This window comes from Parageobacillus sp. NEAU-HV-2 (genome assembly GCF_059115485.1).
In genome coordinates this window covers 57,309-114,979 of sequence record NZ_JBXUJJ010000009.1, presented here as the reverse complement: position 1 = coordinate 114,979, position 57,671 = coordinate 57,309, and the positions used below count along the sequence as shown (strand labels likewise).

Below are 57,671 nucleotides of genomic sequence, written 5' to 3'. Positions count from 1 at the left end.
ATCACGAACGACAAATTCGCCCCGACATAGAACCGATACCGGTTCACCCGTTACTTTCATTCCTTCAAATGCATTGTAGTCAACGGCCATATGGTGTGTTTCGGCCGAAATCACCCGTTCGATATTCGGATCAAAAATGACTAAGTCTGCGTCTGAACCTACTGCGATGGTTCCTTTTTTCGGGAATAACCCGAACAATTTGGCAATTCTTGTCGACACAATGTCAACAAATTGATTTAACGTGATTCTTCCTTTCTTTACTCCTTCACTGAAGAGAATGCTAACCCGATCCTCAATGATCGGTCCGCCATTTGGAATTTTTGTAAAATCTCCTCTGCCAAGTTCTTTTTGGCCTTTAAAGTCAAACGAACATTGGTCAGATCCCAGCGTTTGCAGCTGACCGTTTTTCAATGCGTTCCACAATACCTCTTGATGCCATTTTTCACGAAGCGGAGGTGACCAAACATATTTCGCGCCTTCAAAATTAGGCTTTTCTAAATAAGATTGGTCGAGAACAAGATATTGCGGACACGTTTCTCCCCATACATCCAACCCTTTATTGCGCGCTTGTGCGATTTTTTCAACCGCTTGCGCACACGTCACGTGAACGACGTAAAGCTGTGAACCCGCAAGCTCTGTTAATTGACAGGCGCGACCTGTCGCTTCTCCTTCCAATTCTGGAGGTCTTGTTAATGCATGGTAAATCGGATCCGTATTCCCTTCCGCGAGCGCTTTCTTCGTTAAATAATCAATCACATCACCATTTTCCGCATGAACCATCACGAGCGCTCCAAGTTCTTTGGCAGCCACCAGCGTACGGTATAACGTTCCATCATCTGCCTGAAATACGTTTTTATACGCCATAAACACTTTAAAGGATGTAATTCCTTCTTCTTCAATAACTTTTGGCAGCTCTTCTAATACTTCATCCGTAATTTCACTAATCATTAGATGAAAACCGTAATCAATCACCGCTTTCCCCTTCGCTTTGTTATGCCAAGTTTCAATCGCTTTTTTCAATGGTTCCCCTTTATTCGTTAAACAAAAGTCGATGATGGTCGTTGTCCCGCCAAATGCCGCCGCAATCGTCCCAGATTCAAAATCATCCTTTGTCACAGTTCCCCCAAACGGCATATCTAAATGCGTGTGCGGATCAATGCCGCCTGGAAATACGTAACAGCCTTTTGCATCAATCACTTCAGCGCCTTTTTCCTCTAAATTTTGGCCAATCATCGCAATTTTTCCGTCTTTAATGAGCAAATCCGCTTCATACGTATCTGTTGCGGTAACAATCGTTCCATTTTTTATAATTTTTGTCATTTCCAGATCCTCCTTTGATTTATTTATCTTACGTCAACGTTACAGCTGCTAAGTCCGCCAATGACTGCTTGGCGCTCATTCCATGTCATCGGTGGATGTTCGCTTGGAATTTCGACCATGTCAATCGCACCATCCACCGGACAGACGATCGAACATAAATTACATCCTACACAATCTTCTTCACGTACTTTTAAATACTCTTTGCCATTTTCGTCCGTTAAACGATCAATGCATTGATGAGAAGCATCTTCACAGGAGATATAACATTTATTACAATTAACGCAAACATCTGTGTTAATGCGGGCAACCACTTTATAATTAAGGTCGAGTTCACCCCAATCAGAGTATTTATGAACGGACTTCCCAACAATATCCATAACAGAAGCAATTCCTTTTTCATCCAGATAATGGTTCAGCCCTTCAATCATATCTTCAATAATACGGAACCCATGATGCATGACAGCCGTACATACTTGGACACCGGTTGCACCCATAAGCATAAATTCCACTGCGTCCTTCCAACTGGATATGCCGCCTATGCCGGAAATCGGCACATGAATACGCGGATGCCGGGCACATTCTGCAACCATGTTCAAAGCAATTGGTTTGACCGCCGGACCGCAATAGCCTCCATGTGTTCCCTTTCCTGCGACATGCGGAATCGTATTCCATGTGTCTAAGTCAACTCCCATTAAGCTATTGATGGTATTGATCATGCTGATGGCATCGGCCCCGCCCTGAACAGCCGCTTCTGCCGTCGCGGTGATGTCCGTAATATTAGGAGTCAGCTTAACGATGACAGGCGTACGCGCTACCTCTTTCACCCAATATGTTTGTTTTTCCACAAGTTCAGGCACTTGCCCTGAAGCCGACCCCATTCCCCGTTCCGCCATCCCGTGCGGGCAGCCAAAATTCAGTTCCAACCCGTCTACGCCCACATCTTCTACTCTTTTAACAATTTCATGCCATTTTTCCCTTTTTGGTTCGACCATCAAGGATGCCACCACGGCTCGATCTGGAAAACGCTTTTTTGTTTCATAGATTTCTTTTAAATTCTCTTCAAGAGGACGGTCGGTAATCAACTCGATATTGTTAAAGCCCATAACACGTTGTCCGTTAAAGCTTACAGCCGCAAACCGGGATGATACGTTTAAAATTGGTTCGCCGAGCGTTTTCCAAACCGCTCCACCCCAACCAGCCTCAAACGCTCTTTGCACTTGATAGCCGGAGTTGGTTGGAGGTGCGGAAGCGAGCCAAAATGGATTGGGAGATTTTATTCCCGCTAAATTAATACTTAAATCCGCCATTTTCTTGCCCTCCTCTGTTAAAAATGACGATATTAGGCAGTTTCGCTCACTGCTTTTGTTAAATATTGATGTATCGCGTAGGCTGCCTCTTTTCCTTGCTGCGCAGCGCTGACAACCATCGCTTCGCCTTGTCCTTTCGCAAAAATGACATCACCACAGGCAAAAACTTTTTTATTGGATGTTTGATAGTTTTCCGGATTCACTTTCACCACACCATCATCATGCTCTAATCTAAATTCCTTAATGAGCTCAAGGTGCCGTGTCTGGCCGATTGCTTTAATAACCACATCGACCCGCATCGTAAACTCTGATCCTTCAATTGGAACAGGACGACGGCGTCCGTCTGCATCTGGTTCTCCTAGCTTCATACGAACACATTCGATATGGGTCACTTTTCCGTTTTCATCACCAATAATCCGCTTCGGTGCAGTTAACCACCGGAACTCGACGCCATCTTGCTTCGCAAACTCGTATTCAAAATCGTACGCTGTCATTTCCTCTTTTGTACGACGATATAAAATTTTTACATTTTCCGCTCCTAAACGCACCGAACAAGTTGCGCCATCAATCGCAGTGTTTCCGGCACCGATGACAACCACTCTTTTCCCGACTAGCTTGTCAGTCAATGGTTTTGTTTTCGTTTCTTTAATAAATTCAATGGCATCATACACTCCGTCCAAGTCCTCTCCTTCAATGCCTAGCTGCGGAACTCTCCCCATACCGACAGCCAACACGACTGCATCGTAATCGTCTAAAAGCTCCTTAGCGGAAATATCTTTTCCTACCCTCGTATTTGTGCGAATTTGTACCCCTAAACTTTTGACTTGATTCACTTCCCAAAACGATATTTTTTGTGGAAGCCGGAAGGAAACGATGCCATACGTATTAAGTCCCCCTGCTTCTTTTTCTGCTTCAAAAATGGTGACCGTATATCCCATTCGGGCCAATTCTCTAGCGGCAGATAATCCAGCAGGACCACCGCCGACAACAGCCACTGTTTTTCCGTTTTTCTTTCCAGCCTGAAACAATACTTCTTCATTCCGAATCGCCCAGTCTGTCGCATATCGTTGCAGCTTTCCAATCATGATCGGCTTGGTGGAATGATTCAGAACACAAGCGCCTTCACACAGTTCCTCCGTCGGGCATACCCTTGCACAGCTGGCACCAACAGGATTGGATAACATAATGGTTTTTGCTGATCCTTTTAAGTTCCCGGACGCAATTTTTTTGATAAAAGTTGGAATATCAATTCCTGTAGGACAGGCTTTAATACAAGGCGCATCATAACAATATAAACATCGGTTGGCTTCTTCTATCGCTTCCCGATCGGTTAAACTTGGTTCTACTTCTTGGAAGTTTTTCTCCAAATCAGAGAGGGATAGGCTCATCGCAAACAACCTCCTTCTTCATTTTAAAAAAAGGGAATAGAGTAAAACCCTAATCCCTTTTTACGCTTTATGGCAGTAACGCGGTCATTTCATTGTAAGTTTCCGGGCGGCGGTCTCTATAAAACTGCCACGTATCGCGAACTTCGCGAATCATCTTTTTGTCCATCACACCGATGACGACCTCATCTTTGTCACGACTTCCCATCGCAACAAAGTTACCTCTTGGGTCCACTAAATAAGACTGCCCATAAAACTCTCCCATGTTCCACGGAGCTTCATATCCGACCCGATTGATGGCAGCGACATAATATCCGTTTGCCACTGCATGAGCAGGCTGCTCTAGCTTCCATAAGTATTCGGAAAGACCAGCTACCGTCGCCGATGGGTTAAAAACAATTTCAGCACCTTTTAATCCTAAAATTCTTGCCCCTTCTGGGAAGTGGCGGTCATAACAAATATAAACACCGATTTTGGCAAATGCCGTATCAAATACCGGGTATCCTAAATTCCCTGGTTTGAAATAAAATTTTTCCCAAAATCCACATCCTTCGTTGCCTACGCCGACATGCGGGATATGCTGTTTCCGATATTTCCCCAAGTATGTGCCATCTGCGTCAATGACAGCGGCTGTATTATAATAAGTAGCAATTCCCTCTCTTTCATAAATCGGCAGAACAATGACAACACCTAATTGTTTCGCCAGCTCCTGAAACATTTTCGTCGTCGGTCCGTTTGGAATTTCTTCTGCGGCATCATACCATTTTGTGTTTTGTTCCGCACAAAAATATGGACCGTAGAAAATTTCTTGCAAACAGATGATTTGCGCTCCCCGGTCTTTTGCCTCTTGCACCAATTTTATATGTTTTTCAATCGCCTTTTCTTTATGGACTTCCACCGGCTCATCTCCATGAACATCATGTGACGCTTGAATAAGACCGATTGTTACTTGATCAGCCATCTCTCAACCCCTCGCTTTTCTATATTTTCAAATCTAATGAACCTCTCCCACCTTCATTCCATGAAGAGGTGGGAGTTTCTTACCATCTCCACCAAAGAAGCTTCTGCGCAGAAGAAGGAGGTCTCCTTCCACTCGATGCCTGGCATCGGAAGTCTTCTTGATGGGTCTAGTAAGCAACATCGGCACTACACCGATGGGGCGGTCCAACCCTTCTACTACTTCTTGCTTACGCAATCCGTAGATACGTCAGATTCGTTTGTACGTTCCAGTGTTTGAAGATGCCGTTCAGCGTTTTGCTTAAGATATTTCGCGCTCCATGAACGCCACGATGTTCCTCATATCCACACCGGCACATAAACAGGCGGGAAGGCACTTTTTTTCTCTTTTGGCAGACAGGACATGTCTGGCTCGTATACGTGTTCGTTTTTGGAAATCAAAAACTTCCCGATTCCTCTCCCTCCTTCACTCCGTTTAGAGGAAGGGAGACTTCTCGGGAAAATGTAAAAAGTAAGCTTTTTTAATAGAAATAAAACACTAAAAAGATAACACCTCCCCATCTTGGTTGATGGAAGACTAAAAAATCCGAACTTTAAGAATATTTTATCTATAGTAAATAAGCTTTTCATTATACACTTTGTTAAATAAGTGAAGAAATTTGTTTTTCATTATGTAAAAACCTACTGTTAACATAATTGACACTACCGCATTCATTTGCGACCAATATGTAGTTTCTTTTGAACAAGAAATAAAAGACAAGGGAACACGTTACCCTATTTTTGATAAGGTTCTACCCTGAAATAACTGTGGATCACTTTTGAAGTTATTTCATTCATCGATATGCCAATTCTGTTAAATAACTTGCCAGCCAGCGCTTGTTCCAGTAACAGACGGGCGGTTTGCTTGTTTGTCCCCTGAATCTCCTCAAATCATTCATCCTGCACATACTTTGGTGCGGCATCTAGGATATTTACAAATCGTCAAATAGATAGCCTGTTTTTGTTTACATTTTGTCTAATGATATGCAACTGCTTCCCAACATAAACTAAGTATAAACCATTTATCTAATTATTCAGATTATTTTGTAATAAACTTTTTTCAAGGAGGGGATTTTTTTGGCAAGACAGGACACAGGTCTACAAAAGGGATTAAAGGAACGCCACATGACAATGATCGCAATAGCTGGGGTTATAGGAGCCGGACTTTTTGTGGGAAGCGGCGCAGTCATTCATTCTACAGGCCCTGGGGCAATTGTTTCCTATGCATTAGCCGGCTGTTTAGTAGTTCTTGTGATGAGAATGTTAGGAGAAATGGCTGCAGCTAATCCTACTAGCGGCTCTTTTTCAGCATATGCACACGATGCTATTGGACCTTGGGCCGGATTTACCATCGGATGGTTATATTGGTTCTTCTGGGTAATCGTTATTGCTATCGAAGCTAATGCTGGTGCTGCCATCATTCAATATTGGTTTCATGGCATTCCAATATGGCTATTAAGTTTAATTCTCACCGTATTGTTAACTCTTACAAACATTTGGTCGGTTAAATCATACGGGGAATTTGAATACTGGTTTGCGTTAATTAAAGTATTAAGTATCATTTTGTTTTTAATTATCGGGGGCGCTTTCATACTTGGAATTTATCCAAGCAGCAGCCCAATTGGCTTGAAAAACCTAGTCGGAAATGGCGGATTTATGCCGCATGGCATCAGTTCCATCCTTTTAGGAATTGTCATTGTTATTTTTTCGTTTGTAGGAACAGAAATCGTTACAATTGCCGCCGGAGAATCCGCTGAACCGCAGAAAGCAGTAACTAGAGCAATTAAGTCTGTCCTGTGGAGAATCCTAGTTTTTTATATCGGTTCGATCGCTGTAGTAGTAACTTTATTGCCTTGGAACTCCGCAAGCGTTTTAAAAAGCCCCTTTGTTGCGGTGTTAGAGCACGTTGGCATACCAGCCGCCGCACAAATCATGAATTTTATCGTATTAACAGCCGTTTTATCTTGTCTAAATTCAGGGCTATATACTACCTCAAGGATGCTTTATTCCTTAGCGGAAAAAGGAGAAGCGCCACGACGATTCCTCAAGCTAAACAAAAACGGTGTGCCAGCTCAAGCTGTTATTGCCAGCACATTCTTTGGGTACATAGCGGTGATCATGAATTACATTTCCCCAGATAAAGTGTTTCTATTTCTCGTTAACTCCTCGGGAGCTATTGCCCTGCTTGTATATTTAGTTATTGCGGTTTCACAATTACGCATGCGGAAAAAACTTGAACAAAACAATCCTGAAGCATTAAAGATCAAAATGTGGTTATTCCCGTATCTAACCTATTTGACCATCTTCGTTTTATTAGTAATACTTATCTCCATGTTATTTATCAAATCTATGGTTTCCCAATTACTATTAACACTCTTAATCACTGCTATAGTGATTATTTCTTATTTCGTATTTGCCAAAAAACGCTTAAATGGCAGCTATAACAAACAAGCAGCGCCGCTCGTGAAAGACTAATATAACACTGACTAAACAGTTCACCTGTTCGCCATTTTCCTAGGGTGGTAATCCTCTGCAAGTAGACAGCGAAAAAAAGAGGACATTGGATATGATGTTCTCAACAGTCTACTTGGAGGGGATTTTTTATGGTAAAGAAAGGACAACCTAGCACACCCAAAAACGATGGAACAGGCGCATCAGGCGATGGAAGAGTATATTCATTTTTACAATCACAGCCGTTTCCAAGAAAAATGGAACGGCCTTTCCCCGGTTGAATATCGAGAAAAGGCCGAAGCTTTATATACTCTTTTTTTCATTGTGTACTTGACAGGGATATGTGCACTGTCACTGTCCGTCATCTTTTCCGTTCCAATGCATATTCTTTTATCGTTGCAACGATTTGTTCGAAAGAGTAACGATGATTCACTACATCGACGACAAATTCGATCGCGTCGTCTTGCGGCATATGAAAATCATATCCGTTATACTTTAAAAATTGAATAAGGGATACAAAGGCGGTCCGCTTGTTTGCATTGTGAAAACAATGATTCTTCGCTAACAATTCGAATAATGCAGCCGCTTTTTCGAAAACGGTAGGATAAGCATCCTGTCCAAAAACGCTTTGCTGCGGGCGATATACGGCGGATTCCAACAAAGCGGGATCTTTAACTCCTTTTTGTTCCTTTGGAGAATATCTTTCCATAATGACAAAATGAATCGCGATAACTTCTTTGACCGTTAAATATCTCATCGCTCCACAAGTCCCTTAATCGTTTTATCATATTCCTCCAGCGTTTCATTTAATATTTCAAAAAAATCCTCGGAAATCCCTTTTGGCAAATCCACTTTTTTGCTTTTTTTGATTACAATTTGATCCCCTTCTAACTCCATTTGGATTTCATCCCCTTGATGGATACCAAGTTGATTTAAAAATTCAGCAGGAAAAGTAACACCTAGAGAATTACCGATTTTCAACACTTTTCGCTCTGCGCTTAACACCAATCTCACCCTTTGTTATATTTGTTATAACTATTATAACAAAAGTTAACGTTATTCAAAAACCCATTTTTTCATAAAGAAAAAACTACCCTAACTCTTCAGAACACGAATCTTAAACAAAAAAGCAGGGAACAGATGTATTCCCTACTTCCTTTCACACACATCTCATTGCCGATCCAAACCAATCAACCTCACAAAAACAGCCTAACCAACTAATCTTGAAGCAAACGCCGTTTTCCACTCAAATACTGTTCCGCCTCTTTCGGAAATACCTGTGACACATGAATGAATTTCCAGCGGCCAGAGTTTGGTGTTTTGACAATGTTTCCGCGAATGATCATTCCTGCTTTTGCATAAGAACGAACAAACGGAGTGATGGATATCGTATATTGCTTTCCGCTTTCTGCATGTTTACACCTCATCATCGCAGCGGAGACATCAATGATTTGAAACAGGCCGCTTACTTGATGGTTCGCTAATGCGTTTTCGACTACATCTCTTTCTATTTCCTGCAACCAATAATGGTATTTTCTAGCTGTATACGGAACATATAAATCTAGCAAACGAATCGCGTCATATATTTCTTCTTCCACCACCTGAATGATGGAGCGAACTGTTTTATCATGATTCGTTCCATATCGCGCGTCAACCCACTTTGCCAACGCTTTTATCACGCTGAAAAACGACTTCGCTTGATTGATGCTCGCATCACCGTTCGTTTCTAAATAATGATAAACAATGCATTGCTGCCAATGATCTTTTGTGATGCTTGTCCAAGCCGAAAGGCGAGACTGTAACAAATATTGAGCAATAATAGATAATCCCGTCCGATATTTCGATACCGTCGCTTCTGATTTTCCTCTCGTTTTTTCGATAAAAAACTCCGCTATATCTTTGCCAAAGAAAGAATCCATCCATTCAAGCGGTAGGTCATATTGCTCATATTGTTCCATTTCATGTGTTCGCTGCTTCTCCAGCAATCGCGTCTTTCGTTTTTCCCCTAACGTGACAAATGGAGATAAAGGAAGACCAAACTCCCGGCGAATCGTATTAAAATCGACGGTAACCGGGCATTCTAGCCGCTCAGCGTTTATAAAACTAATATACTCGCGTTCTTGCAGCCATCGCTCGACTTCTTCTTTTTTCCCTTGTTTCACCATTTGCATCACGTTTTTTCCGTTCCATTCCTCTTGCGGAGCGTGTAATGACTGATAAATATCTAGCGTTTGATTCGCCAGTGCACCAAAATAAAGCGGCACATTCTCTCCTAACTGTATCGCGTAAGAGCGAAATTCGACGTTTTTCGGCACGTCCAATTTGCGTACCGTTTTTTTGATAAAGCGAACAAGAGCCTCCGCTTTCTCCATCACTTTCATAAACGATTCTACCGCATCTGGCAAAAGGGTTACAAACTTTAGATAATTTTTATTTATTTCTATAAACCCTAACACTTCGCGCATATATACCGGACTTGAAGCCAGATTGTCCTCATATATATACTGCCTACCGGCAAAACTTAACTTTGTTATCTTTCCTTTCTGTTCATCCACGATAACGACGTCTTGTTTTTCTAAAAAACGAACGAGCTTTTTTCCATCATCCACTTCATAATGCAATGTCACTTCATCGATCTTCGTCATTTCGCGATGCTGAATATCATATGGATCCATTAATTCATTCACAATTTCTAAAAAGCAGGTCATCGCGATTTGTTCATACGATCGTGTCGTTTCTGACATCAATTGATTGATCTTTGCATATGCGCGCTTGATTCCTCGTGGTCCTTCAATGATTGCTACTCCATGAACATAATAACCTTCATCAAACGGCTCAAGCAGACAAAACGTTCCTCCCCACGGTACGGGCTCACTCATCGTTTCACAAAATGGCATATGAAACCGTTCATGCGTAAACGCATCTTCCGCCGTTACCCCACTTTCATCCATATCCACGAATTGAATAAGCCGAGGAACAAGTGACACCCACGTTTCAAGCAGCCGCACTTTCTCCGCCTTTAAGCCAGTTTTTTTCTCTTGATAAAACCATTCGACACCGCGCAATCCGTTGTCAAATCGATGGAAAAATAAATACCAAAGACGAAACAAAGGTCCGAGCATATCGCTATTTTGCGTTGAGTTAATTTTTTGACCGAACACTGCTTCCGCGCGCAGTTTTTCCGAAAAAGGCAACGATCGCTCTAAAAATTGGTAAATTTCTTCCGACAACTCGTATTTTAATCGAAAAAAGCGCTCCTCTCTCACTTTTCGGATTCCTACAACAACATCCTTTGCCATACAACACTTTTTATACTTTTTCCCGCTTCCACAAGGACAAGGATCATTTCTTCCTACTTTCATTTCTTTTCTCCTTATATTTAATAGTAAATAAGCAACAATCATATTATAACCGTTGAACCGTGTCTTTAAGACAAATAAAAAGAAGTTTGATCTTTTCTTCTCCATAAAAGCAGACTCTTAAGAACATCATATCCAATGTCTTTTTTGCTGTCTACTTGTAGGGGATGGTACCAAAAAGCAGAAGCATTTAGGATTCTGCCCTACACCTTTTTCTCTCCATTTGTCTTTTCTTGTCTATATGATCCGGTTATACTGTTTAGTGAGGAGGTGAATGAAGTGGAACAGCAAACGATGTTAAAAGAAATTTTAAAAGCACTCGATCTGTATGCATCTGACTTTCGCTCACAAATCGCTGCATTAAACGAAAAAATCGAAACAATGGACAAAAACGTCGAAGCATTAGATAAAAAAGTTGAAGCACTAGATAAAAAAGTCGAAGCGATGAATGATGAATTTAAAAGAAAGTTTACAGAAATGGACGAGCGGATACAAGAGATGGACGACCGGTTGGAAAGCAGAATCGATCGGCTGGAAAATGAAATGAACGAACGATTTAACCGATTGGAAACAAAAATCGACAACTTGCGCATTGAACTCATCGAAACACAAGAAACCGTCGATTTCCACTCCGCCAAAATCGCCCAACACGAACGAAAAATCCGCAAGCTCTCCCAGCAGCAATAACCTCTCCTAACGCAGTTTCCGTATTCCCGCCACGATGAACTTGCCCCCATCAGTGACAGATGGGGGCGTTTGTTATTCTACAATCAGCCTAAACATGAGCGCATATATGCGTTTATTATAACCGTTATAAGCAAACTACAGATTTAAAATTCCACGTACTAACAGTTTCAATCGTTGAAGAGAAATAGTTTAACATCATTTCAGTGAGCGTTCGATCATAAGAGACAATGAGCTTTACATTTTGATTTTCAATGATTGTTTGACGAATAAGGGAAAGTCTGTTGTTGGCCACTTCATCATAATAATCATTTACAGAACTCCAAAATAGATTCATAAGGTTTTATGCTGTTTTTAGACTGCTTGGGCAATGGCATCATTTCACCAAGAAAATGATTGGAACTTTCTCTCCCTAATTGCTTTGCATAAAAATGTAATCGTTAATATTTTCAACAGTTGCATCCCTTCCTTCGAATTCCAGAATAAAAGCCGCTATATAGCGCCAAACATTAGGGCCTGTCCATGATGATAACGATATATTGTACAAATCTTCCCAAACATGCCGAAAATCCATTTGAAGATGAAACTTTGAGCGAATCTCTAAACTTTGTTCAAGCGTTTTCGTACGGTGTCTCCATATTTCTGCCCCACCTTCTTCAACCCCAAGAAACGAAACCGGGGCATTGACATTTCCGTAACCAATCCAATTATACAAACATGAACGAACTAGTCTCTCAAAAGAAGTTGAAGTTTCCAGCCCTATTTCTTGCTACTTCATTTTGTTACTATCATGGTTCAAATTTGCGCCAGTTTGTATCATTTCAGCACTTTTCCCTGACATAGACATCATGGCAATCTCAATCACTTCCCTTAACTGTTCTTCTGAGAAATTGGCAATTCTTATCCATCCTCGTGGATCAACGTTATATCCTTTTTTCTTTATGATTTCACTATCCATATACTTGCCATTTACATATCCATTTCCACTAGGTGATAACTCCCTAGCTAATACTTTCCCTCTTTGCAAGCTTTCTGGATAAACATAATTTACTCGATTGTTGCTTATAGGCTTTTCTTGTAATTGCTTAAATGACCGAAAAATGGCTTTCTTATGCTCAAAGCTCAGCATGTTCATTCCTCTCCCCCTATATCTTTAATACGATGCTCCTTGTCCAGCGATTCCCGATTCACGGGAAAAAAGCAGGGCTCGCCACATCTTCGCCGTAAGCAGTGTGAAATGGTAATTATGCTCTATCGGCTTGTTTTAAAACTCCCAAATAACCAAATCCTTTTGTACTAAGCAGTTTTCTGCAATAAAAATCTTTACCTTTTTCTCTTTCCCCGTTTCTCTATTTCTCTAGCCCCTGAGCTTGGAACGTTGCCACCCGAATAGGAATTTCTATTATGATCCCCATGCACAGCCTCTCCCTGAGTCCATAAATTGCTTTTGTTTTCCCAGTTCGAGTTTATCCGTCACAAACGCTTCAACTCATGAAACACCGTATCCCTAATGTTCGTTAATGTAATGGATAATAAGTCAATTTCCTTCCAAATAACCTCTTGGATTTTACCATATTTTTCTGAAGCTTTTTCGTTATTTGGAACCGTCTTACGATTTCGCTTCTTTCTCCCTTGACCCAAAACTTAACTATAAACTCGTCTTTTTGCACCTCCAAACTGTTTATGAACATCGTTTGATCAGTTTGAGAAAAAAATACAGCCTTGCCGAAAATCGGATGAATCCCTTTGTGAAAAGGGAGATAACGCAACGTGCCAAACACGTTCGCTGTCAACTGATCTTCAAGCCGCTCGCTTAAATTCGAACTTTCCGATGATATTTTTCCATGTATTTCAGCTAACAAGCTTTCTCCCCCTGTCTATACTTACTGGTTCAATTCTGAATAATCTGCACGCAAATAAATTTTATAGTCGCTTATTTTCAAATTGTATTCTTTCAAAAGCTTAATGATTAAATTACGGAATCCGTTGCTGCTCATCAGTGTTTCGATATAAATTTTTCCTTTTATATCCATTGGTTCTCGCATACCATTTGGGTTGGTGGAAAAATATTTTCTTTTCTTACCATTCATCGCTCCTAGATTTTCAAAGCTTAAAAATTTTTGCTCATCCATTTCCATCAAAATCTCACATGTTTTAATCAACATTTCTTTCCATGTACTCACTTCTATGCGTGGCCCATTATTCATACTGAATGCGCATGGCCGTCGATGTGTATAATCTTCATATAGAGTATGTTCAACATTCGGATCAACGAGATAGTCCGCATAATTCGGCAACGAACGCCTTTCCATTTCACTATCTTTTTCAGTAACATCCATATCTAATTCTTCAATGATTTGCACTAACTGCTCTTCAATTGGAACAATTTTATCAATAAGGTGATTGAGCTCATTCCATTTTTGCAAATCCCTGCGCTGAAACGCCGCGTGGCTTTTCCTAAGTATTTCAGTCAATGTATCGGCCACTGTTTCCTTCAATAATTCCAAACTATCCGATAAATCAATAGCTTTCTTTGGTACTTCCTCTTTAATCATTCGACTAGCTCTTTTACATTCATTTCAATCCCCTCCACTTACGTTACCGTCTTACATCAAATGAACAGAAAATATTAACCTCAATAAATAATATTTTCCAAACCAAATCTTTCTCTTCTTGCTTCATGCCATGCTTCAAGCAGACCCACCGTCCAATGTTCAAAAGCCGATCACGTAGCCATTTAAACCACATTTCGTATTCATACCGATTGTGTAAACGCGATCATAATCCGCTTCCTACTTGGATGATCGAACAGTTGAGCAAACAATACAGTCCATTTTTAAATCGAGATATTTCGTTGTTGTGAGGATCCATCGTGCTGAAGAGTTTGAAAAAAGAAGCAAACGCGATTGTATTAAGGCGAGAAACCGAATAAAAGATCAGAATTTATATTAAGGTTTCTTAATAGAAGGAACAAAGAGAGTCAGGAGGATGGCTCCCGTTTTTAATTTTGTCTGGCTAGTGCAAACGACCCATTATAGATTGCTCAACCGACTTCTTTCGATTATTATCGTATTGTCTTTGCCATCGAGCATATCAGCGCGCTTGCTGCCGTAAATGCGCAGCCATGGAGAGCCTTTGACCGCTTTCACTGACAGCCGCGCCGTTTCGCGAACTTGTTCTTTTTCGATATCCACGCATTCGAGAAATTCGTCCCAGTAGACAATGGCAATCATTTGGTTGTAATCGCTTAACTGCTTCTGGCTACAAATAAAGGCAAAGATTAATGTTTTTTCTTTATTTCCTTGATGAATCTTGGCAATTTCCTCGATCTCGTTGTCGCTAAATGAAAAAGACCATGTAAAATCTTTGGAGCCTGATGGAGTGGTATTGTACTTCGTATAAATGATATAACTCGCTTTATTCGTCATTACTTCATAAATTTGACGATTGTCATTTTCTTTTTCAAACAAAGCTGGTGCAAGTCCCCCATTGACCAACGCAGAAAGCAACGCCCCGTAATAGTAATCCGCTTTGCAAATCGTTGTCATCGCCCCCTCCTTCGTTCCTAGATCAAAAATCTCAGTTAATTCGATTGTACCAATATTTGCAGAAAAATGTTGTCTAATATTGTCAAATAATTTACAAGTTTCCTATGCATAATCAACTAATATACCGGCTGAAAATTCGGGCGATCACAACAAAAAAAGCTGCCCCCTTCATCTTAGGGCAACTTTCTTCGTTGTCAGGTAACAGTCATCCAACCAGCAGGAAAATCTCATTCATCTTTCAATCTTTCCCGAACTTCTTCTTCTGTCAAATCGAGCATATGCGCAATTTCTGTTACACTCATTCCTTTTTCCGACATTTTACGAATAAGATCACGCTCTTTTTGCTTCATTCCTTGCTTAAATCCTTCTTCTAATCCTTCCTTTTTCCCTTTTTGTATTCCTTTTTGCTCATACGAGATCAACAGTTCGAGCACTTGCTCTTTTTCTTTCGTTTCCATTTGATTCACCTCATTTCGTAATCGTTGTTCTTCTTCATCCGACAATTTCACATATGTTTCAAAAAAGCCCATTAACAGCCTCTGCTTTGCTTCATCCAGCTCTAAACGAACTAACATGCGTAAAAACTGTTTTTTCAATTCGATTCGTTCACTTTCAGTATAACCCATTTTGCTTAACAGCGCAGCGGCGATCGGGTTGTCACTGCGAATGTAGTTGCGCCAATTTTGTTTGCGTAGTTCGACGGTGAAAAAGCGGAAGTGAAGGATGTTGCCAAACGGAAGTTGAAGCGTAAACGAAGAGGGTTCGTCGCGGATGGTATCGTAGCTAAAAACGGCAATCGGAACGACATTCGTGCGGTATTTCTCAAACAAGCGGCTGAAGTAAATGAACATCCGTTCAGGAAACGACGGTTGCACGTAGCTTTGATTTTCAATATGGACGATGATCAGCCCGTCTTCCCCTTTTAATTTCGTTTCGACTAACAAATCGACGCGATACTTCTCCCCTGCCGTTACATCGGTGAACAGTTCTTCGGATAAAAAGGACAAATGCTGAAAATCAATATACTCGTACATTTCGGGGAAAAAGAGAAGGATAAACTCTTCAAAAAATGCTTGGGTCAACTCTTTGAACAAGCGGTCATGGCCAACAGCCATACATTCACCTCACATGTGAAAATTCACATACGTTATTTCGACAACATGTGCGAAATTCCTGCATGGGATAAAACAAAAACAGAGAGCCAAGCAATGACTCTCTGCTTCTACAAATTCCAGTAATCCTTAGAGAGTGGCGGGAGAGCAACCATTCCATATCACACAAACGGCAATGCCCGTTCATGCTGCGAACGCGGATGAATCAGCCCGCGGTTATGGAAAGTAGAGCTTAAATCGGCGTAATGGATCGTAATCGGTAAGCGTGTCTTCAGCATAGAATGAATATGCATAAACGATAGCTTATATATATCGGAGACAATCTCATGAATCGATAAACCGTTTGTTTTTTGCACAATTTTAATCGGTTGGGCCATGCCGACTGCCTCTTTCGGGTCCGTCGCACATAAATACGCCATGTTTCCTTTCGAATAATATACCCCTTGCTTTGTCATCCATTTTCGGTTGGAGTAAACAGCCATTCGTCTTCGCGTTTTTTTGATGACTTCCACAAAATCAAAAGGAATTTGAAAAGACCGCAAATAAGCTTGCAAAAACTCTAAATCCTCCCGGCAAGCGCCATCGCGGTGAAAAGTAATATGCCGCGGCTTCGCTCCATATATTTGTTCGTAGCTGTATATGCTTTCATTCACAATCTCTTCCATTGTGGAATTAGCGATTATTTCCCCTGCTTCCGCCGTGGCAACTGATTTTTGTTTAATGATTTTCCCATCGCGTCCAATAACTTGAATGATCCCAGAGGCGTGCTTTCCGTGCTCATGGCTGACATCCAAGCCAATGAAGCAATCTGAATGCATCGGGCTGGCCAAAATCCAAGGCTGAATTCCTGCCTTGGCATAAATCCCCAGCAAAATATTATAGTAGTGAAAGATATTATTTTCCGTAACTAAAGAAGAAGTGAACCCAACAAATTGCGTCATTAAGTCCTCTTTTCCACCAAATTCTCTTTTAATCGCCACATATGCGCGGTCAATATTCTCCTCTGTTCCAATGACCACTACTACCGTTCCGCGGAACTGGTCAGTAATGGATTTCAAATGATACGAGAGGTTATCTTGCTTAAAAAAGTCTTTTGGCAATTGACCGTATAGTTGGCGCGGCTGATCGGAAACATTAAGCTTTACTCCAAGTGCTTCAGACATTGATTCTAGCTTTTTTACAAAACATCCTACTTCTTTTCGCTTTTGTAGGTCATAGTTCAGCTGTGGATCGACGAAATAACTGACGGCTACATTGCTCGGTTCATACACTCCCGACTGCTTGAGCCCTCTATAAATCTCATTTGTTTTATATCCTTGTCCAAACGCCATCAGCGGGGAATCCAGCTCATTAACATCATAGCCTAGATTAACCGCCCGCACATTTTCTTTTTGGAACGTCAACACTTGCTGTTGCCCAAGCAAGCGGAACGTTTCTGTATAAAGCTTAGACATTTTTTCATGCGGCGACAGCTTAATCAGGCGATTCACTTTTTTCATCATCGATGGCAGCAATTGCTCGTATGAACAAGTTAATTTTAGCAAATGGGGCAAATAAGGAAGAAGATGACCGTCTCTGCTTTTTACATGTACGACCGGTGTTTTTTCATGAACTCCTTTTAGCTTCCATCGCTCATTTTTTTCCAAATAATAATCAATAACACTTTGTTGGAGAAACGGACTTTTTTGCCCGGCTGTATAGTCGGCAATTTCTACAAATGTGTAATAGTATGCCCGCCTATTGAATGGGTCGACAACCTCCATTCCTTCTTTGAGAAGCGATGGATCATTATTGATCACATCTTGCAATGTTTTTCGATATTCAAAACGGTGCTGATAATCAAAACCGACGAAAATATCTCCATTTTCTTCGACTGAAAAGGAAATATAGATCGCCGGATGAATGCTAATTTCACCGACATGCATAGACTGTTCATTGGCTAAACGGAATAAGTCGTTATCCATCTTATAGCTGCTTTTACAACGATTCTCTAATTCTTTCTTTAATAATCTTTCCAAAATTGTTCTTTCCATAGGCAAAGAACATTGAATGGGCCGATATTCGTGCTGAATATAACGATGATCTCCCCAATGACAAATCTCTTCAAACGACGCTATATACTGTCCATGCGCCGTCACCGTTATGTACGAATTTAGCTTTCTCAGTTCATAAGCGATTGAGTGGGCATAAGAATATTTTTCGTGCGGATTAGATAAAGGAACCGTATAAAGATGAATGGCAATATCAGACGCTTTTTCATTCGCTTTACATTCAGAAAAATAATAGTGGTTCACAATTTCACCGGCTTTCCAAATTGATCCATTCTATATTATATCATCATCTCTTGCAATTATAGTGAAAATAGTATGACTTGAAACAAAACTCTGAATATATGTTAATAAAAATGCATCTCCTTGGGAATAAGGTAGAAAAACAAGGGTAGACTAAAGATTATCCGAGTTTTCATAAAAATTTCGATAATTATTTAAATTGTTATAAAATAATAGGGGATAATACTAAGAAAAGCGAAGGGGGTTCTTTCATGAGTTCTGGTCAAATCGATATTTCAAAGATGATTGAAGAGGGACAAGAAATAGCAAGCAATCAAAATGAACTTCATACACTTCGCCAACATGAAGATTTATTTGTCTCTACTAAGCAAGATGAAACATATGGTTGGCGCGATCCATTTCAACGGGACTACGCACGTATTCTCCATTCTTCTTCTTTCCGCAGATTACAAGGAAAAATGCAACTTCTTGGTACACAAATAAGTGACTATTACCGTACCCGTCTTACTCATTCTCTTGAAGTTAGTCAAATTGGAACAACTATTTCAAGAAAAATAGAACACGAAGGCACCAAAGTAAATTCAGCATTAGTTGCCATGGCATGCTTAGCACATGATATCGGTAATCCACCATTCGGTCATTATGCAGAAAAAGAACTAAATAAATTAATGAAAGATGATGGAGGATTTGAAGGCAATGCACAGACACTCCGCATTCTTTGCAAATTAGAAAAGAAAAGCTCCCATTATGATGGTCTGAACTTAACAAAAGCTGCTTTATATTCTGTGGTTAAATATGGCGTTTATAATACTTCCGCTTGGCAAATAGAACAGCAGAAATTCCTTTATAAAGAAAATCAACAAAATCTAGAATACCGTGGAAAAATGAAAATCCAGACAATAGAATCGCAAATTATGGAACTTGCAGATGACATTGCCTACTCCACTCATGACCTTGAAGATGGATTAAAATCAGGAATTTTATCGATAGACGCTGTATTAGGACAACTTGAAAATGAAGAATTAAGAAAAGAGTTTCAAGAACTATTACAACAAGCACATAAAAACTGCGGTGCGTCATTTGGTGACGCTGCATTTAAATCGATCACTTCTACATTAATCGATACGTTTATTAAAGACATCGGTGTAGTCGAGTTAACTGAAAAACAACGTCAACGGAAAGGCACCACTTTTAAATACGGGTTAGGATTGCGAACAAAAGCAAAGTTAATGGACGGATTAAAAAAAGCTGTAAGGCATATTCTCATCGAAAAACCAAGTGTAGCGTTGTACGAAATCAGAGGAGCCCAGATAGTCAATCGCTTGTTTGAACTCTTAAATGATGACAAATATGAAAGATTGCTTCCTCCTGAGTATCGTGCCTTAATTCAAAAAGGAGAACCAAAAAAGCGTGTTGTGTGCGATTATATAGCCGGAATGACAGATCATTACGCTGAACAACTTTATAAACAGTATTTTGGAGAGCTAAATTTACAATAAACAAGCGGGCTTAACTCAGCCCGCTTTGTTGATGGCAATTAAGAATTGTAGTGTTTGGCAATTAAGCATATGCATGAATTATTGCATATTTACCGCTTTACATGGAGTGCGGGTATGATAGGCTGATATGCCTTGCAAAGTCCTGTGGCTTGCCCCTTTGCCAGAAAGCATACCCGCAGAGGCTCCTTGTCAAGCGACAAGATATATGAAATTTTATACATATAATTGTATATCCTTATTTGCCATTTAATACATTTTTTAATTGCCAAAAACAGCCCGCTTGTTTGTTAATAATTATTACCATCCACTCATAAGATACTTTTTCGTTTCAGTATTATCTAAAACGGTTGCACAACTTTCCCAATCGACTTTTCCAATTCCTTTTTCATAGCGCAGTTCAAACGGGTGATATTTAGGCACTTCGTCAATGATGCGTTTTGCTTTTTCAATATCATCAAGCGCAACTTGAATCCATACATCTTCAAGAACATCCGGTATTTGCCCAAATAGCATATGGATATTTTCTAATCGTTCGGAAAGAATAGCGTGAACTTTGTCCTCAACGGAATTTTTATATCTCATATTGTAAATATACACCTTATCATTTACCTGGCCAATCCGTTGAATTCTTCCTTTTCTTTGTTCGAGCCTTGTTGGATTCCAAGGTAAGTCAAGATTGATTAATGTACCAAGTGTTTGCAAATTTAAACCTTCAGAAGCAGCATCCGTGCCAACTAAAACCTTCAATTCTCTATTTTTAACCATCGTTTTTAATTGTTCTTTTGTCTTTTTATAAAAAACACCATCTAACCAAATACCAGATTTATCCCCACCAGCGTATATTCCAATCATCGTATTTTTTACATCCTTAGATAATTTTTCCGCCACCCAAAATGCAGAATCGTAATATTGTGAAAAAATGATACATCCTTTTTCTAACCAGTTCTTTTCAACTAGCAGATCATATGTCAATTGATATTTTGGATCGTTTTCTTTATTCGATTGAATTGTTTGTAAAAATTTGTGTAAACACTGCCGTTCTTCATCTGTTAAGTTTTTGATACTGTTTTCATCAAATTCCTCTAGATCTTCACCTTCCCCGAAATCCTCTAAAATATTGCCCCAATTCAACATTTTTATTGCCGTTTGTTCTCCTGCATAAATCGTGCTACCAACACGTTTTAATAATAATGTTTTAATAAAGCCTCCACCTTTAATACGTTTTCCTAATAGCTTAGAAAACTCTTCAGCATAGTTATATGCTTCTTGTAAATAAGGAGGCAACACTAACGCTTCATCATCTTTCTCTCCTAGCAACTCAACCTCCACTTTTTTTAAGTAAGGCTCACCAGTTTCAGGATTTATGGTGTTTTCTAAAAAATCTCTTGTTCTACGAATTATATGCCGAATAAACGGATTATGATTTTGCATAAAACCATCCTCTATAATCCTTCCTATTCTCCTTTGATCAGGACGGCTTAATTTATAATATGCTTCCGGTTTAATAACGAATTCATCATCTTTCATTTCTAAACGCTTTCTAATTGAACCAAAGAGTCGCTCATCTTCCCTAGCTGGCGGAAACGGATTACGAATCCAATCCCAGTTTTCAAAGCTAAAGTTTTCCAATTTTTCCTTTCCCATTATTAAATTTAGTGCGCGCTGAGGATATTTCCTCCACATACTAAATTCGTTGCCTAGTACACTATCATTTTTCTGTGATAAAATGTAAAGAAGATCCCAAGCTTCTATAGGATATAGCTGTACTGGAGTTGCAGTAGCTAACAACATACTTTTGGTCTTTTTTGAAATTTTTAATAAAAAGTCCATTAAATTGTTTGGTTGAGGCTTCTCATTTTCTTTTCCTTGCCCTAAATTCTTTCTTCTTGCCCTGTGCGCTTCGTCCACAATGACACATTCAAATTCCATATTTAACAAATGTTCCAACACATCGGAGTTGGCTGTTATTAATCCTTGAGAAATAATGCCGACTCTACGCGGACATTTTTTTATCCCTTTACTCCCGATAGCTGGATGTTTAATACCGTTCTCATCCACCCATTCTCTGCCTGTCCAAACAGCCGATGGCATATCTAGTAAAGAATGGATTTCCTCTTGCCATTGCCAAAGTAACGTTTTAGGAGCAATGACTAATATTGGTTTATCCCCGTATAGCGCCATTAATTTAGCTGAGAGGGCGAGTTGTACTGTTTTTCCTAAACCAACCATATCAGCTAAAACATATCGCGCTCCATGTGACTTTTTGTGATCATTAAACACTAAATTAACAAAATACTTCTGATGTTCCCACAGTCCGTACTCTTTGCGATATACAGGTGATTCAATCACAGTCGCTGCCGGCTCGGGATTTTTTCGCCATTCATTCACATCATATATGACTTTTCTATTGGCAATCCGGTGAATATCTTCAACAACAAAATCCGATAATGGAACAGCATAAGAGCTATTCCAAAAGTAATCGAATTCTTCTTGCACCCAACGAACAGCTTCTTCGGAGTCATCTTCCCAGAGGATTTCATAATTTAACTTCCAGGCTGAATATGTTTCATTAACGCTACCAATAAACGAAGTTTTGCTTCCATCCGCTAAAGTAATGACTCCAGCTTTACCATGAATTAATCCAAAAACATCATTCGGTACAACTTTAATTTGCATTTTTCCACTTTTAATCAAATGATACAGCTTATTTAATCTATCAGACGCAGATTGGAAAAATTCCTCCGGACGAGAGTTACACCATTCTTTCCGTTGAGCGTTTTTAGCCGCTGTGGCCGTTAATACATCTTCTTTTTTCATCTCCGAATTACAAATAATTCTAATGTTACCCTCAATAGTTTCAATTGCTTCACCGGCAATTTCAAGAATAGAGGAGCTAAAATAGCCCGCTATTCGATCATAGGCTTTAGCTCCTACTAGTTTTTTGTTTAAAAAAGATTCATCTAATTTTTTTCTTCTTGAGGAATATCGATATATCATAGTATACACCTCAAACATTAAATACCATCATTGCTAATCAGTTCTTTTAACATTGAAGCCGCATAAGCATCTTTTTTCCAATGCTCCATATTCTCGATATATTGTAGCGATGAAATATAGGATAATATTTCAACAATTGTTGTGCGCACATTCCAATAGTCGACTAACTCTGTTTTTAGCCAGTTTCTTCCCTTCATCGTATCTTCTTCTTTCACTGACAGATAGATAGCCACTAAAACATTGCGTAGAAGAGAAGAACCAAATTTAGAATTATCATTTAATCCGCGCATCGCAAATTCACTAGCTGTTTTTAATCTGGCGTTGTTTGCCCGTGTATTTCCCAGTAAATCTCGATATTCCCGCACGCCAAAACCTCTAGCTAATTCTTGATAGCCAGATAATTGATAGACATTTTGTTTTTCTAATTCCAATCCTTTAATATAGAAACGCTCTTCCGGGGTAAGCATTTTCCAAATATAATGGTCAAAACCTGATGGAATTAAATAATCATAAGCAATTTTCACCGCATCTTGAATAATTTTTTCAATAGGCGATTCTTCATTAGACGTTCTTAGCTTAGCTAATTCATATTTAACATCAATATCTTCAATTTTCTTATAAGATGTTAACACCTTTAGCGAAGCAGCATAAGCGGCTAATAAATAATCCGGGTCACTAAAATTAGGATCTTCTTTATCATCTAATTCCCTCATACTATCAATTTGCGCTTTCACTTCTGCTTCAATATCAGGGTACAATTCGTCTAAATACGCAGTTTCATCGGATGTTTGTTTTCTCAAAACAAGTAATACCGTTCCTTTTACATAATTTCCATCTTTTAATCCTCCAGATTCTGTTTCCGTTGCGACATTCCAAGCTGCCGTTACTCGTAATCCTGCTGACCATAAAATCATCGAAAGTTCTGCCCATACTTTCACATCTTGGTGAGTAAACATCACAATTTGCATCCCATTATCAGGCATGTGGTTTGCTAAATTCGAATAAATTTCTACCATACTGTTATTAAATGATTCACCAGTTCCTCTGACAGCAAGTATTCTTTTGCTATCGGTATACCAGTCAGGAAATGCTTTATTTAATACTTCTTTGTCCCAAGCTAAAAAGAACTCTGTTAGCTCATGATAATTAACAGCATCTGCATAAGGAGGATCAGTAATCCAAAAATCACAAATAGTTGAAATATCTCTTGCATCTTTTGGACAAACAACATTCTTACTATTAATTTTTATATTATTTATATTAAAAAACCATACTGACTGTAATAAGGTAAGCCCTCTACAACCATAATTAAATAAAGTGTTCAATGATTGGTTTAAAAAAGTATTCTTTACTGATGGGCTTTTTCCATTGTCCCAAGTTGAAAGCCTTGAGTTCCAATCACAACATTTATTAACCCCTAAAATCCCAACTACTAATTCTTGTTGAGTTTCAGCTAGTTCTAATACTTTTTCCATCAAAAGGCCGTGAATTAGTAACTGACGGTGGTTAAAAAGATGGTGCCAATGTGTCCATCCCTTTTCATAAATTGGTTGATTTGTATTCCAACCAGCTTCAATTGGGCTATGAGGAATAATACCCTTCTTCTGCCATCTATCAAATTTTTCTCTTAAAATACTAATTACCTTGTTTTCCCTTTCTAAATCCTTTTCAGTTGGAGCCACATAATGTCTCACAGTAGTTAAATGACCGTTTTCATCTTTTATAAATTCTTCATATCTTATACAATAAAGTCTTTCTGTAAAAATATCATTATCTTGGTGCATAAAATCTTCTTTTTTCCATTTTCGCAAAGCGTTCGGTGTATTATATCTATATGGTCTCTGAATACCATCATCTTTGTCCCTTCTTATACTTGGAATTGGAGTAGTTTTATTACAATTTGGACAAACTAAATGATAATTTGATAGAGTTGATTTATTCTCTGCTTCCACCAATTCAGTACTTGATACATTCTCAATCACTTCAAAATCATATTTTTTCAATTGAGGATTTTTAACTAATCTTAGGATTACATTACCACCTTTACCAATAACAAAATTCGGTAACAAAGGGACTTTGTAACCACATTCAGGACAAACAGTTTCTAAACAATATAAATACGCATTGCCTCTCCATCCTTTTTCATTATGTTCAATACCTAATTTGATTAATTCTTTATCCACGCTATCATAAACTTTTTTTTGAAACTGCTCTAATTTGACCTTTTCAAAATCATCTAATCCAGCAATATTTAATGCGGCCCATGTTAACAAAGCTGCTATAGGATTTAGATCTGAAGCATACACATCGAGTCCCATTCGTGCCGCTTCAAATGGGACACTCCCTCCTCCGCTAAAACAATCACCAACTATCGGTGTTCTGCCAAATTTTCTTTCTCCAAGTTGTTGGATTAATTCCTCTAAACTATAGGCGTTCGTATTTAAATGTTCATTAATAACATCCCATTCTTCTTTATCGATTAGTTTAACCTCTTCAGGTCTTTTGCAATATTTTAACTTTTCATCATAACTCAACCGATTAAACACTAATCGCTGTAAGTTCTCTTTATCTTTCTTTGAAATCCCTGCTCGATACTTAATTTTTCCATCACTATCTTCAATAAAATATTTTTCCTTTTCATGAGGTGTCAAATATTCATACAACGTTTTTTGCGGTATAGATTTATCTTTCCGCAGCCATAATCCGTTTTCATCCATTGTTAATATCTTTAGAAAAATCTCCCTGTCTTTTCTCGGATTATCACTTACAGGCATAAGTAAACCTAAAATAGCTGATCTTATAAAAATTAGAGGTTTCCTCCCCCACCATTTTCCCAAACCCGTAAGAGTCTGTCCTTGAACTGCTTTCCTTTCTTTATAACTTTCTTTTGATACCTTTGAAACAGGAAATTGTACTTCAATAAAAGATTTATCGTAATCCATATAATCCCCTCTTATATTTCTTCATTTTTTTTCTCGAATAAAAACTCAAATAAATCTCGTTGTTGGTCTTTTTCTTCAATAGGATTTTCTGTAAGGGCATAACGAATTGCTTTTCGCCAACCTCTTTTATCATGAAGTCCTCCAGTGGAGGCGTTGGTCATGGTAAACAACCACCAACGCTCCTCTGGAGATAATCCCAACCAATTCCGAATAGCGATCGGTATAACTGAAGGATCGCAATCTTCAATCGCCCAAACTAGAAGCAACATTTCCTTTCCCAATAATCGTTCTACCGGAACTTGTCCTTGTTTCCATTTCCCTACTGTGATATCTTGCTTTTTTAATCGTTCATTGAATTCCTTTTTTAAAGTATCCTCAATTTCTTTCCATTTATATTTGGATATTTTAGCTTTTGCTTTATCGACTGTTTCATCAATAGTCTGTATTTCAGTGTTTTCCTGCCACCTAAATCGTTCATAAATTAGCACATAATCGTTCTTATTTTTGGGAATTAGCACCAAAAAATGATGTTGGCTTTGTTCTGGTATAAAACCAAAACCCAACGCTGCTTTTTTTTGACTCATTGCTGTCGAATCTCCTGTTCGCTGATATCAGATAAGCTTAGCTGTTTCTCCATCGCCCAGTCCAAGAAATGCTGGCCTGTTTTAAAGCGGACAATGTTGTATTCCAAGTTAATACTTACCTTTCCGTCATTCATAAATGAATTTCGTAAATGATCAATGGTTTGCTCTAGCTTATCTATATCTACTATTGTAGACGAATCCATTGATAAATCAATCCATCCACTGCTACCTGAGTCATTTTTAAACAAAGTAAGTTGGATATCGGAAATTGTGGCTTGATGTTTTTTCAATAGCGCAAGTTCAGTATACGTATCGTTTGTATCATTCGTTTTAAATCGTTTCATTAGCTCTATCTTGGCTTCCTTGTTAATAATAGAAGCTAAATCTTTTGTCTTTTCGACTTTAATCGTTTGATGATCGAAATACTCTCCGTTATACTCTGCAACAACTTGTATAAAAGTTGTATTATCCGGCAATAAGAACTCGTCGTGATAGATTCCACCATGTTCTTTTGGATTAGAACCATCGGTTGTGTATTTAATTTTCACTCTAGGATGAGATTGAAAGCGAACAAGCTTCCCCTGTGGCGTATCTTGAATTTTATATCTTATTTTAATATCATTTGTCCATTCGACAGGATCACCTGTTTTATGCTCACCACTTGTATCTACGCATAAAAATGATAATTTTAATTCATTTGTTTTGAAATTATTTAAGTTTTCTACTTCTAATGAAGCTTCTGTTGCAGTTCCACCTATTTCGTAAAATACCTTATCTCCGTATTGCGGGGTAAGTTTTAATGTTACTTCCCCAGTTTCTTCATTTCTGTCTATTACCTGAATTAAAACAGTGGTTTTTTCTTTTTCAAACGGTCCTTTTTCAATATATCCACCATGCTCCCGCCAAATATCTTTCTTTAAACATTCGTCGCGTAATGCATTTAACGCGCTAGGTATATGCCATTGCCATGCTGTGTTTGTCGCAGCTCTTTCTTTTATATCTACCCATCGCATTTCTTTTTGGGTAAATAGCCTGTCTTCACATTTTTTTCTAAATGTATCTCCTGTAACATCTTCAATAAACTTTTGTTTACTCATTAAAGCTTTTTTTATTTGTTGTTCTCCATTATAATCATTTCCTACAAACTCCATTAAGAAATCCGTAGAAGCTATTCCATTTTTATTCGGAAAATACAGAGTTACAAATGTTTCCCTTGCAATTTGTAACACAGCCAGTGTTTTCTTTATCTTCGTTTCTAATGCTATTTGATATTGTGGATTGGATTCAGGTACTCTTTCGCTAATCATATTATTAATGATTGTATCAATAGCCTTTAACTCCTTTGCTGCTGTATATAAACGGTTCATTGTGTCTCTTTGTCCTGATAAGAACATAACCCTATTTTTATAAGAAATATTGTCATAGAACTTCTTTAGTTCAGGATGTAATCCTCCACCCGGATATGGCTCAAAGAGTACAAGTGTAACTTTATCAACTGATACATTAATTTCATCAATAGCTGGAAAAACTTGTACATTTTGATAACAATCGCCGATTTTCGGCTTGAATTTTTCCTCTAAAAATGTTTTTAAGTCTTTTTTTGCCTGTTCATTGCTGTATGAATCTACTAACGAATGCATTTCAGCAATTAAATTTTTTGTATTTTTAAAGAATAACCTTCCGTCTTTATCTTGATCCAAATACCATGCTCTTGCTTTTAAATCTTCTAATGCTTTTCTCACATTTGAGATATTTTTATTTGGTTCACATAAATAACCAATTGTCTCAGACATAGATAATCCCAGCAGTGCATGAGGAACATCTGCAAGTGATGATACGAGAATGAGTTTGCTTACATCTTGAACAAGAGTGCCACCATATGTTTTATCTAATTCTTCGGCAACTGATTTTCCGTTAGAAGCAATATCGTGGCTGATTGCATTTGTTAATGATTGTTTAATTTGCGTCACAGTAGTTAACATAACGCGATCGTTTAGATCAAAGTCAAAGACATTGATAAGATATTTTGATTTAGCCTTGCATTGATCTCCTGTATATAACTGTCTTACAATTTGGCGCATTAAGCGAATTAACCCGCGAGTTTGTTGGAAGCCAGGATTTTCTTTGAACCTTGCATACAGATCTTTCATTGATGGATGGAATGGATATGAATCTTTAATTCCAACAAAGATTTGTTCCGGAGAAATATTAGTAAGCCCCATTTGTTTCGCTTCATTTACTGCGTTTTTATACCCAAGTGCAACTTCATTGATACTCTTATCATTTGGTAATTCCTCAAACAATCGTTTTTTCAAAATATGATAAATTTCATCTGAAGAGCTTCCAACTGGCTCAATATTCAATGCTGAGCGGTTAACTTCATTTTCTAATTCTTTAAACGCAGATTGAATCAACTCACTACCACTTTCATAAGTAGCCCGTAAATCAGAGATAACTAAACACACATTGGATAATTGTTCTTTTCCTAGAGCGGAAAATAAGTTTGATAGAGCCGTAGTTGTTACAACAGATAAATCTGTATTTCCAATCATTTTAGACTTTGCGTTTTCTAAGTATGGTGGTAGCTCATCTAATAAAATAAGCAGTGGTTCACCTTGAAGCAATCTAATCCAGGCGTTTTCTCCTGGCGCAGATAAAGGAGAATAGTAATCTTTAAACATTTCTTTTTTTCCTAATTGTTCAGCGAGCGCTCCCCATATTCCTAATGGAGCATCGCTCTCACGTCCAGAAAATGCAATAACTTTAATCTTTCCTAAATAGTCATCTTTATATGTATCACCTAAAACTTTTGGTCTGAATTCAGGATACATTGCTAAGAGACCAAGGGCTAACATATTATGCGTTTTACCGCCCCCCATTGCCTGGGTAAGCTTAATTACTCCTGTTGAACTTTGTCGTTTAAATCGTTTGAACGCTGTCTCAAAAAGAATACTCATTCCTTGTGTAATATAATTTTCTGAGAAGAATTCATATGGATTTATTCTATTTTCAATTAAATCAGATAAATTGAGAACGTCTTCACGTTTTGTTTCATCGAAGACACTGTCTCTAGGTTTACATAATTCAAACAAAGTTTTCATCCTAGTCCCCTCCGAAAAGGCTAAATTCCAAATAAATTTTAATATAATTTATTGTATCATCTAATCATATTTTATAATATTTCCAATTTATTTTGATAAATGGACGTGTTGCAAAATATATAACGAATGCATAAATGCACATAAAAAATCCACCACCTTGGAAGTCATATATAGTGACCAAAAACAACTCTTCAAGGGATGGACACGATCATGATTCCAATTGGAACAGCGAACATGCATCTAACAAATCACCAATACTTATTTCAATTTTATAATTCAGTATATTTCTTTTTTGACCCAAACGATTTCTCAATCGGATACTTCTGCTCATTTTTCTTTATTTTATCGATAACAGCTTTTTCTACGTCAATCCCTAATTCATGTGAAAGCAGGAGTGCATAAATAACCACATCGGCAATTTCATCTTTTATATTTTCCAAGTTTGTTTTTACAGCTTCTTCGCTGCTTTTCCATTGGAAATTTTCCAGTAACTCTCCTGCTTCCAGGCATAATGAAATCGCTAAGTCTTTTGGGGTATGAAACTGTTTCCAATTACGCGCATCGCGAAATTCAATGATTTTTTGCTGTAAATGTTTCATTATCATTACCTCCGTTAGTGCTAATTTTCTTGCTATCCATCAATCTCACAATCTCCTTAAACACCATCGACGGCTGTTTGAGCAAATGGTCAATCGGAAGTGTTTTGCATTCGGTTCCTCTTGTGATGACTAGCTGTTCTCCTTCGAGCTTTATGACAATATCTTTGATTCGGTACGCCTTGATTTTAGACGCTTTATCCAAATATCGGTCATCCAGGTCAAAGCGGATGCGGTCGGATAGTCTCCGCAGCATTCTCCATAAAGCGATTTCTTCTTTCGATTTCATGAACAATTCAGGAAGTTCTTTCGCTTCTTTTAATGTGTTTAACGTCGTCATCGTATAGACCGATATTCCATAGCCGACCGGTCGGATAATGTCCTTTAAAAAATGCCAGCTTTCGATCTCGAATCTCACGTACTCCTCTGAACTGTTTTTTGGCAGTTCGTTGATTTCGTATCGTTTTACAAACTTTACATCGATGATCTTTCCAAAACAAGTAACTCCATTGACTGGCGCCGCTCCTTGTTTTGGATAAAGAGCGATGTATTTCGCTTCTTGCCAGCCTTTTTTCAACCGTTGGACCGGAATGTGATAAAACCTGTGCTTCAGATGGGCGTGATAGTTTTGCGCGCTAGGGACCATCCCAACAAGCACTTTTTCATCGAAAGAAGACCGCCATTCTTCCATGATCCCCTGCGGCAAAATTCCTTCTTTTTGCAATTCCTCCGGGCTTTTTTCGATCAGCCGCTCGATCAATTGTTCGACTAGCCGGGTCGCGTTTGGCAAAAACGGCAATCCGCCGATATTGACTTCATTAATGCTTTTGTATAGCTTGTGCTCTTGATAGCTATCTTCATCGTACCATGGAAATAACACATAAGCGCCAAAAGCGGTTCTTTCATAAGGGCCGTTGTGGCGGACAACGAGCGAATCTCGATAACGATGCATCGTATTGATATCTTCTTCCATCGGTCCCGGAATCTGATAACGCTTTTGGTAGCTGCTTCCCTCCACTGCAAAATCAATGCGATATTTCGCGTCGAAAATGTAATTAAACGTATAATCTTTCCCTTTCTTTTCAATCGACAGCATCGTATCCGGAATTTGCGGAATGGTTGGCAGCCTTCCTTCGTATTTTTGATACGTCAAAATAATTTTTTCGCCCGTGTACGGATGTTCGTATACCCGCTTGGCGGAGCGGTTTTTTTCCAAGTTAACGAATAATCCCGTTCGATTCACTTGAATAATGTCCTGGCTGAGCAGTTTATATTTTTTGCCTAACAGTTGTCCCAGCTTCAGAAACGTCCAATACTCGTACAATGTCGCGACGTCTTTGACGGACATGTGATACAGCTTCCCCTGCAGCGCAAGCCCCCGCGTTACGATCAAAAAGATTTGATATGCATCGCGATATCCCGGCGCCATTTGCAAGACAAGGCTCATGATCGAACGGTCCAGTTTCCCGATCGTCCGCCAAAACGCATTGTTTGTTTTCGCTTCGAGTGCGCGTTTCATATTCATGATTTTCGCAAGCAAATCCGGATCCGCCTCTACTTCGTATCGTTTGTTTTTCGATTGCACTTTTTCCCATAAATCGTGCAATTTGTCAATTAAACGTGCCATCATCCATTTGACAAACCGATTTTCTAGCGTATCATACGTCAACTCTTTTTTCGCTTTTAAGCCGGAGATCGGCATCAGTGAACGGTGCTGAATCTTTATTCCGTTATGGACTTCACAAAATAATTGCGGCCTTTTCCGCAAATAGTTTCTTCCCTTTTGATCCAAGCGGCCAAGCTGGTCTCCTCTCGCTTTTACATGGGTGGTCGCGAGCTGATGATGCGGCTGCCGCTCGATTTGCTGAATGGCTTGGAGGAAGTCGTGAAAATGCGCCTCCATAAGCCGGAAAAATTCGCTTCGGGAAGGAGTGCCGTCTAGTTTTGCTTTCGCCCGCTGATACGTTTTCTTGATAAAATGAAACGCGAGATTATAAATTTCGTCACTCACTTCTTGAAGAAGCTTTTGGTAGTCTTCTTTATAATTTAATTTCGTTGGAAAAATTTCGATCGTTACTTCTAACAGGACTTTATCTCCAGTTCGGATTTCAAACGTGGATAATCCTACTTCGTTTTGAAAATGAAGGTTTCCCATCAGTACGTATTGATTGCCAAAGTTGACTCGATCGACTGCTCTTCTTAATGATGGATATTCATGATAAAACGTTAGTTCACTATCGTTTTTTGGAGAAACGATGATTTGATAAATGCCATTTTCAAAAAAGATCGGCCGGTGGCCCTCAGACCATTCCACAAGTCTTTGTTGATCAATATCAAATATCTTTACTTCGAGAATGTCTTCTCCCTTGACTAAAAACTCCATCGATTCGTGAAAGTCGAGCTTGCGGTATTGCTGGAGTCCTTTATATTGCTCATGATATGGTTTTCCTTTGATCACGAGCGTGACGTGTTTTGTTTCAATATGGACCAGCTCTACATCCTCACGAGCCAATCCAGAAGGAGGTAAAGCCATCGTCCGCTAACCTCCTTAACATGTGTAAAATTTTATCGGCGCTTTTCGGATATTTCGCGTATGTAAAATCAAGCAAGGCATCGTATTCTCCATTTAATTCAATACTAGTGCAAAATGTAAACAGCTGCTCCAGCGCGCGTTGTACCCTATTGTCGCTTCCAGAAATGCGCGGCAAAATTTTCTGCAAGAGGCAATGATCAAACGCGTTTTCAAATGTCATTAGCTTTCCTTCTTCATTGTAAGCAAGATAAAAGCAAATTTCATCGCGGACGCGGTAACCGATGTGCGCACCTAAAGGTTGTAAATAGGTATTGATTTTCACCAGCTCGTTCGTTGCCTTTTCGACAACATGCGGATACCGTTGATACACATCTTTTAAATGCAAATATTTAGCGGCAAATTCTCCTTGTTTCAGCTTCATCGGCTGCACTTGCTTTAAATCTCTTAAAAAATCAAGATGGTCAAGCTGAACGCGATTGAATTCAATCGTATTGGCGCGGTCTAATACTTTTTTGCTGAAAGGATGTGTCGTTTCATCCATATTGACCGTTCCAATAATGTAGACATTGACCGGAAGGTAAATATCCCGACCCGCTATTTCTTTCGAAAGCAGTTTAGAAGAAACGATTTTTCCATTTTCCCAGCGCCGGCTTTCCATCACGCTGAGGACATCGCTGAAATAATGCTCCACCCTCGCCAGGTTCATTTCATCGAGCAAGACAAAATACGGCTCTTCTGGATTTTGTTCCGCTTCTAGCACCACTTTCGTCAGCGGCCCTGCCTTAAATTCTCCTTTAATATCTACATATCCAAGCAAATCCGATCCGTCATTCCAATCGGGGCGGACAGGAATTAATGTAAGCCGACCGTTTTCTTCCGTCGCGCCAACGCTCTCGGCAAGCCATTGAACGATTTTTGTTTTCCCGGTTCCGGAAATCCCCGATAAAATAACAAAAGGTTTTGTTTTTAAAGACAAAAATAAATTTATCACTTCTTCATTCGTATAGTAAAAACCTTTTCTAGAGATGTAAGAGTGAATATGATTAACGATCGTTTCATACGAATGCGATTCAGATGCACGTTTCATGTCCATTGTAATCTCCACATATTTTTCGTAGTATTCGATCATTTGCTGCAAGTCATGCTGCAGCTGCTCGTCCGCAGGCATATCATCGATCGAGTAAGCGATATAAGCGGCGACAGAGTCCTTATACTCTTTTGCTTTTTTGCTTTCGCCAAGATCGATTTCATCATCTTTTTTCACATTTCCGCTCATCGGAATCGTTTGGCGGATTTCTTGTTTAATGCGAATCATTTCTTCTTTCGGTGTTTCCGTCACGCCTTGGGCGAATGTCAGATACAATTTGCTCATGTCGTCACTGAACAAGTAAACAATATAATACCCTCTCTGCGTGGAGGTAGTGACTTCTTTATTCATAATGGCGACCCAAGGAACATCCGTCCATACCCCTTGGCCAACCGATCCTTTGACCACGTAGCGATCTTGCGGGATAAAAGATAACTTCTCGATTGCTTGCGGAATCGCTTTCGTCACTAATTGAAACACCGGCTGCTCTTTGGAAAATCTTTCTCGTTTCTCTTGCAAGTACGTTTTCATCACTTGTAAAAAAAGATCGTGCATCGCCATTTGGAATGCTCCTTTAAAAGCTGTTTCTGCTAATATGATAAACTAGTAACTTTTACCTTATATTTTACAAAAATAATCGACGAAACGTCTAATAATTCTTGAAAAAGGTATGATGCAAAAAGCCTATTGGCACAAAAAAACACCATCCCTGCAGCACAACAACATGCATGGGATGGTGGATACCACCTTGATAACAAGCCCTTAAACTTCAAAATTGCACATCTCCCGCCTTTAGCAATTCGCACTTGTTCCATGTAACAGGTGAATTCTAATAAAAACTAAAGTGATTACATCCTATGCTATTCCTTGATTATATCACGCAAGAAACTCACCCCGTACTCAGGGGGATCAACGTTCATATATTGCGCCATGGTTGCTGCAATATCCGCCATAGTATTGCGAATGCCAATCGATACGGGTTTTACTCTTGGGCCGACTACAAGAATGGGTGTTTGCTCACGGGTATGATTAGAGTGCCCTATAGTAGGGTCATTCCCGTGATCAGCAGTGATGATAAGAAGATCATCGTCCTTCAGTTCACTAATAAAAGTTGACAAAAAACCGTCTACTTCTTCTAATACTTCCTTATACCAGACACAATCTTGCTTATGCCCTGCCAAATCCGTTTCTTGAACATTGACAAGAAAAACGGAATCCCCCTTACTTTCTCTGAATAAGGCACGATATGTTTCAAGGACGCTTCGCGTGTTGACAACTGGATCTTTAAATCCAGTTGCTTGAATCACATCTGCTGTTTTTCCAATTCGGTAAACCGGTATCTGATTCAACTCCGCAATATGGGCAAACTGCCTGTCGTAATTTATGCCATATCCTAAATGGATCACTTGATAGCCGTCGCCGTATACATTTGCCTTCGGGCTGTCCACTCCCCACTGTCCTGGGGATTTTTCTTTTACGGCGTTAAGAATTGTTTCAATGTTTGTCTTTTTATTTCCAAACGCAATAACTCTACTTGTATCTACACATTTTCTAACAATATTAGCGATTTTACTCAATTCATCAAAAGAAACTAGATTTAAGTCGCCGACTACATTAATAATATTTCCTTTTTCCGCTTCCAGATTATCTCCAATGACGACCGCACCATTTACTAAGAGAATCGAGGCTTTTTTTATTGGATGTTCGACACGATATCCATGGTTTTCCAGGGCGGTTTTTATATTTGCTCCCACATCTTTCATTAGCCGTTTTTTCGGAATTCCCGGCTTGCTCCCCATTAGTTCCTGATGCCCCATAAATGTATCCGCCCCATAATGGGCCAAATTGCTTTTACCATACGCTGCCTTCGGCTCGCCGATATTGTCAACGATTTTTCCCAATCCTAATTCATACAAAGTAGGAATGTGTAAATCGACGGCCTCTCGAAGATGTTTATACGTGTTTGCCCCAACATCCTCTGGCTTCACCTCTGTACAATCATCCATGAAACCAATTCCAAACCCGTCTAATACTATTAAAGTAACCCGTTTCAAGTTGCTATTGCCCCCTTCTTTGGAAATAAACGAGCTCAGGAGCTTTTTGGTGAGCGCCTCGGATATAAGCGACATGAGACCTTGTCACAAAAATTTGTGTACGAAACGCGTAAATAACCGTATCACCGACTTTCATCTCTTCTTTTCGCTTCAGACAGCCATAATAATCAATATTCGTCGCCGACCAGCGATCAATTTCTGCTTTTTGTTGGATAATCTTCTTTTCAGTTCCTCCAAACAACGCGTATTTCATATTTGAACGGGCATAGAAACCTCCCCCGATCGTATATGCAAATTCATCGTCCATGTGTGAGATTTCGGATACATACACAATGCTAGGAACCTCCGGCAAGTCTGATTTATAGGCGTGAAGCGGTGTAGTTCCCGTCATTGCGTGCCCTGGCTCACCGTGAGTAACACCTGCTTCTTTTAATTTAGGGATGGTATAGCAGCTCGTCGCACCAGGTGCGTTGACCTGTGTTACTTTTATTCCTTTTCTCTCCAAAATATTTCTTGCTTTTTGCAGTGTTTCTATATTGGGAGTAAAAGAAAAGTCTTGTTGTTCCTGATTGAAACGGAAAATCGGAAAACTTGTGACCCCCACAACATTAATTCCTTTTAGCGTCAATATGTCATCCAATTGTCCTTCTAAATCATCTAAAAGAAATCCACCAAATTGCCCTGGAAAAATCACATCGTTTGGCCGAATCACTCGCAATAGAACATTTTGTTTTTTTCCTAATTTTTCAGCCGCGTCCGATAATTGTTTCGCTCTTTCATACGAAAAAAGAGTTACTACTTCCGGACGAAGAAAGGTTAGCACGTAATGCCACTGAGATTTACTCGGCTGGACAAGATGTCCGATATTGCCAATGGCACACCCTTCTTTTTTTAATTCGATTGCCTCATCAATATCAACTGCAACCGCCCGCTCAATTCCGTTGTTCTGAATGATTTGCCCGACAAACCCGCTTCTGCCGATTTGTTTTGTCATATAGTAAAGTTTCAAATCATGCTCTTTTGCCGTTTGGCTAATCCATTGTACATTTCTTTCCAAAGAGTCTAGATCAATCACATAGGTATTTGCGGGTATTTTTCCATCTTGATGTAATTTGGCCGCTACCCGAATCAGCTCTTCATTTCGTTGTAACATCATATTTAAAAACATGTACCATCAGTCCTTGAAGCCTCTTGCAATGCATTTTTTAAAATCCTAATCACCGTGCTGGCAGAGGCTTTCATTGGATTAATTCGAAGTCCATAATCCCTTAACTCCGGACGGCTTTCTAGAAAACTGCCAGAAACACGGTAAATCATCGGTATTAATTCATATCGTGATTCCGCACCAACAGGATAGGTCGCAGCGCCAAACTTGGCGGCGAGATGAATAATTTTCTGCGCAATAGGCTCTTTTAGTTCGACAATGACGTTTTTGGATTGTGAATTGGTAATATATGCCTCTTTTATACCGTCAATTTCTCCTCTATTTAAACGGTCGCATAATTCATCCACTTGTTCATTTTGAATGGCAAACATAACCGGAGCGAAAACCATACTTCGAATAAGTTCATGCGCTTCGAATCCTTGTACTTGACCGCCACCAGAATAATTACGTTCATGGATTTTCTCGATAATATGTTTTCTGCCCAGAATGATGCCGATACCTTCCGGACCAAGGAGTTTGAAACCGGAAAACGCCGAAAAATCTGCTCCATATTCCACTCCGATTCCTTTCATTTTCATAGCGCAATAATTATCGTCTACAACGACCGGTAAATCCGGTCTGCGTTCTTTTACAATAGCAATTAATTCTTTTAAATCATATGTGTCCACCGGCTGCTGGCGCGCGTGCTGTACATAAAATACTTTGGCATCTACAGCCTGTTCGAGTGCTTTCAACACTGCATTTTTGTCATTAAGATTAACTTCATGTTTCCTTAATCCCATGATGCGGAAAGTTTCTTTCGTTGTTGCGTACATTGGCGCATCATGTACAATACATATATCTCCGGGACGCACTAACACGCTCAGCACGGCACGAATCGCTCCAGTTCCACTTCCCCGTACTAGCGCACATGCTTCCACATGGAATGTTCTTGCTAGAACCTTCTCTATTCTAGCCGTCATGAGGGGACGATGATATTCTGGATGAAGTCCAACATCGCCTAATTGAAAAAACTCGTTATTGGAAAACTCCTTTGTAATTTCGTCAATTAACCGAAACTGCAGCAACTTTGCTTCTTCCAATGTCATATTTTGTAATACAGATTGTTCATATTTTTTTGCCATATATTAACCTTCTTTCCGTATGCTAAGTGCTTTTTGTGGATTTTTCACAAGCAACTTTTCAATCGTTGTCTCTGGTACCCCCATTTCCCTTAAAGTAGGAATAAATTTTCGTAATACCACGCTATATCCCTGTCCGCCGCGAGAAAGTAAATGTGATTGACGCGTTACATCACTGGAAAGCAAGATTTGATCTTCATATCCTCTTTCAAGAAAATATAGCAACGATTTCATCCGGCTCATGTCACTGCGATAATTCTCTTTTCCTATCGTATCTAGCGCGATGTATACGCCTGATGATAAAACTTCCAATACGACTTCGTCATCTTCGTTCAAATCTTGATGCCCGATGATCACCTGATGTAAAGGCAAATTCTCGCGGATAAATAATTCAACTTGTTCCAGCGCGAGTGTTCCTAGCGTAGTATGTGTCGATAAAGGCAGTTTGGTTGTTTTAGCCGCTTCAATTGCTCCATAAAACAGTTCCATCTCAATAGGTTTAAACTCATTGAAACTGCTTCCTATCTCACCAATAACCCCCGGTTTTATATTCATCCCATCAATGCCATTCTCGATTTCATCTATCATCCACTCCGCAAATTCATCGCGGTCCCAATTTATCTTTTCTTGAGGAATGAAAGGATCCTTATAACAACCAGTACTAGCGATAATGTGTAAATCAAGCAACTTACTGATTTCTACCAACTTTTTTACATTACGTCCCATTCCATCGTTTGTCATTTCGACAATCGCTTTGCCGCCGTACTGAAGAAAAACTTTTAAATCTTCTACTACAAGATCTAAATTTTGTAGACACGTATCAGTATTTTTTTTAACATGGCTTAAATCGATGTAGAGATGTTCGTGACAAGCACAAACACCTAGTTCCTCTGGCTGAATTCTCCCAAGGACGGTCTGAATGTACATTTGTTATGCATCCCCTTACTGTGTTGGTGGTGTATAAAGTCCTAGTAGGACGAATAGGTTTCCGATAATCCCCACCGCGATGGCTCCAATAGGTCCTACAGCCATACGAACTATTGGCCGCCCCGCAACTTCATTTAAGAGATAGAATCCTGCAATAGCGAAAAATCCAAAACCAGGTACAATGGTGTTCGCTGCGTTTGCACCACCCACGAGCAAAGCAACTTCTAGTACTCTCGTCATCGCTGTACGGATGTTTTCACCGGAGGCACGTATGCCAGGAAAACGGTCAAGAACAGCAGCTAATTTGGTTAATAAGAAAATTTCTGCTAAAATAATAATGGCACCGAGAATCGCTGCAACAATTGGATTTGGGGAGAAAATCCCCACAGCAAACACAAACGTAAATCCCACTGGTCCGTAGACACCGGTGGCAATGGCCGTACTGGCAATCAATGGAACAAATCCGAATGCTTTCGCTAATGAGGCAATTCCACCTTCGGAAATTTTTCCGTCCGAAAGCAGATTTAATGAAATTGGGTCACCAGCAATTAATAAAAGGTTCGTTGCGGCGGCAATAAGTCCCCCACTAATCATTAACACCCAAGAGTGTTTTTTAATTCTTGTGACACGATCCGTAAATAGTGTTGCTAATGTGGAAAGATTCTTTTCCGCTGATTTTTCACGCATCGCATAAACCATTAAAAATATCATTCCGACAATGAGAGCAATTCCCTCAGGGCTAAGAGTGATAGGCGAACCGCCAATTTTAATAATCTTTTCTGTATTCATAAAAACAATGATTTGACGGGACAGTGCGGCAACTAAAAAAGTAATAATTCCTTTTTTTATTCCAAATTGCAAAGCAACTGCAATTGCCGGGAATACCATAAAGGAAACAACAACTGGTTCCCCTACCTTGTTAAACCCATCAACAAAGTTAAGCGGCAGAAGCTTGAACGCATCTACTACTGCTTTTAGACCGTAGTAAATGCCTGCGCCGTATAGCGCTCCAAGTACCCCGGTAATCGGTGTAGTTAATTTTCCACGTTTGAAAATTAACCCAATAATATCCGTTCCAAGCAAAATGCTGTGAATTAAAATAATGCTTCCAGCAATCGAGATCGGAATGCCAAAGCCGATTACCAAGCCGAAACTCATGGCAAAAGCAGTTACACCAAGCTCTCTCCGGCTCATTCGGCCTTCTAGATTTTCTGGCACAATTGGGCGCAACCCATCATTAAATACAGCAATCCCCATATTCGCCATGACCGCTGCTAATGCACCAATACACATCATTAAAATAACTTCTAACATTTTATTTCCCCCTCAACTTACCGCTTTAATAGTGTTTCTATTAAATATTGCACTGCTTTTTCTTTGTGATCCCCTGTGAAGCCAAAAGCTTTTGCCCCTTGCGCAACCGCTTCCTCCACTTTGTCTTTTGTCGGAGGCTGCCCCGGCATAGAGATAGTTGCACATTGTTGTTTTCCCAACAATGCGATAGCCATTGCCAACGCCCCACCACCGCCAGTATGGCAAGCACCAAAATAATAATCTGCTTCTCCTAACTTTATCGCCATTGCTGCTTCTAAATCGGATTTGATCATCGTTTTGACCTGCTCGCCACTAAACTTCTTTACTAATGCTTCAATTTCTGCTTTTTCTACTTGCCCGCCAATGACGATCCTTATCATATAAACTCCATCCTTTCCTCATTGTTGTGATAAAACGTTAACAAAGTGCATGTATAAAAATTTCTTTTCTTCTTCTGGCAATTTTCGATTCATCCACTTTTCAATAATAGCTACCTTCTCTACTGCCGCAGGGAAATGGGAAGATAAATAAACTTCATTCATGATGATATCTGGAGGTGAATAAACGGTTTCATTTCTCTCTAATCTTGTGATAGCCATTGCGAGGTGAGTAATTAACATAGAATATCTACTTGCATTCTCTTCATTCACAAATTGTTCTATTACTTTACTACAAATGACTTTTGCATTTTCTGTAATCACGTTTGACTTTTCTAGTATTTCTAGGCGCTCCAATAGAGTGTCCATTATCACACCTCAATGTACAATTTTTTGTATATTGATAATAAGAAAGAAACAAGTTAGTATTTGGGCATAACATCCCCCCTTTCAACTCCTCTTTGAATTTCTACTATTTTTTCTTTTGAAAGATGTTGCAAGATGTACTCCACTTTTCTATTGCCTTTCCGAATAACACAAACGGCTTCACTTATTTCCCTTTCATATTGAATAGCTTTTTTAGAAGTTAATGGTTCAACATGATAGAGCGTCGTATCAATTTCATCAATATTCCATATAGTTGCATCGATTGTATGCGCTTTCAAGTGTTGTAAAAGATGCATATAGTTCATCTCAACGTATTCAACATTTTTTCCTTCTGTTTCTGCATAGGTTAAGAATTTTTGATCATTTGAAAAGGTATCGATGCCGATTTTAAACTTGTCTTCAATGCGTTTCTTCGTTGGATCAGAAAAAATTACAGCATGCTTTGAAACATAGGTCTGTTTACCAAAGGAAAGAGCAATCATAAGACAATCATCGTTTTTCATTTCTTCCAATGCTGAAAACCTTGAGACTATTGCAAAATCATATCTCCCTTCTTTTACCCCTTCGAGACGAGGCTTTGCTCCTCTCATAAAAGCAATATTAAAGGCGAGATTTAAACGATTGAATTCAGAAGCTAGCCCCGATGCAAGCCCTTCATATTTCTTCGAATATGGCAAAGGCATTACTGCCAATACGCGGTCAACCCCTGAAAATTTCAAAAGATTTGATACGCATTTTTCTCTCAAAAACGTTCCAAGGTGCCCCCGCGACTCTAAACGAATACTCTGCGTTTCTTCTAGAATCTTTAATGCAGATTGAACCGTTCCCCTGCCGACTTGAAACTTTTCGGCTAAGTCACTTATTCTAGGTATTCGCTCATCTGGTTCGTAAAAGAGTAATTCCTCTGCAACTTGTTTTAAAGTAAGTCCGCTTTTTGAATAAAAATTCTCCATCATACTCTATACACCACGTTTAATAAGATACAATATTCTGTATATTGTTATTATAACGAATAGTAAAATTACTGACAATATTATTTAATAAAAAACAAAGCTAATATAGATAAAAAGCGCATAATCAAATAACTACTACTCTGACTAACAGAAAAAGGGAAAGCACTATCGCTCTCCCTTTTTCGCTTTCTTCAATTCTTATACGCACAATACGGACGTAATTTCACGCCGATAAGGCTGCCAAGAAAGGCAAACACGAACCAAATCCAGCCGTGGACGCTGAAGGAGGAGATGCCGCTGAAGTACGCGCCGATGTTGCAGCCAAAGGCAAGGCGGGCGCCGTACCCCATCATCAGACCGCCGATAAGGGCGCCGATCGTCATGCGCGAAGGGCGTCTCCATTGAATCGGTTTCGCGTAGCGGCCGGCAAACGCTGCCGCCAGCAAGGCGCCGAACATTAAGCTGATGTCCATGACCGTTGTCGTATCTTGATACAATGGGCTTTTCAGCGCATTAAGCTTCGCTGGATCCTGCCAGTAGGCCCATTGGGTTGGGTCGACGCCAAACAGTTGCACGAATTTCGCTCCCCAAAGGGCGAAGGCGGAAGTGATGCCCCACGGCTTGCCGTTGACCATTAATACAAGAGTGTTCATAACGGCAAGCAAAAGCGCGCCGACAAGAAGCGACCATGGGCCTTTATAAATCGCTTTCCAGCCGTTTTTGTTTTCGATTTTCACCGTAATCAGTTTGCCGTGACGGCGTTTTTCGATGGCGGTCACGGTGTAATAAACGAGTGCCAACAGCGCGAGCTGAAGCAGAAAACCGCCAAACGCGCCAAGCTGGTGGATCAACGAAATCGGCGCCAGATGCGGCGTGTTCATCCAAAAATCAAAATGGGTCGTCGCAATGACCGAGCCGGCGATAAACCCGATTAAGGTGACGATGCCGTTCGTATCGCCTCCGCCGATATGATACAGCGTACCTGATGCACATCCATCGCCAAGCTGCATGCCGATGCCGAAAATAAACGCGCCGACGACGACGGAAATCCCGACATCATGTACATTGCCGGCCACGGCATGGCCGAAAATCGATCCTTTCAACAATAGCGGCAAGAAGAAAATGCTTGCCACCACCATCATGATCATTTGCGCGCGAATGCCTTCGCCTTGGCGGTATAAAATAAATTTACGCCATGCGGACGTGAAGCCAAAGTGCGCTTGGTACAAGATAAATCCACCGAACGCTCCTAACATGTAAAGGAGCGCTTGCTGCCAGGAAACGCGGCTATATAAAAACAACGCGCCTCCGATCAACACGATGGACGCAATGGCGATGATCCACGACGTTGGATTTTTCGGAGCGTTCGTTGCTGGCTTGATACGGACGTCCGTTTGTTTTTTCACCGCAATATCCAAGTTGTCTTCCCCCTTTACTCAAATTAAGTACATTATATAATACTATAAATTCGATTGATTTTCTATGTTTTTGCTTCGCCGTTTATAAAATAGGCAAAATGTTCCGTCAGCCTCATGGAGCTGGCATTTTTGCAACCTCCTATGTTATATTTTTTTGTACCAATATTGTAAAAACAGGGTGAGGATCATGTGGAAAGAATTTAAAGAATTTGCCATGCGCGGAAATGTCGTCGACTTGGCTGTCGGGGTCATTATCGGCGGAGCGTTCGGCAAAATCGTTTCTTCGCTCGTCAATGACATCCTGATGCCGTTGATCGGCTTATTGCTTGGCGGCATTGATTTTAGCGGGCTGTCATGGAAATTCGGCAATGCCGTCGTGAAATACGGCATGTTTATCCAAACGGTCGTTGATTTTTTCATTATCGCCTTTTCGGTCTTCGTTTTTGTCAAAGTGTTGAATAAGCTGTACCGGCGCAATAAAAAGGAAGAAGAAGTCAAAGATACGGCGCCGACTTTAACGAAGGAAGAAGAGCTGTTGATGGAAATCCGCGATTTGTTGAAACAACAGCGGGAAATGCAATGAGCGAAAATAAAACGAAAAGAGCCTGACCGAAATGAATGGACAGGCTCTTTTTTAGCTTCATAGCAGCACATACGCTATCGGCGTGGTGATGATAAGCGTTAAAATCGTCCGCTCGGCCCAAATGACTAATAGCCTTGGAATGCTGATCGGGATTTCCGTTGCCAAAATGCAAGGAATAACAGCGGAAAAGAACAAAATGGCGGAAATCGAAACGACCGCGATGATGAATTTAGTGACAAGAGGTGCTTCCGTTACAAGCAAGGCAGGCAAAAACATTTCCGCAATCTCGATCGCTGATGCTTTGGCAGCAAGCAATGGCTCCGGAATTTGCAATAGCAGCGTAAACGGATAGAAAAGATAGCCAAGCCAGTCAAACAGAGGCGTATATTCGGCAAGCAGCAAACCTATCAGTCCAACCGACATGATCGACGGCAAAATGCTCATCGTCATGATAAAACCATCTCTTAAATTTTCCCATACATTCGTCCAAAGCCCTTTCGAGTGCTGCACCGCTTTCATCGCTTCCGACCATGCTTCTTTCATGTAGTTTTCCATAACTTTTTCCTCAGGGTCACCTTTGCCATCATAATAGTCATTGCTCATTTTGCTTAGCGGCCATAAGCGGACGGTAATAGCCGTAACCAAAAAAGTTACAAAAAACGTCACCCAAAAATACGTATTCCAGATGTTCATCAGCCCCAATGTTTTCGCCACAACGACCATGAACGTCACCGATACGGTCGAAAAACCCGTGGCAATTATAGCCGCCTCTTTAATCGTATATTTTCCCTCTTTAAATACTTTATTGGTAATGAGCAGTCCAATCGAATAACTTCCGACGAACGACGCGACAGCATCAACCGCCGAGCGTCCCGGCGTTTTCCAAATCGGCCGCATCACCGGCTGCATCCACACTCCGACAAATTCCAAAAGCCCATATCCGACTAAAAGGGCAAGGAAAACGGAGCCGATCGGCACTAACAGACCAACGGAGATGACGAGTTTATCGTACAAAAACGGTCCCATGTCCGGTTTGAACAGCCACGACGGTCCGATTTTAAACATTAACATGACCGCTACCATTAGTCCTAATAGTTTTATCAAGGAAAAAACGATCGCAACCACATCTTTGTTCCACGTTTTAGTGTAAAACGGATATACAGCGCCTAAAGCAATCACGATGAGCGCATAATACGGCGCAAGCGCCGGAAACTGCATACGTATCCACGAAACGATATGATCAAGCATAATCGAGGACGTCTCCCCGATTTGCACGGGAACGAAAAACATGAAAATGCCGATCGTGCTGTAAACGAAAAACTTCCAAGCCTGACCATTGGAAGTTTGTACCGACATCGAAGGCTGTTTGCTTGTATTTACTTTCATTTTCCCCACCGCCTCGCTTTTATTTGTTTAAAAATTCAGTCTCTTTATGGTTGAAAAACACGCGCTGCTAGCGCGTGCTTTTGGTTGCCAATACCTAGTAGCAAATCCTCCCTCTTTCCACCACCACCCGTCCGTTTTTAATCACCGTATCGGTATGGTTCATGCCGTAATGGTAGATGAGCTGCATATAATTCGGGACGTCGAAAAGGACCAAATCGGCTTTTTTCCCGGCTTCAATGCTTCCGATTTCGTGGCCGCGGTTGATCGCGTGAGCAGCGTTGATCGTGACGGCTGCCAGCGCTTCGGCAGGGGTCATGCCCATCTGCAGGCAGCCGAGGTTCATGATCAGCGGGAGCGATACGGTTGGCGAGGAGCCGGGATTGCAGTCGGTGGAAAGCGCGACCGCTACGCCGGCGTCGATGATCTTGCGGGCGTTGGCGGCCTTGGTCATCAGGAAAAACGCCGTACCCGGCAGCAGCACCGCAATCACCCCTTTTTCCGCCATGCGACGAATGCCTTCGTCCGAAGCGCGCAGGAGATGGTCGGCGGAAGCCGCCCCGACTTCCGCAGCCAGCTCCGCGCCGCCGTATGGCTCGATTTCATCGGCGTGAATTTTCGGCATCAGCCCGTACGCTTTTCCTGCCTCTAAAATGATTCTTGCCTGTTCTGGAGTGAACACACCGCGTTCACAAAAGACATCATTGAATTCGGCAAGCCCGAGCTCGCTTACTTTCGGAATCATCTCTTCAACGATGACGCGGACAAAGCCGTCGGGATTGTCTTTCCACTCGGCGGGTACGGCATGCGCTCCCATAAACGTGGACACGACATCGACGGGATGGGTTTCATCAAGCTGTTTCGCCACCGTCAGCTGTTTGACTTCGTGCTCAAGACTCAAGCCATAGCCGCTTTTCGCCTCCACGGTCGTGACGCCGTGAAGCAAAAACTGATCAAGCCGCCGCTTGCTTTCTTCATACAATGTTTCTTTCGATGCTTCCCGCGTTGCTTTTGTTGTCGCGTGAATACCGCCGCCGGCGTTCATTATTTCCATGTATGTCGCCCCGTTCAGGCGCATCGCGAATTCGCTTTCACGGCTTCCCGCGTACACCAAATGCGTGTGCGGATCGACAAGCCCCGGCGTCACCGTTTTCCCTGTCGCATCGATGATCTCCGCTTCCGCGATCCGCTCTTGAAATTGTTGCGAAAGCTCCTCGTCCGTTCCGACAGCGGCAATTTTTCCGTCTTCCACCCAGACGCTGCCATTTTCAATGATGTGAAGTTCATTCATTTTCTCCTTCACGAGCGGGGCCGTGGAGCTGCCGGCCAGCGTCACGAGCTGGCTGGCGTTGCGGATAAACAGTGGGCGCATGCGCTTCCTCCTTTCGTTTATTTCAGCATCGGCATATGGATGCCTTTTTCTTTCGCCGTTTTGATAGCGAGTTCATAGCCGGCATCAGCGTGGCGGACAACGCCAAGGCCCGGGTCGGTCGTCAAGACGCGTTCGAGCCGTTTTTCCGCTTCTTTCGTGCCATCGGCGACAATGACCATTCCCGCATGAATCGAATAGCCCATGCCAACGCCGCCGCCATGGTGCACCGATACCCAGCTTGCACCGCCGACCGCGTTAAGAAGCGCGTTCAAAATCGGCCAGTCGGCGATCGCGTCGCTGCCGTCTTTCATTCCTTCCGTTTCGCGGTTTGGTGAGGCGACAGAACCGGAATCCAAATGATCGCGGCCGATGACGATCGGCGCTTTCAGCTCGCCTTTTGCCACCATGTCGTTAATGATTTTGCCAAATTTCGCCCGTTCGCCGTAGCCGAGCCAGCAGATGCGCGCCGGCAGCCCTTGAAACTGGATTTTTTCCCGCGCCATGCGGATCCAGTTGCACAAATGTTGGTTGTCGCTGAACTCGCGTAAAATGACTTCATCGGTTTTGTAAATGTCATCCGGATCCCCTGATAGCGCCACCCAGCGGAATGGCCCTTTCCCTTCGCAAAAGAGCGGACGGATGTAGGCGGGAACAAAACCTGGGAAATTGAACGCCTCCTCCACTCCTTCATCTTTCGCGACTTGGCGGATATTGTTGCCGTAATCGAATGTCACCGCGCCTTGTTTCTGCATGGCGAGCATCGCTTTTACATGTTCGGCGATCGATTGTTTGGCGCGGCGGATATACTGCTTCGGATCGCGCTGGCGCAGCTCAGCCGCTTCCTCGAGCGTCATGCCCGCCGGAATGTAGCCGTTAAGCGGATCGTGGGCGGACGTCTGGTCTGTCAACACGTCCGGAATAAAGCCGATTTCGATCATTTTCGGCAGCACTTCCGCTGCGTTGCCAAGCAGGCCGATCGATAGCGCTTTTCCTTCTTCCTTCGCCTTTTTCGCCATCTGGATCGCCATATCGAGACGGTCAGTCATCGTGTCTAAATATTTCGTGTCAATGCGGCGCTGGATGCGGGCTGGGTCCACTTCGATGGCAATGCAGACGCCGCCGTTCAACGTGACAGCGAGCGGCTGTGCGCCACCCATGCCGCCAAGGCCTGCCGTCACCGTAATCGTGCCTGTTAGCGTGCCGCCATAGTGCTGGCGCGCCACCTCGGCAAACGTTTCGTACGTGCCTTGCACGATGCCTTGGCTGCCAATGTAAATCCAGCTTCCTGCCGTCATTTGTCCATACATGATTAAGCCTTTTTTATCGAGTTCGTGGAAATGATCCCATGTCGCCCAAGCAGGCACAAGGTTCGAGTTGGCGATTAATACCCTTGGCGCATCGGCGTGCGTTTTAAATACCGCGACTGGCTTTCCCGACTGAATAAGCAGCGTTTCATCATTTTCTAAGTTTAATAGTGTCTCAACAATCGCCTCGTAGCACTCCCAATTGCGCGCCGCTTTGCCGATGCCGCCGTAGACGACTAAATCTTCCGGGCGTTCGGCCACCTCTGGATGTAAGTTGTTGTTGAGCATTCGCAACGCGGCCTCTTGAATCCAGCCTTTCGCATGCAAAGTAGAACCAGTGTATGCTTGCACCGGCCGGTGTTTCGTTGCCATCGTGATCCCTCCGTTTTGTCATTTGTTTTTAACCAAGAATGCCGTCAGGATGAATGAACGTCGGATAAGGGGCGGCTTTTGCCATCTCGATGTTCCGACTCAATCATTCTCCTTTTTATTTATCAAGAATTATAAAATGAAATCGGTTGCAAATATATGCATCCCGTTTTTAAAATCGTATATAAATTTTTGAATTTTATACCCAATAGGGCAATGAAATGACCATCTTGCATCATTTTCTTTAGATTTTTGTTATTTTTTTCGATTCATAAAAAAGAACCGCTCATCATTGCGGTTCTTTGCGCTGTTCATCGCGGTATTCGCTTGGCGTCTTCTTCGTTTCTTCTTTAAATACGCGAGTAAAATAGTGCGAGGTGCGAAAGCCGGTTTGATGGGCAATCTCTTTTATGGACAGCTGCGTCTGGGAAAGCAGGCGCTTTGCCTCTTTTATTCTCGTTTGCGTCAGCAACTTCCGAAACGAAATGCCGTGTTTTTTCATTAGCAAATGGCTGTAATATGCTGGGCTTCTGCCGACAGCCTCGGCCACTTTCCCAAGCGTCAAATCCGGATCACGAAAATGTTCTTCAATATAGTGGATTCCTTTTTCGATTACATCGGTGCGCGCCTGCTCTTCCGCCTGCTTCGCACGATCGAGCAGCCCATAGAGAAAAAGAAGCATTTCCTGCACGATGCGGTATAAGACACGGTTGTATAAAATCTCATGAAAAATACGCATATAGTCGCGTTCCGTTTCGCCGCGGTCAAGGTGATACGTTTTCATAAAGCGGCGGATTTGCGCCAATATGCTCGTCAGCCTCGTCCGCACCATTTCCGGGTTTGGAAACGGCGTTGGCATATGCAAAAATTCGCGGTGGAGCCACATTTTGATGGCCTGCTTGTCAAACCGATTCAGCATGTCAATCCAATTCCGCTGCTCTTCCGGTGTTAAAAACGGGTCGAGTTCTTTCCAGCGTTCATATTCGGAGGCGGGGACAATCACTTGGCGGTAGCCGATAAAAAACGTCGTTTCCAATAAGCGGCGCGCCGTTTGATATTGAGCGCGCACCGTTTGACCGCCATCAGGCGGCAGCGCGACGACTGCCAAAGGCTCCGTGTGCTCCGCCTCCCAGTCACGCAGCAGTTTCCGCGCCTCTTCTTTCATATCGCCCGACACACCGGAAAGCAAACAGACAACCATACTCGATAGCGGCAGCACACAAGACGGATAACGAAACGAGTAATGTGTTAAAAAGGAAACAGCGTCCTGCAATTGATTTGGATTTTCTGTTTGCAGGAGCAACAGCGCCACATTTGCCGCTTCCACCTCTTCGGAAAAGAGCGAACGGTACGAATAACGTTCTGCATCGTTGGAAGGGAGCGGATGGAGGCGCTCTTGGCGGACGAAGGGAGACACCGCTTTTTGAAGGCACTGCTTCAGCTTGACTGGCTCGAGCGGTTTGACGAGTAAATCGGCGCATTGCCATTCAATCGCCTGTTTCGCCCGGGCAAACGTTGCCTCGGCCGTAACGGCAATCGTTTTTTGGCAAAACATCCGCACGTATTTCGCCATTTCCTCCCAATCGTCATGGGAAACCATGTCCAATTCAATATATAACAGCTCTGGTGTTTCCTTTTCTAATATCCTCATTGTCTGCTCGACGGTATTGGCGGTATAAACGCGATGAATGGGCAGCGAATAGGCGGAAACAAGCCAGCGGATCGCCGCGCTCTCGTTTTCATCCCGCTCCGCGATCAAAAGTTTCATCGGCTTCACCGACCTGTCGCCACCCGCTGGCGGCGGTGGAAATGAACGAGCGCCTCCATGCAGAAGGCAGCCGCTAACGCGATTGTTTTTCGGTTTTCATCGACCAACGGATTCACTTCACAAATATCGAAACTGATCGTTTGCGGCTTCGAAATAATATAACGAAGCAGGGCGCGGACGATTTTTGGATCAAGCCCGAACGGCGAAGGCGCACTCACTCCCGGCGCCGCGCTTGCACTCAACACATCCATGCAAAGCGTCAGCATCAGCACGTCATAGTTTTTGCTAAAATCGTCAATGATTCTATACGCGCGATCTAGCGCTTCCAATGTCAATTCTTCTTCAAGCATGTACGTGCAGCCGTATCGCTTTGCGGTTTCAAATAACGCCGCCGTGTTGCCTAGTGTCTGAATGCCGAGGCAACAGTAGCCCGCGTTTCCATCTTCATCTAATATTTGCCGAAACATCGTCCCCGACGACGGCCCTGTTTCGTACGGCCGCATGTCAAAATGGGCGTCAATGTTAATAATGCCAAGTTTCGTTTCCGGACCGACCGCCTGCCGCACACCGAGATAATGCCCGTACGTGGTCTCATGTCCGCCGCCGATGACAACCGGCGTGATGCGATGACGGATAAGGCGCTCTACCACCTGTCCCAAATGTTTCTGGCTGTTTTCTAGCTCTTCCCCATCACAAGTAATTTCGCCCACATCGTAAAGTATTGTGTCAGGCGACAGGTGCCACGGCAAGTTTGCCAGCGCTTTTTTCACTTCCACCGGCGCGTGATGCGCTCCTTGCCGCCCTTGATTTCGGCGGACCCCTTCATCACATTGGAAGCCTAATAAAGCAAAGGCGTTTTCTACCTGTGCCTGTATTTGCCCCATATCAAGAAGACGAATCTTTTGATGGACGCGAAAACTTTTTTCCTCGCTCTCGCTGTCAATACGACCCGTCCATCTCTCCTTGTCCGGCTGTTTGTACATAAAACAAGTACCTCCCTGCTTTTTGCTTTGTGCAACACCAACGTCCTCAATTAGTCATCGCGTTGATCCATCTATAGCGGGAGCTGGTCCTTGACTCCATCACGTAAAGGATGTCCCTTCTTCCTCTTTCTTTCCCATTGCCTTTATTTCCTTCTTGTTTTGCCGCCTTCATGCAAAAATACGAGAACTTTTTTCACTGGCAATCTCCATCCCTTTTCCGTTTTGCCATTTGTCGAAATCGAACCGCGCCATTCTTTTTCCCATCACAAATACAAAATATCCCGCGGTCTTCACAATGTCGGGGCAACGAAAATGGGAGCAAGGTATTGCGCAGCTCTTCCCTATTAAAAAAGGAAATCTTCTCATTTTCGCGAATAGGTAATATAGGAGCTTACCATTTTCAAAGAAAGGGTTGTGGCTATGGCAAAAACCGTCAACTTGCACGACGTCATTGCAGGAAAAAGTGCGCCGCCAGCCTGTGATACGTCGCTTGGCGTTCAATTAGTGGAAACAGGTGAAGGATATGCGAAAGGAAAGTGGACGATCGGGGAGCATTTACTAAACGGAAACGGCGTCATTATGGGCGGATTTGTCAGTGCGGCGGCCGATATTATGATGGCGTATGCGATTACGACGTTGCTCCATGAAGACCAAACATTTGCCTCGATCAACCTACATACGACGTTCCACCGCCCGACCGTTGTCGGTGAAGTGGAGGTCGAAGCAAAGGTGGAAAAATTCGGACGCACTGTTGCCTATCTGACCGCTGTCTTAACGCAAAACGGCAAAGAAGTCGCAAACGCCGTTTCCTCGGTGATGATTATGCCTAAACGGTAAAAAAGCAGGACGACCTCCTGCTTTTTGTCTGCGATGCGATGGGTGTGTTATTTTTGCCCAAACGTCTTCGGCATGACCACCGCCACGACTTCACCACGCGCGCAAAGTGTATCATTCGCGTACACTTCCGTATACACTTTCCACTTTTTCGGATGAATTTCTTCGACCGTGCCGATTGCTTTTAACGGAACTCCGTGTGGTGTCGGTTTCAAGAACTCTACGTTCAAGGAAGCAGTCACAAACCGCGGCGGCACTTCTCCGTCTCCTGGTTCATGGCCATTTTTGCGATGCAGCGCCAGCGCAGCCGAGCCCGTTCCGTGGCAGTCGATCAGCGAAGCGATCAATCCGCCATATACGAAGCCGGGAATGGCGATATGCTCAGGGCGCGGCGTATAAATCGTAATCGTTTTCTCCCCCTGCCATCCGGTGCGGAAATGGTGGCCGTGCTCATTCATCCGTCCGCATCCGTAGCACCAGGCAAATTCCTCTGGGTATTCGTCTTGAATCGCATGTTTTACTTGTTCTTCCATCATTCTCCCTCCCCTTTCCTTTTCAAGTATACCACATGAGCACATTACTTCCTTTTCCTTTTATTTTCCTTTACAATAGTGATAGGTTTACAGAGAATGGAAAGGACTACAGCAATGAAAGTGTTAGAAACCTATCTCGTCGCAGGACTGGCCGGTTTGCTGTTTTATCATCTCCATTCCCCGATTCCATGGATGCTTGGGGCCATTACCGGAATGCTTGTTTGGAAAACGATCATCAAGCGCCAAGTAGCGGCGCCAAAGGCGTTGTCCAACAGCGGATTGATTGTATTAGGCACTTATTTTGGACTGTCATTTACAAAAGAGACGCTGTTAACGATTGCGCCATATATTGTTCCGTTCCTCGCTGTCGCGGTGTTGCTGATTGTCATCAATATTATGAACAGCATCGCCGTGACGAAATGGACGCATATTGATAAGGTGACAAGTGTGTTTGCCTCTGTTCCGGGCGGATTGTCGGAAATGGTGGCCGCGAGCGAATCATTCAATGCCAATACAGCACTAGTGACGATTTTTCAAACGATTCGTTTGTTAACGGTCGTTTTTCTTGTGCCCACGGCCGTTGTTCATTGGTTGAGCGGAGATGCATCGTCAGGAAGCTCAACCGCTCAGGCGGTTGCTGCCTCTGCCGATGGTCATTACGCTTGGCTTTTGTTAAGCGTTTTTGGCGCGCTTCTTTTACGAAACATCATTCCGGCGGCATACGTCGTCGGACCCCTTGCCGTAACGGCAGTGATGCATGTGGCTGGAGTGAACTTACCGCCACTGCCTGCATGGTTGATTATTTTGGCGCAAATTAGTGTCGGAATGAACATGGGAGACCGCATTACGTTAGAAGATATTAAGCTTGGCGGAAAATTTAGCTGGGTATATTTTTTGCTTGCGCTAGTATTAATTGCTCTATCGTTCGGATGCGGCTGGGCATTTGCGAAATTAACGGATCTTCCGCTGTCGACCGCGCTGTTAAGCCTCGCCCCAGGTGGACTTGTGGAAATGGTGTTAACGGCGCAAACAGTCGGCGGAGATCCGGCAATTGTCAGCTCCTTGCAATTTGTGCGGCTTCTTCTTGTCATTATCGTCGTACCGAACGTGTTGAAATGGGTATTTCGAAAATTCCCGTATATCACCGAAACGTCATGGAAAAACCGCTCTGTTCGCAACTAGAAACAGAGCGGTTTTTATCAGTTTCTTTATTTTTCCGGTTCATAAAATTCGATCCATTCACCATCCGGTCCAAGGAAGAACAAATATTTCGCCCCGTTTGGCAGCGTCGTAATATCTTCCCAGACGAGCGAAATTCCAAGGGACTGCAGCCGTTCTTTTTCTTGTTCAATTCCTTCCACGGTAAAGGCGACGTGATGCACTTTTCCTTCCGTCGGCAAATTCGGATTATACCCTTCGATCAATTCGACAATGACCGAGCCATCCAATCCTAAAAACGCTAGTTTCATCGTGCCGTTCGTATGCGTCATCTCGCTGAGCAATTCCAACCCGACTACCTCTTGATAAAACTTTTTCGATACTTCAATGTCTTTGACTTGAATGCCGACATGTTCAAATTTTTTCACTGTCATTTTCGTTCTCTTCCTTTCTATCACCTTTTTAAACTTGTGAAAATACCGCCCGCAAATATGGGGTCATATGTACCAATGAAACTCCTTTTTCTGCTAGTTGTCCAAAAATATAGCGATCAAGCGCATAAGGACCAGCGGCTTTCCACTCTTCCACTTCTGCAAGCGTCAAAATAAGATAAAAAGACTTTCCTTGTGCATACCCATACAGATGAAAAAAATTCGCGCAACAGTCAAAATACAACACTGCCTGTTTGTCAAATTGCAACAGCTGTTTTCTTATGCAGCGGGCGACATGAGAAGCGAACGATTCTGCTTTTAAGTGTGCCGCCATACAACTGCGAATCAAATCATTTTCGCGCACTCGGCGTCCCCACCTCTTTCCTTTGTATTGTACATAAAAACCCCTTTCGCCATGAATGATGCGAAAGGGGTCAGCCGTTCTTATCATCCAAAGCGAAACCGCTTTGCGGGTTGGAGCACCTTGCGAAATACGCAGGTTGCTGTGGAGTCATTGAGCCCGATCTCTCATCCACTCTTGATAAGACTGTATGTAGTTTGTTTTTATCTTATCATGGTCCTTTTGTGATGACAATCATTTTTTGTTTTTCCGCAAATTAGGAAAGGAAGGGCAAAAGCACCTTCTCCCTCTTCTTATTATTGCGCTGCTTCTAAAAGCGGATAGAATTTGGCTAAGCGACTTTTATTCTTTCTTATTTTTTTGTTGATTATTTAGCACATAGTTTTATTTTAAATTTGGTAGACATTTGCTTCTTCATTTCCCAAAACATTGGGCATGTGCGGTATAAATGATCGTTCGCATCAGCCATTTTTGTTCTCTTTCGTCACTATTCTGTTTTTTTCGACAAAATCAAATGAAACGTGATAATATAGATAATATGGTGTAGAAAAAATTATTTCGTTCATGATTGGAGAGTTGCTTTTATATGAGGAAATATCAGATGCAAACTCCCTACATTCCGCTTTACTTTTTTATGCCTGCCGTGCAATTTATTTTTGATCTAGATGGTTATATCGTTGATATAAATGATTTTGCCGTATCGGCGCTCGGATACAAACGCGACGAGCTCATTGGCGCGCCCATTTCGATCATCGTTCATCAAGAAGATCAGCTACGCCTGAAACAACAGGCTCAGCTTATTTTTACAACTCCAGCAGATGCGGTCCATACGCTGGAGTTGCGGACGGTGACAAAGGCTGGAAACATTTTATTTATGCAAATGGGAATTCGCAAGAGGCGATCTGAAAACGGAAAAATGCTTTTCCTCGCATCATGTTATAACATGGCGGCGGAAACGTATGCAAAACAGCTGTTAGCGAAACAGAGGCATATTTTAGAGCTGGTCGTCAAACATACTCCACTGGAGGAAATTTTGACAGAGCTCGCCCAATCGGTGGAAGAAATCCGCCCGCATATCGTATGTTCGATTTTATTGGCCAATGAAGACGATAACCGGCTTTATCATGGCGCCGCTCCCAGTTTGCCGCACGCGTATGTTGACGCGATCAACGGGCTTGAAATCGGCCCGTGCGCCGGGTCATGCGGTACGGCGGCTTATCGAAAAGAGCTTGTCATCGTCAGCGATATCGAGCATGATCCGTTATGGAAAAATTATCGACATCTCGCCTTGCCTCACGGTTTGCGCGCCTGCTGGTCAATTCCGATCTTTTCTTCTAATGGAAAAGTCTTAGGAACATTTGCTATCTATCATGAGCAGCCGTGTGAGCCTCAAGACGCAGACATCGATCTCATTTATACGTTTTCTTCATTGGCCGGAATCGCGCTCGAGCATGAGAAAATGAAACAGGCGCTGCAAGAAAGCAGGCAAATATATGAGTCGCTATTTCATTATAATCAAGACGCCGTTTTCTCCTTGTATCTTGATGGTTCTTTTTTTGCGGCCAATGAGGCGTGTTCCGTCATTTCCGGCTATAGCCGCGACGCGCTCTTAACGATGAAAATCGACGATTTGGTTGTCAAAGAAGATGTGCCGAAAGCAATAAAAGCGTTCCGCGATACAGCGAAAGGGCATTCATGCCATATCGAACTGCGCATTCGCCATCAGTCCGGCAGCCAACGTTATGTCAGCGTTACGTCTATTCCTATTTTCGTCAATAAAAAAATTATCGCCATTTCTTGCATTGCCAAAGATGTGACAGAACGGACCGAACAAAATGAACAAATTCGTCGTATGGCATATTATGACTCGTTGACGGGGCTTCCAAACCGGCGGCGGCTGCAAGAGCTTGCCAGCGATGCGTTTCTAAAAACGAAAGAAATGAAGCACCTTGGCGCCATTTTATATATAGATCTAGATGGATTTAAGTATATTAACGATACGCTAGGGCATCATACCGGCGATCAACTGTTGAAAAAGGTAGCGGAGCGATTGCGGGAAAAAGTGGATGATCGCGGCGACGTCGCTTATATGAGCGGCGACGAATTTATCATTTTATTAGCGCCCATCGCTAGAAATGAAGAAGCAGTGCGGACCGCGGAAGAAATATTGGCAGCCTTTACGGAGCCGTTTCGCGTCGACGCGCGTGAACTATTTCTTACGTGCAGCATCGGCATCGCTTTTTTCCAGGATCAAGACACGGATATTGATACGATCATTACGTATGCAGATATAGCGACAGACGAAGCAAAACGAAAAGGAAAAAACGGCTATTATATTTACAATGAGTCGCTTTTGCGACAGCGGCTGCCAAATATCTTTTTGCTTAACGATCTGCATTATGCCGTGAAACAGAAACAATTGTCCGTTGTTTACCAGCCGATTGTCGATATACAGCAAAAAAAGCTTGCCGCGCTAGAAACGCTCATTCGCTGGCACCATCCCGACAAAGGAGCCATTCCTCCTAGCGAATTTATCCCGCTCGCCGAAGAAACAGGACTGATTGTCCCAATCGGTGAATGGACGGTAAGACAGGCGTGCAGGCAGCACGAACGCTGGCGGAAACAAGGACTGCCGCCGATTCGCATTGCGGTAAACGTTTCCGTGAAAGAGCTGTACGATCATCGTTTCGCCGCCCGCATCGAAGAAATTTTAGCAGAAACGAATATGGACCCAGCATGGCTTGAGCTCGAAATTACAGAAAACATTGCCGTTTACAATGAAGCGACGATTTTAAATAACTTGCGCCGCCTCAAAGAAATCGGGGTGCGCCTTGCCATCGACGATTTCGGCACAGGATATTCTTCGCTCGCTTATTTAAAACAGCTTGCAATCGATACAGTGAAAATTGATCGTTCGTTTATCGCCGACTGTCCCCACTCCTATTACGGAAGCGTGATTACAAACACGATTATTTCGCTCGCGCATCATCTTGGCATGAATGTAGTTGCTGAAGGAGTCGAGCGGATCGAGCAGCTTTCCTATTTGCGCGAGAAAGGCTGCCAAGAAGCGCAAGGCTATTTGTT

43 protein-coding genes, 2 pseudogenes and 1 riboswitch (2 of these 46 cut by a window edge) are annotated in these 57,671 nt (G+C 41.8%); of the genes and pseudogenes, 8 read left to right on the top strand and 37 right to left on the bottom strand.

Annotated elements, in window-relative coordinates:
- From hydA to AC1WMD_RS14665, 5 genes and pseudogenes are all read right to left on the bottom strand, one after another.
- Positions 1-1,320: the 5' portion of a dihydropyrimidinase gene (gene hydA / locus AC1WMD_RS14685; RefSeq protein WP_494257776.1), read on the bottom strand. 99 nt of this gene lie to the left of the window's left edge; the window shows 1,320 of its 1,419 coding nt (coding positions 1-1,320); the start codon lies at positions 1,318-1,320; the stop codon falls past the left edge of the window.
- Positions 1,321-1,343: 23 nt separating this feature from the next.
- Entirely contained in the window at positions 1,344-2,627 is a 1,284-nt protein-coding gene (gene preA / locus AC1WMD_RS14680; protein ID WP_494257774.1) for an NAD-dependent dihydropyrimidine dehydrogenase subunit PreA, read from the bottom strand.
- 32 nt (positions 2,628-2,659) lie between these two features.
- Positions 2,660-4,015 (bottom strand): NAD(P)-dependent oxidoreductase, encoded by a 1,356-nt coding sequence (locus tag AC1WMD_RS14675; protein ID WP_494257772.1) that lies wholly within the window; start codon positions 4,013-4,015, stop codon positions 2,660-2,662.
- Positions 4,016-4,082: 67 nt separating this feature from the next.
- Entirely contained in the window at positions 4,083-4,973 is an 891-nt protein-coding gene (locus tag AC1WMD_RS14670; RefSeq protein WP_494257770.1) for a nitrilase-related carbon-nitrogen hydrolase, read from the bottom strand.
- Between the two features lie 226 nt (positions 4,974-5,199).
- Positions 5,200-5,379: pseudogene (locus AC1WMD_RS14665) on the bottom strand (zinc ribbon domain-containing protein); the annotation flags it as partial.
- Positions 5,380-6,085: 706 nt separating this feature from the next.
- Here AC1WMD_RS14665 and gabP point away from each other — a divergent pair.
- Positions 6,086-7,483 (top strand): GABA permease, encoded by a 1,398-nt coding sequence (gene gabP, locus AC1WMD_RS14660; RefSeq protein ID WP_494257768.1) that lies wholly within the window; start codon positions 6,086-6,088, stop codon positions 7,481-7,483.
- Positions 7,484-7,630: 147 nt separating this feature from the next.
- Positions 7,631-7,762 (top strand): annotated as a pseudogene (locus tag AC1WMD_RS14655) (IS3 family transposase); the annotation flags it as partial.
- Positions 7,763-7,820: 58 nt separating this feature from the next.
- Here the strand turns inward: AC1WMD_RS14655 and AC1WMD_RS14650 are convergent.
- From AC1WMD_RS14650 to AC1WMD_RS14640, 3 genes are all read right to left on the bottom strand, one after another.
- Entirely contained in the window at positions 7,821-8,216 is a 396-nt protein-coding gene (locus AC1WMD_RS14650) for a type II toxin-antitoxin system death-on-curing family toxin (protein ID WP_494257767.1), read from the bottom strand.
- Complete coding sequence (locus AC1WMD_RS14645) at positions 8,213-8,464, bottom strand: AbrB/MazE/SpoVT family DNA-binding domain-containing protein (RefSeq protein WP_043904281.1); 252 nt, start codon at positions 8,462-8,464, stop codon at positions 8,213-8,215. The genes AC1WMD_RS14650 and AC1WMD_RS14645 overlap by 4 nt, the downstream gene beginning before the upstream one ends.
- Before the next feature lie 212 nt (positions 8,465-8,676).
- The gene (locus AC1WMD_RS14640; protein WP_494257765.1) at positions 8,677-10,821 is read right to left on the bottom strand and encodes an SEC-C metal-binding domain-containing protein; all 2,145 of its coding nucleotides are present in this window, start codon (positions 10,819-10,821) and stop codon (positions 8,677-8,679) included.
- Positions 10,822-11,073: 252 nt separating this feature from the next.
- Here AC1WMD_RS14640 and fliD point away from each other — a divergent pair, with 252 nt between their 5' ends.
- Positions 11,074-11,505 carry a flagellar filament capping protein FliD gene (fliD, locus tag AC1WMD_RS14635; protein WP_494257791.1) on the top strand — a complete coding sequence of 144 codons (432 nt, stop codon included), beginning with the start codon at positions 11,074-11,076 and terminating at the stop codon, positions 11,503-11,505.
- Between the two features lie 766 nt (positions 11,506-12,271).
- On the opposite strand, the gene AC1WMD_RS14630 is transcribed toward fliD, so the two are convergent.
- The 5 genes from AC1WMD_RS14630 to AC1WMD_RS14610 form a co-directional block, all read right to left on the bottom strand.
- Entirely contained in the window at positions 12,272-12,637 is a 366-nt protein-coding gene (locus AC1WMD_RS14630) for a hypothetical protein (RefSeq protein ID WP_494257763.1), read from the bottom strand.
- 748 nt (positions 12,638-13,385) lie between these two features.
- Positions 13,386-14,057, bottom strand: a complete 672-nt coding sequence (locus AC1WMD_RS14625) for a hypothetical protein (RefSeq protein WP_494257762.1) — start codon at positions 14,055-14,057, stop codon at positions 13,386-13,388.
- 477 nt (positions 14,058-14,534) lie between these two features.
- A complete protein-coding gene (locus tag AC1WMD_RS14620) occupies positions 14,535-15,050 on the bottom strand; it encodes a hypothetical protein (RefSeq protein ID WP_494257761.1) in 516 nt (171 codons plus the stop codon).
- 227 nt (positions 15,051-15,277) lie between these two features.
- Positions 15,278-16,165, bottom strand: a complete 888-nt coding sequence (locus AC1WMD_RS14615; RefSeq protein ID WP_494257760.1) for an Rpn family recombination-promoting nuclease/putative transposase — start codon at positions 16,163-16,165, stop codon at positions 15,278-15,280.
- A 158-nt stretch (positions 16,166-16,323) separates the two neighbouring features.
- On the bottom strand, positions 16,324-18,456 hold the full coding sequence (locus AC1WMD_RS14610) for a Piwi domain-containing protein (protein ID WP_494257759.1): 2,133 nt from the start codon (positions 18,454-18,456) through the stop codon (positions 16,324-16,326).
- A 248-nt stretch (positions 18,457-18,704) separates the two neighbouring features.
- Here AC1WMD_RS14610 and AC1WMD_RS14605 point away from each other — a divergent pair, with 248 nt between their 5' ends.
- Positions 18,705-19,952, top strand: coding sequence for a deoxyguanosinetriphosphate triphosphohydrolase family protein (locus AC1WMD_RS14605; RefSeq protein ID WP_494257758.1), 1,248 nt, complete (start codon positions 18,705-18,707; stop codon positions 19,950-19,952).
- Positions 19,953-20,249: 297 nt separating this feature from the next.
- Here AC1WMD_RS14605 and AC1WMD_RS14600 read toward each other — a convergent pair whose 3' ends face one another.
- The 16 genes from AC1WMD_RS14600 to AC1WMD_RS14525 form a co-directional block, all read right to left on the bottom strand.
- Positions 20,250-22,949, bottom strand: coding sequence for a phospholipase D-like domain-containing anti-phage protein (locus AC1WMD_RS14600; RefSeq protein ID WP_494257757.1), 2,700 nt, complete (start codon positions 22,947-22,949; stop codon positions 20,250-20,252).
- Between the two features lie 17 nt (positions 22,950-22,966).
- Positions 22,967-25,891 carry an anti-phage-associated DUF1156 domain-containing protein gene (locus AC1WMD_RS14595; protein ID WP_494257756.1) on the bottom strand — a complete coding sequence of 975 codons (2,925 nt, stop codon included), beginning with the start codon at positions 25,889-25,891 and terminating at the stop codon, positions 22,967-22,969.
- A gap of 11 nt (positions 25,892-25,902) precedes the next feature.
- Positions 25,903-26,475, bottom strand: coding sequence for a DUF3780 domain-containing protein (locus tag AC1WMD_RS14590; RefSeq protein WP_494257755.1), 573 nt, complete (start codon positions 26,473-26,475; stop codon positions 25,903-25,905).
- Positions 26,472-29,576 carry a DUF499 family protein gene (locus AC1WMD_RS14585; protein WP_494257754.1) on the bottom strand — a complete coding sequence of 1,035 codons (3,105 nt, stop codon included), beginning with the start codon at positions 29,574-29,576 and terminating at the stop codon, positions 26,472-26,474. Before AC1WMD_RS14585 ends, AC1WMD_RS14590 begins: the two co-directional genes overlap by 4 nt.
- A 269-nt stretch (positions 29,577-29,845) precedes the next feature.
- On the bottom strand, positions 29,846-30,175 hold the full coding sequence (locus AC1WMD_RS14580; protein WP_494257753.1) for a nucleotide pyrophosphohydrolase: 330 nt from the start codon (positions 30,173-30,175) through the stop codon (positions 29,846-29,848).
- A complete protein-coding gene (locus AC1WMD_RS14575; protein WP_494257752.1) occupies positions 30,147-32,705 on the bottom strand; it encodes a DUF2357 domain-containing protein in 2,559 nt (852 codons plus the stop codon). Before AC1WMD_RS14575 ends, AC1WMD_RS14580 begins: the two co-directional genes overlap by 29 nt.
- Positions 32,674-34,353 carry an MrcB family domain-containing protein gene (locus AC1WMD_RS14570; RefSeq protein ID WP_494257751.1) on the bottom strand — a complete coding sequence of 560 codons (1,680 nt, stop codon included), beginning with the start codon at positions 34,351-34,353 and terminating at the stop codon, positions 32,674-32,676. Before AC1WMD_RS14570 ends, AC1WMD_RS14575 begins: the two co-directional genes overlap by 32 nt.
- Positions 34,354-34,652: 299 nt before the next feature.
- A complete protein-coding gene (locus AC1WMD_RS14565) occupies positions 34,653-35,846 on the bottom strand; it encodes a phosphopentomutase (RefSeq protein WP_494257750.1) in 1,194 nt (397 codons plus the stop codon).
- Between the two features lie 4 nt (positions 35,847-35,850).
- A complete protein-coding gene (locus AC1WMD_RS14560) occupies positions 35,851-37,014 on the bottom strand; it encodes a YhfX family PLP-dependent enzyme (RefSeq protein WP_494257749.1) in 1,164 nt (387 codons plus the stop codon).
- A complete protein-coding gene (locus AC1WMD_RS14555; RefSeq protein ID WP_494257748.1) occupies positions 37,005-38,135 on the bottom strand; it encodes an aminotransferase class V-fold PLP-dependent enzyme in 1,131 nt (376 codons plus the stop codon). The genes AC1WMD_RS14560 and AC1WMD_RS14555 overlap by 10 nt, the downstream gene beginning before the upstream one ends.
- A 3-nt stretch (positions 38,136-38,138) precedes the next feature.
- Complete coding sequence (locus AC1WMD_RS14550; RefSeq protein WP_494257747.1) at positions 38,139-39,059, bottom strand: phosphotriesterase family protein; 921 nt, start codon at positions 39,057-39,059, stop codon at positions 38,139-38,141.
- A gap of 15 nt (positions 39,060-39,074) precedes the next feature.
- Positions 39,075-40,373 (bottom strand): YhfT family protein, encoded by a 1,299-nt coding sequence (locus AC1WMD_RS14545; RefSeq protein WP_494257746.1) that lies wholly within the window; start codon positions 40,371-40,373, stop codon positions 39,075-39,077.
- A gap of 17 nt (positions 40,374-40,390) precedes the next feature.
- On the bottom strand, positions 40,391-40,750 hold the full coding sequence (locus AC1WMD_RS14540) for a DUF2620 domain-containing protein (protein ID WP_494257789.1): 360 nt from the start codon (positions 40,748-40,750) through the stop codon (positions 40,391-40,393).
- 21 nt (positions 40,751-40,771) lie between these two features.
- Positions 40,772-41,119: a PRD domain-containing protein gene (locus AC1WMD_RS14535; RefSeq protein ID WP_494257745.1), complete on the bottom strand. Its 348-nt coding sequence runs from the start codon at positions 41,117-41,119 to the stop codon at positions 40,772-40,774.
- A 53-nt stretch (positions 41,120-41,172) separates the two neighbouring features.
- Positions 41,173-42,093, bottom strand: a complete 921-nt coding sequence (yhfZ, locus tag AC1WMD_RS14530) for a GntR family transcriptional regulator YhfZ (protein ID WP_494257744.1) — start codon at positions 42,091-42,093, stop codon at positions 41,173-41,175.
- Positions 42,094-42,281: 188 nt separating this feature from the next.
- A complete protein-coding gene (locus AC1WMD_RS14525) occupies positions 42,282-43,508 on the bottom strand; it encodes a YeeE/YedE family protein (RefSeq protein ID WP_494257742.1) in 1,227 nt (408 codons plus the stop codon).
- A 187-nt stretch (positions 43,509-43,695) separates the two neighbouring features.
- Between AC1WMD_RS14525 and mscL the strand changes: the two genes are divergently transcribed.
- Positions 43,696-44,091, top strand: coding sequence for a large conductance mechanosensitive channel protein MscL (gene mscL / locus AC1WMD_RS14520; RefSeq protein ID WP_494257741.1), 396 nt, complete (start codon positions 43,696-43,698; stop codon positions 44,089-44,091).
- A gap of 57 nt (positions 44,092-44,148) precedes the next feature.
- On the opposite strand, the gene AC1WMD_RS14515 is transcribed toward mscL, so the two are convergent.
- From AC1WMD_RS14515 to hutG, 5 genes are all read right to left on the bottom strand, one after another.
- Entirely contained in the window at positions 44,149-45,477 is a 1,329-nt protein-coding gene (locus AC1WMD_RS14515; protein ID WP_494257739.1) for a YjiH family protein, read from the bottom strand.
- A gap of 94 nt (positions 45,478-45,571) precedes the next feature.
- Complete coding sequence (gene hutI, locus AC1WMD_RS14510; RefSeq protein WP_494257737.1) at positions 45,572-46,846, bottom strand: imidazolonepropionase; 1,275 nt, start codon at positions 46,844-46,846, stop codon at positions 45,572-45,574.
- A gap of 17 nt (positions 46,847-46,863) precedes the next feature.
- Positions 46,864-48,522 carry a urocanate hydratase gene (gene hutU / locus AC1WMD_RS14505; RefSeq protein WP_494257736.1) on the bottom strand — a complete coding sequence of 553 codons (1,659 nt, stop codon included), beginning with the start codon at positions 48,520-48,522 and terminating at the stop codon, positions 46,864-46,866.
- Between the two features lie 286 nt (positions 48,523-48,808).
- Entirely contained in the window at positions 48,809-50,287 is a 1,479-nt protein-coding gene (locus AC1WMD_RS14500) for a helix-turn-helix domain-containing protein (protein ID WP_494257787.1), read from the bottom strand.
- Positions 50,288-50,292: 5 nt separating this feature from the next.
- Positions 50,293-51,270 (bottom strand): formimidoylglutamase, encoded by a 978-nt coding sequence (gene hutG / locus AC1WMD_RS14495; RefSeq protein ID WP_494257735.1) that lies wholly within the window; start codon positions 51,268-51,270, stop codon positions 50,293-50,295.
- Positions 51,271-51,690: 420 nt separating this feature from the next.
- On the opposite strand from hutG, the gene AC1WMD_RS14490 reads away from it, so the two are divergent.
- Entirely contained in the window at positions 51,691-52,107 is a 417-nt protein-coding gene (locus tag AC1WMD_RS14490) for a PaaI family thioesterase (protein ID WP_494257734.1), read from the top strand.
- A 47-nt stretch (positions 52,108-52,154) separates the two neighbouring features.
- On the opposite strand, the gene AC1WMD_RS14485 is transcribed toward AC1WMD_RS14490, so the two are convergent.
- A complete protein-coding gene (locus AC1WMD_RS14485; protein ID WP_494257785.1) occupies positions 52,155-52,637 on the bottom strand; it encodes a PaaI family thioesterase in 483 nt (160 codons plus the stop codon).
- 96 nt (positions 52,638-52,733) lie between these two features.
- Here AC1WMD_RS14485 and AC1WMD_RS14480 point away from each other — a divergent pair, with 96 nt between their 5' ends.
- Entirely contained in the window at positions 52,734-53,819 is a 1,086-nt protein-coding gene (locus tag AC1WMD_RS14480) for an AbrB family protein (RefSeq protein WP_260676116.1), read from the top strand.
- Positions 53,820-53,845: 26 nt separating this feature from the next.
- Here AC1WMD_RS14480 and AC1WMD_RS14475 read toward each other — a convergent pair whose 3' ends face one another.
- Positions 53,846-54,229 carry a VOC family protein gene (locus AC1WMD_RS14475; protein WP_043904254.1) on the bottom strand — a complete coding sequence of 128 codons (384 nt, stop codon included), beginning with the start codon at positions 54,227-54,229 and terminating at the stop codon, positions 53,846-53,848.
- Positions 54,230-54,257: 28 nt separating this feature from the next.
- A complete protein-coding gene (locus AC1WMD_RS14470; RefSeq protein WP_043904253.1) occupies positions 54,258-54,590 on the bottom strand; it encodes a hypothetical protein in 333 nt (110 codons plus the stop codon).
- A gap of 77 nt (positions 54,591-54,667) precedes the next feature.
- Positions 54,668-54,774: riboswitch (SAM riboswitch) on the bottom strand.
- A gap of 399 nt (positions 54,775-55,173) precedes the next feature.
- Between AC1WMD_RS14470 and AC1WMD_RS14465 the strand changes: the two genes are divergently transcribed.
- Positions 55,174-57,671: the 5' portion of an EAL domain-containing protein gene (locus AC1WMD_RS14465; protein WP_494257731.1), read on the top strand. It continues 64 nt past the right edge of the window; only the first 2,498 of its 2,562 coding nucleotides appear in the window; the start codon lies at positions 55,174-55,176; its stop codon lies off the right edge, out of view.

Excerpts from the sequence above, each read along its gene's own strand:
- preA (WP_494257774.1), bottom strand. The coding sequence starts at position 2,627 with ATGGCGGATTTAAGTATTAATTTAGCGGGAATAAAATCTCCCAATCCA.
- AC1WMD_RS14675 (WP_494257772.1), bottom strand. The coding sequence starts at position 4,015 with ATGAGCCTATCCCTCTCTGATTTGGAGAAAAACTTCCAAGAAGTAGAA.
- AC1WMD_RS14670 (WP_494257770.1), bottom strand. The coding sequence starts at position 4,973 with ATGGCTGATCAAGTAACAATCGGTCTTATTCAAGCGTCACATGATGTT.
- AC1WMD_RS14650 (WP_494257767.1), bottom strand. The coding sequence starts at position 8,216 with ATGAGATATTTAACGGTCAAAGAAGTTATCGCGATTCATTTTGTCATT.
- AC1WMD_RS14640 (WP_494257765.1), bottom strand. The coding sequence starts at position 10,821 with ATGAAAGTAGGAAGAAATGATCCTTGTCCTTGTGGAAGCGGGAAAAAG.
- AC1WMD_RS14630 (WP_494257763.1), bottom strand. The coding sequence starts at position 12,637 with ATGAACATGCTGAGCTTTGAGCATAAGAAAGCCATTTTTCGGTCATTT.
- AC1WMD_RS14625 (WP_494257762.1), bottom strand. The coding sequence starts at position 14,057 with ATGATTAAAGAGGAAGTACCAAAGAAAGCTATTGATTTATCGGATAGT.
- AC1WMD_RS14620 (WP_494257761.1), bottom strand. The coding sequence starts at position 15,050 with ATGACAACGATTTGCAAAGCGGATTACTATTACGGGGCGTTGCTTTCT.
- AC1WMD_RS14615 (WP_494257760.1), bottom strand. The coding sequence starts at position 16,165 with ATGGCTGTTGGCCATGACCGCTTGTTCAAAGAGTTGACCCAAGCATTT.
- AC1WMD_RS14605 (WP_494257758.1), top strand. The coding sequence starts at position 18,705 with ATGAGTTCTGGTCAAATCGATATTTCAAAGATGATTGAAGAGGGACAA.
- AC1WMD_RS14600 (WP_494257757.1), bottom strand. The coding sequence starts at position 22,949 with ATGATATATCGATATTCCTCAAGAAGAAAAAAATTAGATGAATCTTTT.
- AC1WMD_RS14595 (WP_494257756.1), bottom strand. The coding sequence starts at position 25,891 with ATGGATTACGATAAATCTTTTATTGAAGTACAATTTCCTGTTTCAAAG.
- AC1WMD_RS14590 (WP_494257755.1), bottom strand. The coding sequence starts at position 26,475 with ATGAGTCAAAAAAAAGCAGCGTTGGGTTTTGGTTTTATACCAGAACAA.
- AC1WMD_RS14585 (WP_494257754.1), bottom strand. The coding sequence starts at position 29,576 with ATGAAAACTTTGTTTGAATTATGTAAACCTAGAGACAGTGTCTTCGAT.
- AC1WMD_RS14580 (WP_494257753.1), bottom strand. The coding sequence starts at position 30,175 with ATGAAACATTTACAGCAAAAAATCATTGAATTTCGCGATGCGCGTAAT.
- AC1WMD_RS14575 (WP_494257752.1), bottom strand. The coding sequence starts at position 32,705 with ATGGCTTTACCTCCTTCTGGATTGGCTCGTGAGGATGTAGAGCTGGTC.
- AC1WMD_RS14570 (WP_494257751.1), bottom strand. The coding sequence starts at position 34,353 with ATGGCGATGCACGATCTTTTTTTACAAGTGATGAAAACGTACTTGCAA.
- AC1WMD_RS14560 (WP_494257749.1), bottom strand. The coding sequence starts at position 37,014 with ATGTTTTTAAATATGATGTTACAACGAAATGAAGAGCTGATTCGGGTA.
- AC1WMD_RS14555 (WP_494257748.1), bottom strand. The coding sequence starts at position 38,135 with ATGGCAAAAAAATATGAACAATCTGTATTACAAAATATGACATTGGAA.
- AC1WMD_RS14550 (WP_494257747.1), bottom strand. The coding sequence starts at position 39,059 with ATGTACATTCAGACCGTCCTTGGGAGAATTCAGCCAGAGGAACTAGGT.
- AC1WMD_RS14545 (WP_494257746.1), bottom strand. The coding sequence starts at position 40,373 with ATGTTAGAAGTTATTTTAATGATGTGTATTGGTGCATTAGCAGCGGTC.
- AC1WMD_RS14535 (WP_494257745.1), bottom strand. The coding sequence starts at position 41,119 with ATGGACACTCTATTGGAGCGCCTAGAAATACTAGAAAAGTCAAACGTG.
- yhfZ (WP_494257744.1), bottom strand. The coding sequence starts at position 42,093 with ATGATGGAGAATTTTTATTCAAAAAGCGGACTTACTTTAAAACAAGTT.
- mscL (WP_494257741.1), top strand. The coding sequence starts at position 43,696 with ATGTGGAAAGAATTTAAAGAATTTGCCATGCGCGGAAATGTCGTCGAC.
- AC1WMD_RS14515 (WP_494257739.1), bottom strand. The coding sequence starts at position 45,477 with ATGAAAGTAAATACAAGCAAACAGCCTTCGATGTCGGTACAAACTTCC.
- hutI (WP_494257737.1), bottom strand. The coding sequence starts at position 46,846 with ATGCGCCCACTGTTTATCCGCAACGCCAGCCAGCTCGTGACGCTGGCC.
- hutU (WP_494257736.1), bottom strand. The coding sequence starts at position 48,522 with ATGGCAACGAAACACCGGCCGGTGCAAGCATACACTGGTTCTACTTTG.
- AC1WMD_RS14500 (WP_494257787.1), bottom strand. The coding sequence starts at position 50,287 with ATGAAACTTTTGATCGCGGAGCGGGATGAAAACGAGAGCGCGGCGATC.
- hutG (WP_494257735.1), bottom strand. The coding sequence starts at position 51,270 with ATGTACAAACAGCCGGACAAGGAGAGATGGACGGGTCGTATTGACAGC.
- AC1WMD_RS14490 (WP_494257734.1), top strand. The coding sequence starts at position 51,691 with ATGGCAAAAACCGTCAACTTGCACGACGTCATTGCAGGAAAAAGTGCG.
- AC1WMD_RS14485 (WP_494257785.1), bottom strand. The coding sequence starts at position 52,637 with ATGGAAGAACAAGTAAAACATGCGATTCAAGACGAATACCCAGAGGAA.
- AC1WMD_RS14480 (WP_260676116.1), top strand. The coding sequence starts at position 52,734 with ATGGAAAGGACTACAGCAATGAAAGTGTTAGAAACCTATCTCGTCGCA.
- AC1WMD_RS14475 (WP_043904254.1), bottom strand. The coding sequence starts at position 54,229 with ATGACAGTGAAAAAATTTGAACATGTCGGCATTCAAGTCAAAGACATT.